This is a genomic window from Halorubrum saccharovorum DSM 1137 (genome assembly GCF_000337915.1).
Taxonomy (GTDB): Archaea; Halobacteriota; Halobacteria; order Halobacteriales; family Haloferacaceae; genus Halorubrum; species Halorubrum saccharovorum.
Map to the genome: position 1 here is coordinate 1 of NZ_AOJE01000067.1, position 55,681 is coordinate 55,681.

Consider the following 55,681-nt stretch of genomic DNA (forward strand, 5'->3'; position numbering starts at 1 on the left):
CTTGCCAGCCCGCTCAGAGATGTGTATAAGAGACAGGGATTCCCCCCGACGAAGGCCTCGGCGTCGAAGGCGTCTCGGAGCGTCCGCGCCGTCAACACCTCCTCGGGCCGGCCGGCCGCCCGAACGCCGCCGTCCGCGAGGACGACGATCTCGTCGCAGTACCGCGCCGCCACGTCGAGGTCGTGGATCGCCGCGAGCGCGGCGCGGCCGTCGTCGACGAGGTCCCTGACGAGTTCGAGGGTCCGGACCGCGTGGTTCACGTCGAGGCTCGCGGTCGGCTCGTCGAGCAGCAGCGACGGGGTCTCCTGCGCCAGCGCCCGCGCCAGCAGGACCCGCTGGCGCTCCCCGCCGGAGACCTCCGTGATCGCCCGGTCGGCGAAGCGAGCGACCCCGGCCGCGTCCATGGCCTCGCGGACGGCCCGTTCGTCGTCGGGACCGTGACCGTCGAACCGGCCGAGGTGCGGCGTCCGCCCCATCTCGACGATCTGGCGCACCCGAAAGTCGAACGCCAGGTTCGTCTCTTGCGGGACGCTAGCGACCCGCCGCCCGGCCTCACGCGCGGAGAGCGACTCGGCGGGGGCGCCGCCGAGCCGAACCTCGCCCGCGTCCGGCGAGAGCGTCCCCTTGATCGCCCGGAGGACCGTCGTCTTGCCCGCGCCGTTCGGGCCGACGAGCCCGACGAGCGACCCGCGCTCGACCCGGAGGTCCACCCCGGAGACGACCGGCACGTCGCCGAAGGAGACCGCGAGATCGCTGACCTCGATCGGGGACCTCTCTGTGTCGTCGTCGGCCGGAAGGGACTCGGAGCCGTCGGCGGCCGGAACGGAGTCCGGGCCGTCGCCGGCGGCGGGCGACTCGGCCGTCACAGCTCGTGCACCTCCCGTGTCACGAGCAGGTAGACGAAGAAGGGCGCCCCGACGGCGGCGGTGACGATTCCCACGGGGAGCTCGGTGCTCCCGGCCCGCGCGAGCGTGTCGGCGGCGACGAGGAACGACCCGCCAGCGAGCGCGGCGCTCGGGAGCAGGACGCGGTGATCGGGGCCGACGACCAGCCGGAGCATGTGCGGGACGATCAGGCCGACGAAGCCGATGACCCCCGCGAACGCGACGCCCGCGGCCGTGATCAGCGCCGAGGCGCCGAGCAGGATCCGCTTCGTGCGCTCGACCGCGATGCCCAGCCCCCGGGCCTCCTCCTCGCCGAGCAGCATGACGTTGAGGTCGCGGGCGTACACCAGCAGGACGGCGAACAGCGGGGGAACCACGACCGCGGTGACGGCGACGTCGCTCCACGCGGCGCCGGAGAGGTGACCCATCAGCCACGCGACGATCCGGCGGAGCGACTCGCCGGCCTGCAGCTGGAGGTACGAGATGACCGCGCCGAGGAACGTCTGGACGGCGACGCCGGCGAGCAACAGGGTCGCGACCGGGGTCCGCCCGTGTCGCGTCGCGATGGCGTACACGCCGAAGGCGGCGACGAGCGCCCCGACGAACGCGAAGAAGCTCACTCCGGCGCCGTACGAGAGCCCCAGGTCGACCGCGCCGACCACCGGGAGCGTCAGCGTCGCCGACAGCGCGGCGGGGAAGACGATGAACGCGACCGCGCCGACCGCCGCGCCCGAGGAGACGCCGATGATCGACGGGTCCGCCATCGGATTCCGGAAGAACCCCTGCATCACCGTACCGGCGGCCGCGAGCGCGAACCCCACGAGCGCGCCCATGAGGATCCGCGGGAGCCGGACGCCGACGACGATCTGCTGATGCACGCCGTCGACGGGGAACGCGAACGGCGACCGGTACGCGAGGGTGACGCCCGGAAGCGTGAGCGGCCCGACGCCCTGCGAGGTCGTCTCGATCCCGGCCGGGACGACGAGCGCGTTCAACACCGCCTTCACCACCTCGATCGGCGGGATACGGACGGGACCGATCGCGGCGCTCGCGATCACCACGGCGGAAAGCGCAGCCGCTAGCGCGGCGGACCATCCCGCCGACCGTCGCCAGACACTCATTCGTTCTTCAACAAAATTTGTAGTAGGTAAATACTTATTGGACGAGCCTCGTCGTCGACCCGATGCGAGACAGGTACGCCATCGCGATGGCCCTGCTCGTGACGACCGCCCTCGCGGGCGGCGTCGCGGGTTCGGCCGCGGGCGCACAGCCGACGATCGAGACGACGGAGACGACGCCGACCGCGCACGCGGTCGACGGGTCCGCGGTCCCGCAGGCGAACGGCTCCGACGGCGACACCTGCGGATTCCCCGTCGAGCTGACGGACGCGACGGGAACGACGGTCACGCTCGACGAGCGGCCAGAGCGGATCACGACGACCAACCCGTCGGCCGCGCAGACGCTCTGGGAGATCGGCGCGCGGGACCGCGTCGTCGGCGTGACGCAGTACGCCGCCTACCTCGACGGGGCGGGCGATCGGGCGAACGTCTCGGCAGAGGGCTTCGGCGTCAGCGTCGAGCGCGTCGTCGGCACCGAGCCGGACCTCGTGCTCGTCCCGAACGCGTCGTCGGCGAGCACGGCGGAGACGCTCCGCGGGCAGAACCTCACGGTGTACCACTTCGCCGCGGCGACCTCGGTCGAGGACATCGCGGAGAAGACGGAGACGACCGGGCGGCTCGTCGGGAACTGCGAGGCCGCCGCCGAGACGAACGCGGAGATGAATCAGGCCGTCGCGGACGCCGAGAACCGGACCGCCGACCTCGACCGCCCCGCCGCGCTGTACCCGCTCGGCGACGGCTACGTCGCCGCGGACAACACCTTCATCAACTCGATCATGGAGATCGGCGGCGTGGACAACGTCGCCGCCGCGGAGGGCGACGGCTACCCGCAGCTCTCGAACGAGATCATCCTCCAGACCGACCCCGAGATCATCCTCGTCACCGACCCCGAGGCGCCGATCCTGGACGAGGAGCCGTACGCCAGCACGACCGCGGGCGTCGAGGGCAACTACGTCGTGATGAACGTGAACTACCTCAACCAACCGGCCCCGCGCAGCGTGATCGAGTCGACCGGGACGCTCGCGACCGCCGTCGAGGAGCTACAGACCGGGGACGGAGAGACGACCGACGGCGAGGACGGCAGTGACGGGAGCGACGGCACCGACGGCGAGGACGGCGCCGCGGATGGAGACGACAGGGAGGACGGGACGAACGACGGAGAGGACGGGACGAACGACGGAGAGGACGGGACGAACGACGGAGAGGACGGGACGAGCGACGGGGAGGACGGCTCGCAGAGCCAAGCGCCCGGCTTCGGCGTCGTAACCGCCCTGGTCGCGGCGCTCGCGGCGGCGCTGATCGCGCGCTCGTAGGGGGTCCCCGCCCTGGTCGCGGCGCTCGCGGCGGCTCCTTTTCACTGACGCGCTACTGGTTCGCCGAGTGCGCGTCGAGCGCGACCGGGATCGAGCGCGCGGCCACGTCGCCCGCGAACGCCTCGCCGTCGGCTTCTAGCCGGTCGAACGTGTCGTAGTGGATAGGGACGACCAGATCCGGGTCCATCGCCTCGGCGAGGTCCGCGGCGGCGTGGCGGTCGGAGACGAGCCCCCCGCCGCCGATGTTCGCGAGGAATATCGAGACGTCGAGCTCCGCGAACCCGTCGAACGCGTCGGAGTCGCCCGGCCAGAAGACGGTGCGGTCGCCGAGTCCGAGCAGGAACCCGCAGCCGAATCCCGGCGGGTGGATCACCGAGCCGTCGGGGCCGGCGTTGGGCCCCTCCGGATCGTTGTGCGCGGCGACCGACCAGACCGCGACCTCGCCGGCCGGGGTCGCCACGTCGACGCGCGCCTCGTCGTCGACCCGAATCACGTCGTAGTCGTCGGCGAGCGACTCGATCGACTCCACGTCCCGGTCGATCCTCGCGGGGTCGACCGCCTCGTAGATCACGAGCGTCGCGTCCTCCCGCGCGACCGACCGGATCCCCTCGGGGGCGTAGTGGTGGTCGTGGGTGACGACGACGAGGTCTCCGTCCCGAGCCCAGTAGTCGTCGAGGACGCCGTATCGCCCCGGGTCCGTGTAGGCGACGGGGCCGTCCTCGGGCTCCAGCCGCGCCGTCGCGTAGCCGAGCCACTCCACCGTGAAGCCGTCGTAATGGACCGTCATACGCGGGGCTCCGGCCGCGGGTGTCTTGAGAGTGGCTATCTCTCCCGCGTCACTCCGTCTCGCGTCCCGTCGCCGGCGGAAGCCCTCACTCCGTTCCGCGTCCCCTCGCCGGCGGAAGCCCTCACTCCGTCCCGTCGCCCGCGAGGCGCGTGACGCGTTCCAGCGAGTCGGCGTCGTGGACCGACTTGTCCTCGCGCACGCCGACGAACCGCGGGAATCGGAGGGCGTAGCCCGACGAGTACGTCGGCGAGGTCTGGATCGCTTCGTACCCCACTTCGAGGACGACTTCGGGGCGGATCGCGATCTCGGTCCCGTCCTCGCTCACCACGTGCGGCTCCAGCCGCTCGGTGAGGTCGGCGAGCTCCTCGTCGGTGAGCCCGGTCGCGACCTTGCCGATGGTCGCGAATTCGTCGTCCCCCGCCCGTACACCGAGCAGGAACGTCCCGAACAGTTCTGCACGGCGCCCCTCGCCCCACTCCGCGCCGATCACGACGGCGTCGAGCGTCTCCACGTCGGGCTTGCGCTTCAGCCAGTCTCGGCCGCGGTCGCCGGGGGTGTACGCCGATTCCGGGTTCTTCAGCATCACGCCCTCGTGGCCCGCGGCGAGGGCGGCCGCCTCCGCGGCCTCGATCGCCGCCGGGTCGTCCGCGAACTCGACGCCCGCGGCCGCGTCGGGCAGGACTTCGACGAGTCGGTCGTGACGGGCGCGGAGCGGCTCGTCCAGCAGATCCTCGCCGTCCGCGTGGAGGCAGTCGAACGCGTGGAGCCGGAGCCCGACCTCCTCGCGCATCCGGTCGACATCGTGTTTCCGCCGGAAGCGACGCAGCACCTCCTGAAACGGGAGCGGGTCGCCGTCGTCGTCGATCGCGACGACCTCGCCGTCGAGGATGACCGGGACGGAGACGCGCGCTTCGACGCACTCGACGACCTCCGGGAGCGCGTCGGTCACGTCGTCCATGTTCCGCGAGTAGATCCGCGGGCCGAGTCCGTCGCCGCCGGAGTCGTCGTCGGAAACGTTGCCGCCGGTCCCGTCTTCGCCCTCGACAGAAGACTCGGGCACGTAGTGGACCTGCACGCGCGCGCCGTCGAATTTGGTCTCGACGGCGACCTCCCCGAACGCCTCGACCGCGTCGGTCGCCGTCCCGGCCTGCGCGAGCATCGCCTGGACCGGTCGACCGACCGCCAGCCCTTCGGCGCGCAGGCCGACGAGCCCCTCGTCGCGGGCGAGGACCGCGACGTGCCCGTAGTCGTTAGTCACCTGCAGCGCGCGCTCGACGGCCGCGACCGCCTCGTCGCCGGCGCGGAGGGTCGAGCCACCGTTACCGCTCTCGGACTCGGGTGCAGCGGCTTCGCTGTCCGCGAGGAACGCCTCCGCGATCGCGTCGCGGACCGCCCCTTCGCCGACGCCGAGCCGCATCTCGCCGAGGACGAGCCGGGCGAGCACCTTCGCCTCGGCCGGCTCGCACCGGTTGAACAGCCCGAACAGCGCGTCGCGTTTTCGGGACTCGCTGCCGTCCCCGGCGGCGGCCGCCAGCTCTCGTAGCTCCGCGTCGACCGCGGCGACGGAGAGCTGGTCGCGCCCCTCGCCGAAGGCGGCGAGGCCGCGCTGGCCGCCGAACTCGAAGCCGGCGGCGACCGCGCCGATCTCGCCCGCCTCCGCCAGCCGCGCTTCCACGTCGGCCGCGGTCACGTTCGGCCCCGCGGCGCGGGCGATCGCCTCGCGACAGAGCGCCGGCCCCACGTCGAGCGTCCGGGTGTCGTGCGCCGGGAAGACGCGACCGAGCAGGAAGCGGACGACCGTCGCGAGACCGTCGCCCTCGGCGTCGTGGTTCTCGTCGCCCTCGGCGTCGTGGTTCTCGTCGCCCTCGGCGTCGTGGTTCTCGTCGCCCTCGGCGTCGTGGTTCTCNGTCGCCCTCGGCGTCGTGGTTCTCGTCGCCCTCGGCGTCGTGGTTCTCGTCGCCCTCGGCGTCGTGGTTCTCGTCGCCCTCGGCGTCGTCGTTCTCGCCGCTTCCCCCACGACCTCCGGCCACCGCGAACAGGTCGGCGACGAGCCGGATCGTCTCGATGTCGGCGGGCTCGGCCGCCAGGCCCTCCGCCCGGTCGGCGAACGCTGCGAACTCCATGCGCGGAGTCGGCGATCGCTCGGCAAAAGCGCCGCGATACGGGTCGGACCCGGGGCAGACGGACCGCGTGCCGACCGCTCCCACGCCGCCGATCGGGCGCAGGCCTTTTTACTGGGGGCGGTCGTCGACCGTCCCATGAGCACCGAGTCCGCCCTCGCCGACGGAGTCCGCGAGGCGCTCGCGGTCGACTCCGAGGAGTTCGACGCCCGCGCCGAGGAGGAGGCGGAGGTCGTCAAGCAGGCGCTCCGCGACGGCGCCTTCGACAACCACCAGTCGATCGTCGGCTTCGAGTACGAGTTCTACGCGGTCGCCGACGGGCGGTGGAGCGAGGAGTCGCGGGCGGGCGAGTACGCCCTGATGCGGGTCCCCCGCCGACTGCTGGAGCTGATGGGGTTCGAAAAGGAGCTCGGGCTCCACAACGCCGAGATGTCGACGAGCCCGCAGCCGCTCTCCGACCACGGGCTCCGGGCGCAGCTCGCTGAGGTCAGGGCGCGGCTGGACGCCGCGGAGAACACCGCCGGCGTCGAGGGGATGCGGCTCGTCTCGGACGGTCTCTGGACCATTCCGCCGGCGGGCGAGACGGCCCGCGAGTATCTCACCGACAGCGTCGACGTCGACGGGGTCACCGTCGCCGTCAACATGAGCGACGCGGTGCGGTACCACGCGATGGCGAACGCGGGAGACGACGAGGCGCTCGGGACGGCCGTCGAGGCGCCGGGGGTGTCGCTGCCGGCGGACACGGTGATGCCGGAGAGCCTCATCACGTCGATACAGCCGCACTATCAGGTCGCGCAGGCCGAGACCCTTCCCCGGCACTTCCGGTACGCGCTCCGGATCGCCGGTCCCCTGCTCGCGCTCGGGGTCAACTCCCCCCTCTTCCCGCCGGACCTGTACGACGACGACTGGGACGGCGAGCGCGTCCTCGCGGAGGGCGCGACGGAGAACCGGATCCACGTCTTCGAGTCGGTGCTCAACGCGCGCACCGACAGGGGCAAGGTCCGGTTCCCGCGGGAGTTCCACGACGTCGAGACCGCGGTCGACCGGATCGCGGCCGACGAGACGCTGATCCCGATGCCGGAACCCGACGGTACCGACCGGTTCGACGACGAGTTCGCGACGTTCCGGACGAAACACGGCAGCTACTGGCGGTGGGTCCGCCCGGTCTTCGAGGGCGCGAGCCGGTCGAGCGCCAACGCTCGGATCGAGTTCCGACCGATTCCGGGCCAGCCGACCGTCCGCGACTCGATCGCCTTCCAGGGGGCGTTCGCCGGGCTGATGCAGGCGCTCCCGCAGCGCGAACACCCCGTCATCGGGCTCGACTGGGAGACCGCGCGCGACAACTTCTACGCCGCGGTCGCCGACGGGCTCGACGCGGAGATCGAGTGGATCGGACTCGACGGGGAGCGAACCACCGACGTCGACGCGCTGTACGCGGACCTCCTCGACCACGCCGAGGCGGGGCTCCGGACCGCGGGCTGCCCCGAGGAAGAGGCGGCCGCGTGGCTCGCTCCGCTCCGGTGGCGGGTGGCGAACCGGACGACGCCGGCGAGCTGGAAGCGAGACCGGGTTCGCGAGCGCCTCGACGCCGGCGACGACTTCGAGACGGCGGTCCACGACACCCAACGCGAGTACATCGACCGACAGGCCGAGACGCTGATCGAGGGCGGCTTCTCCGCGTGGACGAACGGTGACTGAGGCGCCGAATCGGCGTCGATCCGAATAAACCGGCAATCGGTTCCGGATTCGGGAACGGCGGCTTTGACCCGTCTCGACGACTGAGTTGCGGTTCGATCGCGTATGAGGCGGACAGAGCCTTCGAAGCGGCCGATTAGCCCCTGTGTCTGTGTCTCACGCACCAGGTTTTATAACTACAAAACATCATAGGTGCAGCTGAATATTCTCGATAGCCATATTACCTTATGAGTGGGACCGGTACGAGGTGGTATGATGGAGCGAAGACAGTTCCTCAGCGGCACCGGCGCGGCGATCGGCGGATCGCTGCTCGCCGGCTGCGTTGGCGGGAGCGACTCTCGGACGGTAACGGTCGATTACGCCTACTACAACCCGGTCAGCCTCGTGTTACGGGAGAAAGGGTGGATGGCGGAGGCGTTCACCGACACCGACGTGGAGATCGAGTGGGTGCTGAGCCTCGGCAGCAACCAGGCGAACGAGTACTCCCAGAGCGGCGAGGCCGAGGTCGCCTCCACCGCCGGGATCGCGGCGCTGATGGCCCGGTCGAACGGCGTCCCGATCACGACGCCGTACATCTACTCCGAGCCGGAGTGGACCGCGCTCGTCACCTTCGAGGAGAGCGGTATCGAGTCTGTCGCCGATCTGGAGGGCAAGCGGGTCGCCGCGACCCGAGGGACCGACCCGTACTTCTTCCTCCTGCAGGCGCTCGATGACGCCGGGATGAGCGAGGACGACGTGGAGGTCGTCCACCTCCAGCACCCCGAGGGGCAGTCCTCGCTGGTGCAGGGCAACGTGGACGCGTGGGCGGGGCTCGACCCCCACATGGCCGAACTGGAGTTGGAACACGACGGTGCGGAGCTGTTCTTCCGCGAGCCCGCGTACAACACCTACGGGTTCCTGAACTTCCTCGACGGGTTCCTCGCGGACCACCCGGAGGACGCCCGGCGCGTGATCGACGCCTACGAGCGCGGCCGCGAGTGGGCGATCGCCAACCCCGAGGAGACCGCGTCGATCCTCGCGAGCGAGTCGGACATGTCACAGCCGGTCGCGGAGCGAGTGTTCACCCAACGGAACGACCTCTCGGAGCCGATTCCGGGCGACGCCCACCGAGATCTGCTGTCGGACCTCGCGCCGATCCTCCAAGAGGAGGGGCTCGTCACCGACGGCGCCGATCCACAGGGGAGCATCGACGACCTGCTCGACTCCGAGTTCGCGGCCGACGCCGCGGGAGGCGAGTGAGATGGCGACAACGCGGGAGACCGAGACCGGCGACGTCGGCTCCGCCCTCGCCGGCGCGCTCCCGGACGCCGACCGGTTCCGATGGCTGCTCGGACTGGTCGTGCCGGCGGCCCTCGTCGTCGTCTGGCACCTGCTGGTCGCGACGGGCGTGTTCGCGGCCCATCAGCTCCCCCAGCCCCTCCGCGTGGTCGAGACGCTCTACGGGATGGCGGCCACGGGCGAGCTGTGGGGCCACATCGCCATCACGCTCCAGCGCGTGTTCTTCGGGACGCTCCTCGGCGTGAGCGTCGGGATCGTTCTCGGAACGGTAACGGGGCTGTACGGGCTCGCGGAGGACCTGCTCGACCCGCTCTTGCAGAGCCTCAAGAACATCCCCTCGCTGGCGTGGGTGCCGCTGTTCCTGCTGTGGTTCGGCATCGGCGAGGGCGCGAAGGTGCTGCTCATCGCGGTCGGGGCGTTCTTTCCGGTCTACCTCAACCTCTCGACGGGGATCGGCAACGTGAGCGAGGACCTGATCGAGGTGGCCGAGGTGTACGACCTCGGTCGGTTCGAGTCGCTCCGGCGGGTCGTGTTTCCGGCCGCGGTGCCGAGCCTGCTCGTCGGGATCCGCGGCGGCGTCGGGCTGGCGTGGATGTTCGTCGTCGCCGCGGAACTGATCGCGGCGAGCCAGGGGATCGGCTTCCTGATGAGCGACGGGCGGGTGCTCGCCCGGCCGGACATCATCGTGGGCTCGATCCTGCTGTTCGCCTTCTTCGGGAACCTCTCGGACCTCGCCGTCAAGGAGGTGGAAAAGCGTGCCGTCGACTGGTGAGGCGTCGAAGCGCGATCCCGCGGAGGCGACGCTCGGCTCGGAGGACCCGGCGGCGGACCCGGCGCTCGCGGTCCGCGGGCTCACGAAGCGCTACGGCGACACCGTCGCGCTCGACGAGGTCGACCTCGCGATCGACGGCGGTGAGTTCGTGGCTGTCGTCGGCCCCTCCGGCTGCGGGAAGTCGACGCTGCTGCGCGTCCTCACCGGGTTAGAGGAGCGGTTCGAGGGACGCGCGGCAGTCGACGGGGTCGACGTGCGCGACGGCGGCAGCGACGCGGTCGGCATGGTGTTTCAGGAGCCGCGCCTGCTCGCGTGGGCGGACGTGCGAGAGAACATTGCGGTCGGGCTCCCGGCCGATGTCGACCCCGACGACCCCGCCGCGCGCGACCGCGTCGACGGCCTGATCGAGACGGTCGGTCTCGACGGGTTCGCCGAGAGCCGTCCGGGAGAGCTCTCGGGCGGGATGGCCCAGCGCGTCTCGCTGGCGCGCGGGCTCGCCTACGAGCCGGAGGTGCTGCTGCTCGACGAGCCGTTCTCCGCGCTCGATCAGCTGACGAAGTACGAACAGCAGGACAACCTGCTCGACGTGTGGCGCGAGCGCGGGGCGACGGTCGCCCTCGTCACCCACGACGTGGAGGAGGCGGCGTACCTCGCGGACCGCGTCGTCGTGCTCGGCGGTCAGCCCGGCACCGTGGAGACCGTCGTCGACGTGGAGGCGGACCGGCCGCGCGAGCGGACCGACGAGGCGCTGCTCGCGGCCCGCCGCGAGATCACGGACGCGCTCGGCGTCTGATCGGCGTTCGACCTTCTTGGGGTCGATCGCCGCGCGCCGGCCGCGCGCCGGCCCCGCACGGAACGAAACGAACGTCGATTCGGCTTATGAACCGGGTTCCGAAACCACATCACACCGACCGCCTCGGTGTGTGTATTATGTGTATAAGGCCGTTCGATCCCGTTGATGTACTGCGGTTTTCGGAATCGACGCTCGAATCTCGGGCCCCTTCAGCCGGGTCGTTTTTGCGATCGGCACAAGTGTTAAGTTCTCGACCGTGCTTTCGTCAGTCGATGACAGACATCACGGAGGATTCGTCGGACACCCCGGCGGATCGAGTTCTTCCAGGGCACGATAGCTTCTAACATCGATATCGGTCCTGTACGGATCTTCGACACGACGTTACGAGACGGTGAACAGTCACCACGTACATCGTTCAGCTACGACGAGAAACGCCGCATAGCGGCGACGCTGGACGACATGAACACCCACGTCATCGAGGCGGGGTTCCCGGTGAACTCGGACGCGGAGTTCGAGGCCGTGAGCGACATCGCCGCCGCGACGGACACCACCGTCTGCGGGCTGGCGCGGGTCGTCGAGGGCGACATCGACGCCGCCGTCGACTCCGGCGTCGAGATGGTCCACGTGTTCGTCTCCACCAGCGACGTACAGCTGGAGGATTCGATGCACGCGACCCGGCAGGAGGCGAAACAGCGCGCCGTCGCCGCCGTCGAGCAGGTGAAAGACGCCGGCGTCGAGTGTATGTTCTCGCCCATGGACGCGACGCGGACCGACCCCGACTACCTGCGGGAGATCGTTGAGGCGGTCTCGGACGCGGGCACCGACTGGATCAACATCCCGGACACGTGCGGCGTCGCGATGCCGACCAGCTTCGGGAAGACGGTGAAGGCGGTCGTCGAGGCGACCGACGCCCGCGTCGACGTGCACACCCACGACGACTTCGGGATGGCCGCGGCGAACGCGGTCACCGGCTTCGAGAACGGCGCGGAGCAGGCGCAGGTGTCGGTCAACGGGATCGGCGAGCGCGCCGGCAACGCCGCCTACGAGGAGGTCGTGATGGCGGTCGAATCGGTGTACGGCGTCGATACCGGCATCGACACGACCCAGATCACCAAGCTGGCCCGGATCGTCGAGGAGGCTTCGGACATCCCGGTGCCGGCGAACAAGCCCGTCACCGGGCGGAACGCGTTCGCCCACGAGTCGGGCATCCACGCGGCGGGCGTCATCGAGAACGCCGACACGTTCGAGACCGGCGTGATGACACCCGAGATGGTCGGGGCCGAACGCGAGTTCGTGCTCGGGAAACACACCGGCACCCACAGCGTGCGCAAGCACCTGGTGGAGGCCGGCTTCGACCCGAGTGACAGCGAGGTCCGGCGGATCACCAAACGCGTCAAGGAGTACGGCTCCGGCAAGCGTCAGGTGACCGCCGGCGATGTCGAGCGATTCGCCGAGGAGGCGGACATCGACCGCGAGGAGGAGGTCCGGATCTGATGGCCGCCTCCCTGAACGGGGAGCCCGCCGAGCGACCGCCGCGCGGTCGCGCGGACGGAGTCGATCACCCGATCCGACCCGTCCCCCGGAACCGGTCCGCCGGGAACGCTCCCCGACAGGGATTTATACCTCGGCCGCGTTGGTGGAGCCGAGATGCGACGGCACACCGAGACCCCGACGACAGCCGACGTCGCCGGAGCCGTCGCGCCGATCATTGTAGGGGTATAACCCCCTACACTACCCCTTCCTCACCGACGCCACGCATCGACGAACGCCGACGGGCGGATCGTTCCCCGCCCGGCGCCCCGGCGTTCGGACCGACCGAGTCTCACATTCCCGAGATGCACCACCGAACACCACCACGACAATGAGCGACACAGCAGCACAGCCACGAGAGGACGACGCGGAGGACGGAGACGACCCGACCGCGGCCGACGCCGACGATCCGGTCGACACCGACGGTCCCGCCGCGGGATCGGTGTCGACCGGCGCCGAGTCGGTCGTCGCCGCGCTGGAGGCCGCCGGCGCACAGACGGCCTTCGGCGTGCAGGGCGGCGCGATCATGCCGGTGTACGACGCGCTGTACGACTCCTCGATCCGCCACGTGACGATGGCGCACGAGCAGGGGGCGTCCCACGCCGCCGACGCCTACGGCGTCGTGGCCGGCGAGCCGGGCCTCTGTCTGGCGACCTCGGGGCCGGGCGCGACGAACCTCGTCACCGGCATCGCCGACGCCGACATGGACTCGGACGCAATGTTAGCGTTGACCGGGCAGGTGCCGACCGAGTTCGTCGGCAACGACGCGTTCCAGGAGACCGACACGGTCGGCGTCACCCGCCCGATCACGAAGCACAACTACTTCGCGAACGGCGCAGACAGCGTCGGCGACACCGTCGGCGAGGCGTTCGAGCTGTCGCGCGCGGGCCGCCCCGGGCCGACGCTCGTCGACCTGCCGAAGGACGTGACGCAGGCAGAGACGGACGAGACGCCCGGCCCGGCGACGCCGCCGGCCGGCACTGACCCCGATCCCAACGCCGACGCCGACGCGGTCGAGGAGGCCGCCCGAGCGATCGAGGCGGCCGAACGCCCCGTCTGCCTGTTCGGCGGCGGCGTGATCAAGGCGGACGCGAGCGACGCCGCGCGCACCTTCGCGCGAACGTACGGGATCCCGGTGACGACGACGATGCCCGGAATCGGCTCGTTCCCCGAGGACGACGACCTCTGTCTCTCGTGGGCGGGGATGCACGGCACCGGCTACGCCAACATGGCGATCACCCACACCGACTGCCTGATCGCGGTCGGCACCCGGTTCGACGACCGGCTGACGGGCGGGATCGACACGTTCGCGCCGGAGGCCGAGGTCGTCCACGTCGACATCGACCCGGCGGAGATAAGCAAGAACGTCCACGCCGACTACCCGCTGATCGGCGACGCGGGGCGCGTCCTCGACCAGCTGACCGCGGCGGTCCGCGAGGCGCCCGACGCCGAGGCGTGGCGCGAGCGCTGCGCGGAGTGGAAGGAGACGTACCCGCTCACGTACGCCACGCCGGACGACGAGCCGCTGAAGCCGCAGTTCGTCGTCGAGGCGTTCGACGAGGCGACCGACGACGACACCATCGTGACGACCGGCGTCGGACAACACCAGATGTGGGCGTCCCAGTACTGGACGTACTCTGAGCCCCGGACGTGGGTCTCCTCGCACGGGCTGGGAACGATGGGATACGGCGTGCCCGCCGCCGTCGGCGCGCGCGTCGCGGCCGACACGATGGGCGAGCAGGACCGCGACGTGGTGTGTTTCGACGGTGACGGCTCCTTCCTGATGACGATGCAGGAGCTGTCGGTGGCGGTCCGCGAGGACCTCGACATCACGATCGCGGTGCTGAACAACGAGTACATCGGGATGGTGCGCCAGTGGCAGGACGCCTTCTACGAGGGCCGCCACATGGCCTCCGACTACACGTGGATGCCCGAGTTCGACAAGCTCGCCGAGGCGTTCGGCGCCTTGGGCCTCCGCGTCGACGACTACGACGAGGTCGCGCCCGCTGTCGAGGAGGGGCTCGACTACGACGGGCCGGCCGTGATCGACTTCCACGTCGACCCGGAGGAGAACGTCCTGCCGATGGTGCCGAGCGGCGGTGCGAACGGCAAGTTCGCCACCGCGGAGGACCAGCTATGAGCGGCGACTCGTCCGACTCCCGGCCGGCGACCGACGGCGGCTCCGCCTCCGACACCGGCGCTCCCGGGGCCGACTCCCGGCCCGCGCCGAGCGAACAGCCCGCCCCCGAGGAGCGCGACCACCCCGAGGGGCGACGGAACCTCGAAGGGATCCGCATCGACCCCGTCGTCGAAGCGGAACACGAGTCCCGCCGCGCCGTCATCTCGGCGCTGGTGGAGGACGAGCCGGGCGTGCTCGCGCGCGTCTCGGGGCTCGTCTCCCGCCGCCAGTTCAACATCGAGAGCCTCACCGTCGGCCCGACGACCGTGGACGGCCACTCGCGGATCACCATGGTCGTCGAGGAGACGGACCCCGGCATCGACCAGATCGAAAAGCAGATGGCGAAGCTGAAGCCCGTCATCTCGGTCGGCGAGGTCGCCGGCGACGCGGTCACCTCTGAGCTCGTCCTCCTGAAGGTGGAGGCGGACGACCCAGCCGCGGTCCATGCCGTCTCCGAGATGTACGACGGCCGGACCGTCGACGCCGGCCCGGAGACGATCACCGTCGAGCTCACCGGCGACAACGCTAGCATCGACAACGCGATCGGCGCCTTCGAGCGGTTCGGCATCGTCGAGATCGCGCGCACGGGGCCGACCGCCCTCGCGCGCGGCAACACGCCGACGGCGCCCGGAGAGAAGCCCGGAACGGCCGGCGAACCGACCACGCACGACGACTGACACGCGAACACACGCGAACACATACGATACACATGACCGAAGACGACACGCAGACGTTCGACTCGACAGTATACTACGACGAAGACGCGGACGAGGAGGCGATCGCCCAGAAAACCGTGGCCGTGCTCGGCTACGGCTCGCAGGGCCACGCGCACGCGCAGAACCTCTCCGAGAGCGGGGTCGACGTGATCGTCGGCCTCCGCGAGGACAGCTCCTCGCGATCCGCCGCCGAGAGCGACGGGCTCCGCGTCGAGACCCCCGCCGACGCGGCCACCGAGGCCGACATCGTGAGCGTGCTCGTGCCCGACACGGTCCAGCCGGACGTGTACGAGAACGCGGTCGAGCCGAACCTGGACGCGGGCGACACGCTCCAGTTCGCGCACGGGTTCAACATTCACTACAACCAGATCCAGCCGCCCGAGGACGTCGACGTGACGATGGTCGCGCCGAAGTCGCCGGGCCACCTCGTCCGCCGCAACTACGAGAACGACGAGGGGACGCCCGGCCTGCTGGCGGTGTACCAGGACGCGACCGGCGACGCCCACGACGAGGGGCTTGCGTACGCCGCCGCGATCGGCTGTACCCGCGCCGGCGTCGTCGAGACGTCGTTCCGCGAGGAGACCGAGACCGACCTGTTCGGCGAGCAGGCCGTCCTCTGTGGCGGCGTCACCTCGCTGGTGAAGCAGGGGTACGAGACGCTGGTCGACGCCGGCTACTCCCCGGAGATGGCGTACTTCGAGTGTCTCAACGAGCTGAAGCTCATCGTCGATCTGATGTACGAGGGGGGGCTCGGCGAGATGTGGGACTCCGTCTCCGACACCGCCGAGTACGGCGGGCTCACGCAGGGCGACGTGGTCGTCGACGAGCACGCCCGCGAGAACATGGAGGAAGTCTTAGAGAAGGTCCAGAACGGCGAGTTCGCCCGCGAGTGGATCTCCGAGAACCAGGCGGGACGGCCCTCCTACACGCAGCTCCGGACCGCGGAGAAGAACCACGAGATCGAGGCCGTCGGCGAGGAGCTGCGCGGCCTGTTCGCGTGGCAGGACGAGGGCGAAGAGGACGAGGAGGAGAGCGCCGAGGTGACCGCCTGATGGGCGTACGCGGCGACGCGAACCGGTCCTGTGAGACCACGCGGTCCACGCGCCACGCGGGTGAGTCCCGATGAGCGAGGGAACGCTGTACGACAAGGTCTGGGACCGGCACAAGGTGACGCGGCTACCGACCGGACAGGACCAGCTGTTCGTCGGGCTCCACCTCGTCCACGAGGTCACCAGCCCGCAGGCGTTCGGCATGCTGAAGGAGCGCGGCCAGGAGGTCGCGTTCCCGAAGCGCACGCACGCGACGGTCGATCACATCGTGCCGACCGGGAACCGCGATCGGCCCTACCGCGACGAGGCCGCCGAGAGCATGATGGCGGAGTTAGAGGAGAACGTCCGCGGCTCGGGCATCGAGTTCTCCGACCCGGACTCCGGCGATCAGGGGATCGTCCACGTCATCGGCCCGGAGCAGGGGCTCACTCAGCCGGGGATGACGATCGTCTGCGGCGACTCGCACACGTCGACGCACGGCGCGTTCGGCGCGCTGGCGTTCGGCATCGGCACCTCGCAGATCCGCGACGTGCTGGCGACCGGCTGCGTCGCGATGGAGAAACAGAAGGTCCGCAAGATCGAGGTCACGGGCGAGCTCGGCGAGGGCGTCACCGCGAAGGACGTCATCCTGACGATCATCGGGAAGCTCGGGACTGACGGCGGCGTCGGCCACGTGTACGAGTACGCCGGCGAGGCCATCGAGGACCTGGGGATGGAGGGACGGATGTCCATCTGTAACATGTCGATCGAGGGCGGCGCCCGCGCGGGGTACGTCAATCCCGACGAGACCACCTACGAGTGGCTGAAGGGGACGGACGCCTTCGCCGACGACCCCGAGAAGTTCGAGCGGCTGAAGCCCTACTGGGAGTCGATCCGGACCGACGACGACGCCGAGTACGACGACGTGGTCACCATCGACGGCTCGGCGATCGAGCCGACCGTCACGTGGGGGACCACGCCCGGCCAGACGGCGGGCATCACCGAGCCGATCCCGGACCCCGACGACCTGCCGGAGGAGGACCGCGACACGGCGCGACGCGCGCAAAAGCACATGCGCGTCGAGCCCGGCGACACGATGGAGGGGTACGACATCGACGTGGCGTTCCTCGGCTCGTGTACCAACGCGCGCCTGAAGGACCTCCGCGAGGCCGCGGCGTTCGTCGAGGGCCGCGAGGTCGACGACGACGTGCGCGCGATGGTCGTCCCCGGAAGTCAGCGGGTCCGCGACGCCGCCGAGGCCGAGGGGCTCGACGAGGTGTTCAAAGAGGCCGGATTCGACTGGCGCGAGCCCGGCTGTTCGATGTGTCTCGGGATGAACGACGACCAGTTGGTGGGCGACGAGGCGAGCGCCTCCTCGTCGAACCGGAACTTCGTCGGGCGGCAGGGCTCGAAGGACGGGCGCACCGTGCTGATGAGTCCGATCATGGTCGCGGCCGCGGCGGTGACCGGCGAGGTCACCGACGTCCGCGAGATGGAGGAGGTGGCGACCGTATGAGCTCGCCCGAGTTCAGCGACGGCGAGGCGCCGGCGGAGAAGGTCACCGAGGTCTCCGGCACCGGGATCCCGGTCCGGGGCAACGACATCGACACCGACCAGATCATCCCGGCGCGGTTCATGAAGGTCGTCACCTTCGACGGCCTGGGCCAGTTCTCCTTCTTCGATCAGCGGTTCGACGACGACGACAACGAGAAGGACCACCCCTTCAACGAGGAGAAATACCGGGGCGCGAACGTGCTGGTCGTCAACGCCAACTTCGGCTGCGGCTCCTCGCGCGAGCACGCCCCGCAGGCGCTGATGCGCTGGGGGATCGACGCCGTCGTCGGCGAGTCGTTCGCGGAGATCTTCGCTGGCAACTGCCTCGCGCTCGGCGTCCCGACGGTCACGGCCGACCAGGAGGACATCGAGGCGCTGCAGGACTACGTCGAGGCCAACCCCGACGCCGAGGTCGACATCGACGTGGCCGAAGAGACGATCACCTACGGCGACACCGTGATCGACGCGACGGTCCACGACGCACAGCGGAAGGCGCTCGTCGAGGGGGTCTGGGACACCACGGCGCTGATGGGCGCGAACGAGGGCGCGGTCCGCGAGACCGCCCGGTCGCTCCCGTACGTGCCGGCGGAGCACATCCCGGGGGACGAGGCGTGAGCCACGAGGTCGTCGTCATCGAAGGCGACGGGATCGGCCGCGAGGTCGTCCCGGCCGCCGTCGAGGTACTGGAGGCGCTCCCCGTCGACTTCGAGTTCGTCGAGGCCGAGGCGGGCGACGCGGTGGAAGAGCGGACGGGAGCGGCGCTCCCCGCCGAGACCTACGACCTCGCGGCCGACGCGGACGCGACGCTGTTCGGCGCGGCAGGCGAGACGGCCGCCGACGTCATCCTCCCGCTGCGCGAGGCGGTCGACTCGTTCGTCAACGTCCGGCCCGCCAAGGCGTATCCCGGCGTCGACGCCGTCCGTCCGGAGACGGACGTGGTCTTCCTGCGCGAGAACACCGAGGGCGTCTACGCCGGCCACGAGGACCGGCTCTCCGATGACCTCTCGACGCTGACGCGGGTCGTCACCTCGTCGGCCTCCCGCGAACTGGCGGAGTACGCCTGCGAGTTCGTCGAGGACGGGCGAGGGCCGTCCGGCGATCCCGACGAGGGGTTCACGGTCGCGCACAAGGCGAACGTGATGCGCGAGACGGACGGCCGGTTCCGCGAGGAGGTACTGGCGGTCGCCGACGAGCGCGGCGTCGACGCCGACGAGGAGCTGATGGACGCGTTCGCGACGAAGCTCCCGCTGGACCCGACGCAGTACGGCGTGATCGTCTGTCCGAACCTCGCGGGCGACGTGCTCTCCGATCTGGCCGCCGGGCTGGTCGGCGGGCTCGGACTGCTCCCGTCGGCGAACATCGGCCACGACAACGCGCTGTTCGAGCCGGTCCACGGCACCGCGCCCGACATCGCGGGCGAGGGGATCGCGAACCCGACCGCGGCGATCCTGTCGGCGGCCATGCTGTTAGAGTACCTCGGGCACGTCGAGGAGGGCCAGCGAGTGCGCGACGCCGTGGAGGGCGTGCTCTCCGACGGCCCGCGAACCGGGGACCTCGGCGGCGACGCGACCACCGACGAGGTCACCGCGGCGGTCGTCGACCGGCTGTAGGCCGCGGGCTCGGGCGCACCGGGCCGCTTCCGTCGTCGTGCGATCGAGGCGCGTGGCCGCGGGCGAACCACAAGAAAGGAAACCCTGCGGCCCGTCGGATCGCGTATGAGTAACTACGAAGTCGCGATGGAAGCAGCCTGGTTGGTCCGTGACGTCGAGGAGACCGACGACGCCATCGGCGTCGCGGTCAGCGAAGCCGGAAAGCGACTCAACGAGACGGACAAGCAGTACGTCGAGGTCGAGCCCGGCGTCACCGGCTGTCCGGTCTGCGGGGAGCCGTTCGACGCCGCGTTCCTCGCCGCGAACACCGCCTTGGTCGGGCTCCTCTTAGAGATCGACATCTTCAACGCCGACAGCGAGGAGCACGCCGAGCGGATCGCGAAAAGCGAGGTCGGCGGCGCGCTCCGCGACGTCCCCCTTGAGGTCATCGAAGTCATCGAGACCGAGGGCGACGAGGAGGACGCCGACGTCGACGCCGGGGAGTAAAGCCTCTCCGACGGCCGACCCCCGGGCCGGTCGGCGCGGCCGACGGGCCGAGTCTCTCGACGGCGTCGCATCGTCGAGAGCGCGGGCGAGGCTGACGGCGCGGCCGCGATATCGGTCGTTGCCGAAACCTTTTCTAATAACCCCTAGTTATCCACCGTATGGAACTCCCGACGCCGCAGGACCTCCGAGAGCAGCGGACGACGCTGGAGTTGACGCAGAGCGAACTCGCGGACGCCGCCGAGGTCTCACAGCCGCTGATCGCGCGGATCGAAGGCGGCGACGTCGACCCGCGGCTCTCGACGCTCCGGCGGATCGTCAACGCGTTACAGGAGGCGGAGGGCGAGGTCGTCCGCGCGAGCGACCTGATGAACGAGACGGTGATAAGCGTCGCGCCCGACGACGCGGTACGCGAGGCGGTCGACCTGATGGAGGAAGAGGCGTACTCGCAGCTCCCGGTGTTACAGAACGGCGTTCCGGTCGGCTCGATCAGTCAGGGCGACGTGGTCCACGCCGGCGAGAACGTGGGCGATCACCCGGTCAGCGAAGTGATGAGCGAGTCGTTCCCCACCGTCGCGCCCGGAGCGACCGTCGACGAGGTCCGGAACTTACTCGACCACTACAAGGCCGTGATGGTGACCGACGGCGGCGAGACGGTCGGGATCATCACCGAGGCGGACATCGCCGCGCACCTGTCGTAGGAGGAATTCGGGCCGACCGGAACCGTTCCCGCGGGGGCACCCGCGCGATCGCGAGGTGTCACCCCTCCCGGCGCTCAGAGAGTCGCTCCCAGATCTCCGTGCAGCCGGCGCCGTCCTCGATGTCGTCGAGGTGGCCCGTGCCGTCGTCGGGTTCGGTGTCCGTCTCTCCCTCCGCGTCCGCCTCTTCTCCCCGCCGATCGGCCTCGTCCGCTTCTCGTTCGTCGTCGGTCATGTGGTGATTGCTTCGCTGCGTCATCGTCCCTCCGGAGTGTCGTCGAAGAGCTCGGGCGCCACGTCCGCGGACGCGTGCTGTCGGTACTCGCGGTCGTCGATCGGGCTGTCGGGCGGATCGCCGGTAGAGTCGGGAACCGAATCGGTCATCACACCGACGTAAGCGGACACGCGCCATAAGTCCCGTCACACATGTAAATCGAACCACTACTCGTGGATACCGGATTTCGTGTCCGGTAGTGCGGAAGATACTTTCACACGTCACCTCGGCGCAGTCGGTCGGTTTTGCGATCTCACGGCGTCATCGAAACTGTCGCCGCTTGCGACCACCGTCACCCATTGGGCGGTCGCGGGCGAAGAAGGGGTGTGACCACTCGTTTGCGCGTCCTCGACGACGGGGCGTGGATCTCCGTCAACGACAGCCGGGAAGTGCGAGTCAGCGAACTGTGGCGGCTCGACGCGCCGGATCTCTGCGAGTGCGCGCTCGCGGACCTGGTCGTCGAAAACTTCCAGTCGGTCGGCGTCGACGGGTCGACCGTGGAGGCGCGGGTCTACGGCCAGTGTATCGCGTGCGGGGCGACGGGGACGACCGGTTGGGTCCCGATCGGGCGGGTTCGCGGGGGTGAGTTCGCCGGACTCGACCGCTCTGCGGTCCGTCGCGTGCGGCGCTGAGGAAACGGCAACACGTGCCACATCGGTGGGGCACCGGGGAACGTTGACTCGACGCGGTCGCCTATGTGGGCGTCGGGTGTAGACCGGATCGATGCCAACGGACGTCGAGAACTGGAAATCGGAGGTGTACGGCAACGATATCCGCGACCGCTTGTTCGAGTTCGCCGAGGAGGGCTACGACTCGATCCCGGACGACGAGCGGGACGCGTGGTTCGAGCGGTTCAAGTGGTGGGGTCTGTACCACCAGCGGAACGGACAGGAGGGGTACTTCATGATGCGGATCGGGACCCCGAACGGCGTGCTCGAACCGGGACAGCTCCGGACCGTCGGCGAGATCGCCGACGAGTACGCCCGCGGTCCCGGGGTGAACCCGATATTCGGCGACGCGTACGCCGACTTCACCACCCGCCAGTCGATCCAGCTCCACTGGATCGAGCTGTCGGACGTGCCGGCGATCTTCGAGAAGCTGGAGGCGAACGGCCTCTCGACCCAGCAGGCGTGTGGTGACTCCTGGCGGAACATCGTCGGGAACCCCGTCGCGGGCAAGGACGGCCAGGAGGTGATCGACGCGTGGCCGGTGATCCGCGAGCTCAACGAGACGTTCAAGGGCAACGACGACCACGCGAACCTCCCGCGGAAGTGGAAGGTGTCAGTGACCGGTTCCGCCGACGGCTCCGGGCAGGGCGACATCAACGACCTCGCGTTCGAGCCCGCGTACAAGGCGGTCGAGGGAGGCGGAGACGGCGGAGACAGTGACGGCGACGGCGACGAAAGCGGAGACGTAGTCGGATTCAACGTCCGGGTCGGCGGCGGGCTCTCGCGCAACGAGCCGCGGCTGGCCCGCGACATCGACGTGTGGGTGCCGCCGGAGCGAGTGCCGGACGTGGCCGGCGGGCTCTCCGCGCTGTTCCGCGACTACGGCGACCGCGAGGACCGGTACAACGCGCGGGTGAAGTTCCTCGTCGACGAGTGGGGCGCGGACGAGGTCCGCGAGACGCTTCAGGCGGAGTACGTCGACTTCGAGCTCGAGACCGCCGGTCGCGACGTTCGCGAGGAGTACACGTACAACACAGGCGAGGGCGAGCGCAACGACCTGATCGGCGTCCACGACCAGAAGGACGGGCGGAACTTCGTCGGGCTGAACGTGCTTGTCGGGCGGATGGGCGCGAGCGACGTGCTTGACTTGGCCGACCTCGCCGAGGAGTACGGCTCCGGCGAGGTCCGGCTCTCGCAGCGCCAGAACGTCATCGTCACCGACGTGCCCGACGCGGCGCTCGACGACTTCCTCGACGAGCCGCTGCTCGACCATTACTCGCCCGACCCCTCGCCGTTCATGCGCGGCTCGGTCGCGTGTACCGGGACGGAGTTCTGCTCGCTGTCGATCGTCGAGACGAAGAACCGGCAGGTCCGGTTCGCTCGCTGGCTGAAGGCCAACGTCGACCTCCCCGACGACGTCGACGAGTTCCACATCCACCTCTCCGGCTGTACGGCCTCGTGCGCGCAGCCGCAGATCGCCGACGTGAGCCTGCGAGGGATGAAGACCCGCAAGGACGGCGACCCGGTCGAGGCGCTCGACGTGGGGCTCGGCGGGGGGCTCGGCGAGAACCCGCAGTTCGCCCGGTGGGTCACCCAGCGCGTGCCCGCCGACGAGGTGCCGGGCGCGATCGCGAACCTGGTCGAGAGCTTCGCCGGCGAGCGCGACGAGGGCGAGTCGTTCCGCGCGTTCGTCGCCCGGCACGACGACGACGAACTGGACGCCTTCGTGGACCCCGAGGAGACCGACTACGAGGACCCGATGATGCACAACACGAAGCGCACCTGGTACCCGTACGCCGAGAACGACTCGATGGAGGATGCCCCGCCGACGCCGGCGGACGACTGACGATGCGAGCGACCGACAGGGAGGCAAGCCGATGAGCGACCGGCTGCTCCGCGTGAACGCCTACACCACGCTCGATATGGTCGACGGTCGCGCTCGGGGCCACGACTTCGAGGCTGACGCGCCCGGCGTCGTGAACGTCACGGCGCCGCGGGAGGACCCCGAGCACGTCACCCTCGAACTCGAACTCGACAACACAGCGATCGACGACCTCACCGCCCACGCCGACGAGGTCGACCTCTCGCCCGCGCAGGCGCGGACGCTCGCCGAGGCGTTGGAGTCGACGGCGGACAGGGTCGACGCGGCGCAAGACGGCGACGACGACTCCTGATCTGAGATCCGTGCGGTGGCGCGCGCCTGTGAGCGCCCGAAGGGCGCGAACAGCGCGTGCGAGGGACGCGGTGAGCGCTCGTAGAGCGCGAACCGCGAGGCTGGGGAGGAATGAGGCTGCGGTGCTGGGCGGTGCGGGTGGGACTCAAAGGGGCAGCCGCGAGGACGACGCTTGGCGACACAAGCACCGCTGGAACGAGCGGAGCGAGTGACGAGGAGCGCAGCGAGCCACGCGAGTCCTCGCGGCTGGGGCTTTGGACGTGTTCACCACCGATCTGCCAGCAACCACGTATAACCGAGCGGCTGGGGCTTTGGACGTGTTCGCCACCGATCTNTTTGGACGTGTTCACCACCGATCTGCCAGCAACCACGTATAACCGAGCGGCTGGGGCTTTGGACGTGTTCGCCACCGATCTGCCAGCAACCACGTATAACCGAGCGGCTGGGGCTTTGGACGTGTTCACTGCGCCAACGGAAATGTCGGTCCGAACGCCCGTTTCTTCCTACAGATCAAGTCCGCGGATCGCGACGCTCCCCTCGTCGCCCTCACTGTCTCCTTCCTCCACCCGCCCGATCACGCGCCCGCCGCTCTCGTCGGCCAGCGACTTGGCGGCGTCGGGGTCCACGGCGGCGACGAAGCCGGTCCCCATGTTGAACGTCCGGTGCATCTCTTCGTCGGAGACGTCGCCCTCGGACTGCACGAACTCGAAGACGGGCTGGGGGTCGAAGGCGTCGTCGACGACGTACCGATTCGCGCCGAGCCGCGTCAGATTGGTCCACCCGCCGCCGGTGACGTGGGCCGCGCCGCGCACGCCGTGCTCGCGCATCGGGTCAAGCAGATCGGTGTAGATCCGGGTCGGCTCCAAGAGGGCCTCGCCGACCGTCTCGTACCCCTCGAACGGGCACGGGTCGGTGTACGCGTGGTCGCGGGTCGCGGCCTCGCGCGCGAGCGTGAGCCCGTTCGAGTGGATCCCCGACGACTCCCACCCGACCAGCGCGTCGCCCGGCCGCGCCTCGCCGTCGAAGACGGCCTCTTTCGCGGCGAGTCCGGCGCAGGTCCCCGCCAGATCGAGGCCCTTGATCACGTCGGGCATCACGGCCGTCTCGCCGCCCACGAGCTCCATGTCGGCGAGTTCGGCGCCGCGCGCGAGCCCCTCGCCCACCTGTTCGGCGAACCGCTCGTCCGGCTCGTCGACCGCGAGGTAGTCGACGAACGCGACGGGGCGGACGCCGGCGGCGACCAGGTCGTTGACGTTCATCGCGATGCAGTCGATCCCCACGGTGGAGTAGTCTTCGAGCGCCTCGGCGACGAGGAGCTTCGTCCCGACGCCGTCGGTCGCCAGCGCGAGGTAGCGGTCGCCGATGTCGAGCAGGCCGGCGTAGTCGCCCTCGCCCTCGCCGACCGCGCCGATCAGCGCCGCGGTCGCCGCCTCGCTGGCGTCGATGTCGACGCCGGCGTCCGCGTAAGTGAGTTCGTCGGCGTCGCTCGTCGCTCCTTCGTCGGCCCCCGTCTCGCCGCCGTCGCCCTCGGTCATGTGTGTCGAGGGACGCCGGCGGAGCAAAAGCGCACCGTTCCCGCGGAGCAAATCGACGGGACCGCCGAGGCCGACGATGATCGGCTCAGAACGGCCCGCCGAAGCCGAGCCCGCCGACGAACACGAGGCCGACGGTGAGCAGGACGGAGAGGGCAAAGGAGCCGGCCCACACGCCCTTACTCCACCCGATCACGGTCTTCCCGTCGAGGGGGCCGTACGGGATCAGGTTGAACGCCGCGAGGAAGACGTTGATCGCGATCCCGCGCGAGCCGATCAGGGTGAGCACCGGGCTCCCGACGACCGGACCGAGCAGGAGCGCCGGCAGGAAGACGAGCGTGAGCAGGAGGTTGACGACCGGTCCCGCCAGCGCGATGTGGCCGTGTTCGCGGGGCGTCAGCCGCCCCCGGTGGTGGACCGCTCCTGGCGCGGCGAAGATGAAGCCCAAGAGGGAGCTCATCACGGCCAGGAACAGCATGCTGTTGTCCGCGCGGAACTCGGCGACCTGGTCGTAGTGGACCGCGACGACCTTGTGGGCGATCTCGTGGAGGAGGAACGCGACCCCCGCGGTGAGCAGGCCGACCAGCAGCGGCGGGACGACCCCCGCCGCGAGCAGCCGGTCGAAGCCGGCGGTGCCGTTCACGAAGAAGAACGTGAACGCGACGCCGAGCGCGAGCCACGCGACCAGCAGGTCGCGGATCTCGGCCCCGCTGAAGTAGAGCCCCGCGATCCGACGGCCCTGGAGGCTTCCGCTCATGCGCGCCCCCCACGAAGGAACCCGCTCATGCTCCCCCCGTGATCAGGTTCCTGAGGAACTCCGCGCCGGTGCTCGCGCCCTCGATCATGAGCCGTCCCACCTCGTCGACGCCCCCCACGTCGCCGAACATCGCGGGGATGACGTACACCGCGAACAGGAAGCTCGCGACGATGCTGCCGATGTTCGTCATCGCGACGACGACGATGAGCTTGAACAGGGGCACGTCGAGCATCGCCGAGACCAGCTCCGAGGGCGACTGCGTCTCGTCGGAGAGCAGCTCGTTGAGCCGCCCGATGTCGCCGACGTTCACCGTCAGGCTCCGGAGCTCGACGTAGCCGGTGAACCAGCCGGGCGCGAGCATCGGATTGATCGAGGTCATCCACGCGACGGCGCCCCCGACGCCGGCGGAGGTCCAGCGCGCGCCGGCGAGCTTCGCGAACGCGAACGCGAACGCGCCGTTGATCAGGAACCACGCGCCGAACAGCCGGAACAGGAACGCGTTCTCCACGCCGGCGAGCGCGAGCAGGACGAAGAAGCCCACGAAGCCGACGGTGATGGCGTAGCCGATCGCCTTCTTCCACGGGAGCCCGCGCCCGCCCTCCTTCCCGACGAGGTCCTCCATCGGTGGGAGCGACGCGGGGTTCGCGAGGTACCCCTCGATCCCCGCGCGGTGGCCCGCGCCGACGACGGCGACCACGTCGTGACCGGCCTCGCGGAGGGCGACGAGCCGGTGGGCGATGAAGGCGTCGCGCTCGTCGATGAGCGCCTCCGCGCCGCCCGGAGAGAACTGCCGGAACTCCTCCATCATCATCGTCACCACGTCGGTGTCGGTCAGGTCCTCCATGTCCAGCTCCTCGATCCCGCCGTGTTCGGATTCGGGGCTCTCTCGCCCGACGACGCTCATCGCGAGCGACGCGAGCACGCCGAGTGTCAGGCCGAGCGAGATCCCGAGTCCGAGGCTCCCGACCGCACGCACGGTGAATCCGCCGAGGTACGTCGCGACGACTCCGTCGAGCGCGCCGACCGCGGCGGCGGTGATCCCGGACGCGACGCCCAGTATCGCCGCGGCGTAGAGGCGCCCGTCGGGCGAGAGCGCGACCTTCCCGGCCTGATCGACGGCGATCGCGACCGCGACCGCGGCGAGCACGCCGCCGGTGACGCTCGTCAGCAGCGCGTCGGTGACGCCGACGCTGCCGCCGAAGAGTCCGATCACCGGGCCGGCGAGGATACCGACGAACAGCCCGACCAACACCCCGACGACGCGGGAGTCAGTGACGCCGAACGCCAGTCCGCCGACCATCCGTAACTTCTCGGTGATCGACATCCGGGCCCAGAACCGCTGGATCGTCGTCTGGATGTCCCGGTCGACGAGCGCCACGTCGATGCCGAGCCCCTCGGCCACGTCGATTGCGGCCCGCATGTCGGCGCCGGGCTCGATGTCGAACCGGTCGCCGAGCTGGGTCTGGACGTACGACAGCATCCAGTACGCGAGGAACTGGAAGACGGTGTTGCCGCGCAGCAGATCGCTCGCGTCGAGGTCGTCGGGACTCTCGCCGTTCATCTGTCGGTACCGGCCCTCGTCGAGCTCGACGGCGACCACGTCGGGCCGCTCGCGCTCGATGGTCTCCTCGACCTCGTCGACGGACTGTTCGGAGACGTGCGCGGTTCCGACCACCGTCACCGATCCGGGCTCGTCGCCGGAGGAGGGCTCGGACGCGCCGATCTCGGCGGCATCCTCGCTGCCGTCGGTCACGGCCGGGTCGCTCGCCGTCGGGGGCGGGGACGCGCCGTCGGATCCCCCTGGCGTCTCTGTCATTGCCACGATGTACTCCGTCGCCGCGTTTAGGGTTTGTGAGTCGGTGAGCCCGTCCGCCGCCTCGAAGATCCAACAAATTTGTATTCTCACGGGGCGGAGTGGCTGGTATGTCGCGGCTGTTGCCCTCCCTCCCCGACGCGACCCCCGAAGACCGCGAGCCCCGCGTGGTCGGCGTCGACGACGACGACGCGGACGAGCTCATCGCCGCGCTCGGCTCCGAGACGGCGCGCGAGATCCTCACCCACCTCCACGACGAGCCGGCGACGAAGTCGGAGCTCGCGGCCGCCGTCGACACCTCGCTCCAGAACGTCCAGTACCACCTCTCGAAGCTCGACGGCGCCGACCTCGTCGACGTCGTCGACACGACCTACTCCGAGAAGGGCCGGGAGATGGACGTGTACGCGGCCGCGGACGAGCCGCTCGTGCTGTTCGCCGGCGGCTCGAAGGCGTCGGGCGGGATCAAATCGGCCCTGATGCGGCTGCTCGGCGGCTACGGGGTCATCGGGCTGGCGGCGGTCGCGGTCCAACAGGTTCTCTCGGTGGCGGGCCCGACCGCCCGCGTGACGACGACCACGGGGGACGGAGGTGCTGGAAGCGACGGCGGCGACGCCGCCGCGGACGGCCCCTCGATCGAGACGGCTCCCGAATCCGGCGGGGGCGGAGGCGGCGAGATCGACGGCACCGTCGAGTACGTCGTCGACCCGTTGGCCGACTACGCCGTCTCGCTGCTCGAACCCGGCGTCGTCTTCTTCCTCGGCGCCGCGCTCGTGTTCACTATCGGCTGGGCGTACTGGCACTGGGGCGACCGCTGAGTGAGTGGCCCGCCTTTCGGGGCCGACGCGGAGCGGTCGGTGCCGGCCGCCGCGGGGACGGTCGCGTGGGACAGCTATTCATGCCGCCCCCGCCACGATCCGGTATGGAACACGAAGCCGAGGTCGTCGGGGTCGGAGCGGGCTCCGCACCCGGCGGCGACGTGCCGGCGGTCATCCTGTCCGCGCGCGGCGAGTACGTCCCGATCTTCGTCAGCGCCGATCAGGCCCAGTCGATCGGGATGGCGCTGGAGGGGGAGCCGTTCGACCGACCGCTGACGCACGACCTCCTCGTCGATATCCTCACCGAGTTCGGCGGCGCGATCGACCGCGTCCGCGTCGACGACCTCCGAGACGGAACCTTCTACGCGAAGGTCGACGCCGAGCGGTACGAGGACGGCGAGCCGGAGCGGTTCGTCTTCGACGCGCGCCCCTCCGACGCGCTCGCGCTCGCCGTCCGGATCGACTGCCCGATCATCGTCTCCGACGAAGTGATAGACGAGGCGGGCCGCCCGCAGGACTCGGTCCGGTTCGACGACGGTCCGCAGGGGGGCGCCTGACGCTCGATCCGTTCACTGCCCGACCCCTCCGCACGCCGTCCCCCGCCGGTCGCTGGTCACCGGGTTGAAGTCGGCCGCCGTCCCACCGACGACATGGACGAGACGGCGACGGTCGCGGAGTCGTACACCGAGATGACCGAACTGCTGTTGCCGAACGACACGAACAACCTCGGGCGAGCGCTCGGGGGCGCGGTCCTCCACTGGATGGACATCTGCGGCGCCATCGCCGGGATGCGATTTTCGAACCGACAGGTCGTCACCGCCTCGATGGACCACGTCGACTTCATCTCCTCCATCGAGATGGGCGAAGTCGTCGTCATCGAGGGCTACGTGTTCAGCGTGGGGAACACGAGCCTCGACGTGAAGGTCGACGTGCGCGCTGAGAACCCGCGGACCGACGAACAGCGGCGCACGACGACCTCTTACTTCACGTTCGTCGCGCTCGACGACGAGGGGAATCCGGCGAGCGTGCCACAGCTGACGACGCCGACGCCGGAGGAGGAGGCGCTGCGCGACGAGGCGATCGAGGGGCGCCGCGAACAGCTCACCGACATCGTCGATCGGTACGACCTGTAGGTCGGCGCTCGCGTCGTCGGGCGAACCCGCGGCGGCTCACCGGGTCGCGCTCGCGCCGTTCGCGTCGCGGTCGACGCCGTCTGCCGATCCGGCGACCGCGTCGACCGCAGCGTCGGTTCCCGCGACTGCGTCCTCGTGTGCCTCGCGGACTCGCGCGGCGAACTCGTCGAGCGCTTCCCCATCGTCGGCCGCGGCGAGGTGGCTCCCGCAGTCGCAGTCGGACGCGCCGAAGCCGTCGACCGGGCCCGCCGGGAGCCGACCGGCGACCGCGCACTCCACGTCGGCGCCGACGCTCCGGACGACCTCGTCGATCCGGGCGTCGGGGTGGCCGAGCAGGTGGTCGACGTGCCAGTGGCGCACGTCGTGCTCGCCGCGAGCGGTCCGGCGGTGGCGGTCGACGCGGGAGAAGCCCCCGGTGCCGAGCGCGCTGCCCGTGTACGCGTAGCCGCCGGGCTCGAACCGATGCCCGCCGAGCGCGCCGACCTCGATCGCCGCCGGCGCCGCGAGTTCGACGAGGAGGGTGTAGGTGCCGCCGGTTCCGTCGCGTCGGACCGCTCCGTCGCCCGTGTCGCTTCCCTCTTTGCCGCCCGCGTCGTCCCCGCTCACGGCAGCGCCTCCGGCGGGTCGATCGCGGCGTCGCGAAGGTCGGCGACGAGCTCGATCGCGGCATCGGTCAGCCGGTAGGTGTCGTGGACATCGTCGGGGTCGCGGCCGCGTCCCGACAGCGCTCCGACGACGCCGGCGATCCTGTCGTAGTTGTCGCGAACGAGCCCGCCGACGATCCCGGGGGTCCCGGCGCGCTCGGCCAGTTCCCCGGCCGCCGAGCGGCCGGCGTACACCCGCCGCTCGCCGGGGTCGGCGAGTACCATCGCGAACGGCCGCGAGCCGAACTGCGCGTCGAGGAACGGGCCGACGGGGTCGGCCTCCCACGGCACCGCGACGACATCGTCCAGCCGCCGGAGCGCGACGGCCGCCACCGAGCAGTACGGGCAGTCGCCGTCGAAGATCAGCACCGGCGCGTCCGAGTCGGTGTCCATACCCAAAGGTACGCGTTCCGGCGGTTTAAGCGACCTGCCGGGGCGCCTTCGGCATCCTCGTGCAGCGAAAAAACGGCGCGCGTCAGCCGGTCCGCGTCGGACCGAGCGGACGGCTCAGTGCGAGTGACCGAGCGCGTCTTCGAGCGACTGCCCGAAGCGCTCCTCGAACAGCTCGGCGGCGGTGTCGTTAATCTCCTCGATGTCGTCCGGGACCTCGCCCTCGCTGTGATGAGCGATCACGTGCGCCTGCTGGGCCATCGCCTGCACGACCACGTCGCTGACGACGCGAGTCGGCTTCTCGCCCTGCTGGCTGAGCACGTCGACGAGACCGGCGGGCAGTTCGAAGGACTCCTCGTCACCGTCGGGACCGGTGATCGCGTAGGTTTCTGTCTCTCCCATACCCCTCGGTCGGGACCGGTACATAAGGGTCTGTGGAAAGCGGGCACGACCGTCCGGCGGTCTCCCCGCGAGAGCCCGGCGAACGCCGGTCACCCGTGCGCCGAGATCGCCTTCACCGAGAAGCCGGAGCCGACGATGCTCGCGAGGTACACCGCGATGGCCGTGACGACGATCGACCCGCCGGAGGGGAGTCCGAGGCCGATCGAGACGGCGAAGCCGCCGATCACCGACAGCTGGCCGAATATCACCGCGAGGTACATCGTCTCGCGGAAGCTCCGGGCGATCTGGGAGGCGGCCGCGACCGGGACGACGAGCATCGCGGCGACGAGGATGACGCCGAGCACCTGCATCGCGCCGACGACGACGACCGCGGTCAACACCACGAGCAGCGTGTTGTAGCCGGTGACGTTGAGCTGGGCGACCCGCGCGGCCTGCTCGTCGAAGGTGATGAACAGGAGCTGCTTGTACGTCAACGCCACGCCCGCGACGACGATCAGGGCGAGCGCGCCCATCAGCCGCGCCCCCTCCGGCGTGACGACCGCGAGGTTCCCGAACAGGTACCCCTGCACGTTGACGCCGGTGAGCCCGTCGCCGTAGCTGATGATCAGCGTACCGACCGCGAAGCTCCCGCTGAGCATGATCGCGATCGGCACGTCGCCGTACGCGTCGGTGCGCTCGGTGAGCCACTGGACCACCAGCGCGCCGAGGATTCCGACCCCGAGCGCGACCAGCAGCAGCGAGCCGTTCCACCCGGTCGAAGAGGTGACGAGGATGCCGATCGCGACTCCGGCGAACGCGGTGTGCGCGAGCGTCTCGCCGATCAGCGCCATCTCGCGGTGGACGAGGAAGGACCCGACCAACGGGGCGACGACCCCGACGAGCACGCCGGTCGCCATCGACTGCCACATGATCGGATGCCGGAACACGTTCGTGCCGAACGCGGCGTCCATCCCGCGGCCGAACGAGCGGAACCCGGCGTACAGGTCGCTCGCCACCGGGAGGTCCTGCGCCCAGTAGAGCAGGACGAATCCGAGCATGACGGCGGCGACGGCGGCCGTGACCGCGATCCCAGCGAGTTCGGCGGTCCGGCGGAGGCCCCGGTCGGGACGTGAGCGGTTTCCCCCGTCCGAAGGTGATTCCTCGCTCATCAGTGGTGGTGGTGGACGACCTGTCCGGTGGTGCCGTACGCCTCCGCCAGGGCGTCGCTCTCGACGAACGACTCGGTGTCCCCGTGGTGGTACAGCTCGGTGTTGACACAGGCGATGCGGTTCGCGCGGTCGGTGACGACGCCGATGTCGTGTTCGATGAGGATGATGGTGATCCCCTCGCCGTTCAGCTCGTCGAGGAGGGCGTAGAAGGCGTCGCGAGACTCGGCGTCGACGCCGACGGTCGGCTCGTCGAGCGCGAGCAGGTCCGCGTCGCTCGCCAGGGCCCGGGCGATGTACGCCCGCTGCTTCTGGCCGCCGGACAGCTCCGAGACGAGGCGGTCGGCGAGGTCACCGATACCGACCGTCTCGATGGCGTCCGCGACGGCGGCGCGGTCGGCCTCGGAGAGTCGCCCCCGCCCGGCGTGCGCGAACCGGCCCATGGTGACGCACTCGCGGACGGTGACCGGCATCGCGCCGCCGCGGCTCGTCGCCTTCTGGGAGACGTATCCGATCCGGCCGCCGTCGTCGAACTCGGCGACAGGGCGACCGAACAGCTCGACGGACCCCTCGTCGGGCTCGTGGAGCCCGAGCATGAGGTGGAGCAGGGTGGTCTTCCCGGAGCCGTTCGGCCCCACTATCCCCAGGAAGTCGCCCTCTTCGACCGTCAGGGAGACGTCTCTCACGGCGACGGTGTCGCCGTAGGCGAACGTCACGCCGTCGAGGTCGACAATCGCGGTCACTGCGTGTGTTCGGTCTGGGTCGTCCGTACGTTTAGCTCTTTTAGTCCGCCGTCGCCGCGCGCCGGCCGTTCGGCCGGCGAGCCGGCGCCGGCTCCGTTCACTGTACCCCGAACGCCCGCTCGAAGGCGGGGACGTTGATCTCGGTCATCTGTTCGAGGTAGCCGTACCCGGCGTCGTTCCACTCGCGGGTCGTTCCGCCGGCGGACGTGACGGGGACCGCCTCGGTGGCGTCGCTGTTCTCGACGATCGACTCGGCGAGCCTGGGCGACTCGAAGCGGTCGTACAGCACTGCGTCGATCCCCTCCGCATTCACGAGCTCGATCGTGTCGGCGATCTCCGTCTGCGTCGGCTCGTTCTGCGGCGAGACGCCGACCGGGGAGTGGAGTCGGAAGCCGTAGCGCGCCTCCAGGTACTGGAAGGAGTTGTGTCCCGCCATGACCGCCACGTCGCGCGCGGCCTCGTCGGCGATCGATTCGAAGGCGGCGTCGACCGCGTCGAGCTCCTCGGCGTACGCGGCGGCGTTGTCGGCGTAGTCGTCGGCGTTATCCGGGTCCGCCTCGCCGAGGCCCGTCGCGATGGTGTCGACGATGTCGGCGGCGAACACCGGGTCGACCCACACGTGGGGGTCGTGCTGACCGCCACCCTGTTCCGATTCGTCCCGGCTCTCGTCGTGTCCCCCCTCGTGCGTCTCCCCGTCGTGCTCCCCGCCTCCGTGCGAGTGATCCCATTCGAGGAGGTCGTCTCCCAACCCGTCGAGCCCGTCGATCACGGCCACCGTGTCGTAGTCCGCCCGTAGCGTCGCGGCCAGGTCCTGCGCCCACGAGAACTCCGGGGTGTCGAGGTAGACGAACGCGTCCGTCGAAGCCACGTCGGCGGCGAGGTTCCCGTCGGGCGTCCAGCCGTGCCCGAGCTGTCCCACGTCGACCGGGTCCTCGAAGCTCGCGTGGTCGCCCGCGACCCGGTTCGCCCAGTCGTTGAGAGTGAAAAAGGCGGCGTAGCCGGATCCGAACTCCCCGGAGCCGCTGTCCGCGGCGCCGGAACACCCGGCCAGCGACGCCGCCGTCCCCGCGGCCGCGAGGCCGGCGCCGTGCCGCAACACCGACCGCCGTGAGTGAGTCATACCGATCGATACCGCAGATTAACAGAAAAAGTTTGTTATTTCACAAGTGTGTGTTAATAAAACGACCGTCGAGAGCGTCCCGGATTAACAACTCGGTCCGTAGAGCCCGGGATCGACATCTCGGATCACTCGGTGAGATCGACGACCGTCGCGTCGGCGAGGTCGGCGAGCGTCTCCGGATCGACCGGGAACAGCGCGCTCGGGGTTCCCGCCGCGCCGTAGACGGTCTCGTACTCCGTGAGCGTCGGGTCGAGGACGGTCGGGAGGGCGGCGTCGTGGCCGATCGGCGGAACGCCGCCGATGCTCCAGCCGACGACCTCGCGGATCCGCTCGGGGTCCGCCATCGCTGCCGAGTCGGCGTCGAACCGCTCTGCGACCGCGTCCAAGTCGAGCCGATTCGCCCCGCTCGTGATCGCCGCGACGAGTCGGTCCCCGTCGGCTCCGACCGCCCCGTCGGCTCCGACCGCCCCGTCGGCTCCGACCGCCCCGCCCGAGAGCGACACCACGATGGTGGAGGCGATCGCCGCGGTGTCGCAGTCGACGGCGCCGGCGGCCGCGGCCGCCGTCTTCGTCCCGGCGTCGAACTCAAGTACGTCCAGATCGACGCCGTGTCGGTCCCGCGCCCGTTCCGCGAACTCCGCCGCGCGCTCGTGCATGCAGAAACAGAGGCCCGCGACCGGGTATGAAGCTCTCGGCCGCGACACGTATGGCGATCGGTCGAACCCGGCCGCGGCCCCGGCGCGCTCGACGCCCTACCGCGTCCGCAGCTCGTCTTTGTCCTTGATCACGCGAGCGTCGCCCTCGCCGGACGTTACCTCGTTGACGAGGTCGTACAGGTCGTTCTGGAGCCCGGCGGGGAAGGTGAGAACGCCGACCCACGAGCCGTCGTTCTGCCACTCCTCGCGTTCGAGATCGCCGAACTCGCGGATCTGCGCCTGGCCGGAGCCCGCGTAGTCGGCGGGGAGCTGGACCGCCATCGTCACCTCCTCGAAACGGATCGGGATAACGGGACGGAGCGCCTCGAGGGCGTCGTCGACCTGGTTCTCGACCGGCTCCATCGGGTCGACCTGGAAGCCCGCCTCTTCGAGGGCGCGCTCGATGCGTTCGGGCGGGTGCGGCGAGTCGTCCATCTGCGGGTTCACCGCGTTGCGCGTGATGGTGGTGACGAGCTGGTTGTGTTTGCGCTCCATCATCTCCTCGCGCTGTTCGGCGGTGATCTGGATCTCTCCGCGCTCGACGACCTCGGGGATGATCTCCAGCGCGTCGGTCGTGCCGAACACCGTCTCTAAGTCCTCTTCGGCCGGACGGTCGCCGCGAGACGCGTTCTCGAACACGTCCTCGGCGGCGATCACGTCCTCCAAGTCGCCCTCGAACTCCCCGCGTTTCATCGCGAGCGCGGCGTCGGGGTCGATCAGCACCTCGAACCGTTCGCCGTGCGACTCCAGTCGGGCCGTCACGGCCTCGTCGAGCGATATCATATCTCCCGATACCACCCCTATGGTGAAAAAGCCTCCCGCGACGCGCCCCGAGTCGGACCACTCCGCTCTCCTCCCCTCCGCGTCACCCCCCCGCCGACGGTCGCTCGTCCGTCCACCCGTCTCTGCAGGCCTGCGAGCAGAAGTGTCGATGTACGGCGTCGTCGCCGTCTACCCACGTCACCGTCCGGCGATCGGTTCCCAGCGCCGGCTCCGTACAGGTCGCACAGGTCGGCGCGGACTCCTCGTCGACGTCCTCCTCGAGGTCGGAAGTCGGATCTACCATACCCGTCCGTACACCTCCGGATACTTGAACCTGCGAAGGGCGGCAGTTCTGGCGAGCGACTCGGTCTCACCGACCGAGAGAGCGGCCGCCGTCCCCTTCGATCCGCCCGTGACCCCGTCGCCTCCCGGCCGACGCCGCGGTCTGCGAGGGGTGTTCGACCTCGGTCTCCGCGTTCGCCGCCGGGTCGGTCAGCGTTCGACCGCGGCCGTCCGGCCACCTGACGTCCACTCGGACCGGGGTCGCTCCGCCGAGTCCGAAATGCGCCACCGGCTCCGTCTGGCAGAGACAGCCGCCGCCGGCGTCGACGGTGCGACGCTGGACGCCGTCCGTGGTTTCGAGCCGGACCACGGCGCCTCGCGCGGGCGCCCCGTGACGCGTCGTGGGCCGGACGCGGAGCCACCCGGCTGTCGCCGCGGTCGGGTCCTTGTACACCGAGATCGGTTGGGCCGCGACCTCGCCGTGGACCACTATCAGTTCGAGGACGCCGTCCCGGTCGATGTCGGCGGCCACCGCGCCGGTCCCGTACCCGTCCGGCTCGGCGGCCGGCCCCGGGTCGACCCGGCGCCAGCGCGCGCCGTCGTTATCCCCGTCGCCGTTCTCGCCCTCCCGATCCCCGTCGCCGTTCTCGCCCTCCCGAGCGAAGAGCCGATTCGGCTCGCCGGAGGCGTTGAAGAACAGCTCCTCGCGCCCGTCGTTGTCCAAGTCGGCGGCGACGACGGTCCGAACGCGTCCGGTGTCGCGGAACGCGGGCGGCGCGGCGTCGACGAACCCGCCGTCAGGCGCTTGACGGAGGAGTCGGTTCGGGCCGCTCTCGTTGCCGACCGCGAACGCGAACCGCCCGTCCTCATCGACGAGAGCGGCCCCCCGCGTGTCTCCCGCGGGGTCCGAGAGGTCCGTGCCGCCGTCGGCGATGTCGTAGTGGCCGCCGTCGTTTCGGAACAGACGGTTCGGCCCGCGCTCGACGCCCGCGAACAGGTCGCCCTCGCCCGAGCAGTGCGGAACCGCGAGCAGCGACCGACAGCCGCCGTCGACCTCCAGCCCGACCGCGTCGGCCATGTCCGTGATCTCGCCGTCGTCGCCGATCTCGTAGAAGGAGAGGGGGGCGGCGTAGCCGGAGACGGCGACCCCGTAGCGTCCGGTCCCGAGGCGATCGAGCGCAGCGACCGACCGCCCGGCGCGCACGGCGAGCCGGTCCGCGTTCACGTCGAGCGCGAACAGGTCGGTCCAGCGGTACCGTTCCGATTCGAGTCGGTTCAACAGGAGGTCCGGGTCGCCGCCGCCGTCGACGCCCTTGGTGCAGTTGTGGACGTACACCTCCTCACAGCCGTCGGCGTCGAGGTCGGCCGCGCACACACCCATGCCGTGTCTGGTCCCGTCGGCGACGATGCCACAGGCCGTGTCGACGAAGCGGTCGCCGTCGCGGGCGTACAGCCGGTTGGGTTCCCCGTAGCCCGCGACGAACACGAGCGGTCCCTCCCGGCCGGGCGTCACCGCGACGCCGTAGCCCCGAACCGGGTCGTCGTCCGCGACGAGGTCGGACCGCTCCGTGAACATAGCCGTCTGTCACCGCTCGGGGAATAAGAACTCACGGGTCCGATCAGGCTCGACTTTATAAACGCACTCGCGACCGAGCGTGGTCGACGGCGGTCGGCCGTCGGTACTTATAAAAACGAGCTGCGCCGGGCTAGGCGAGGATGAACACGAACAGCGCGATCCCCGCGGCGAGCGTCAGAAAGAGCACGCTCCGGCCGATACCGGTCCGAATCTCGACGTCGACGCCGGCGCGCCCGAGCGCTTCTCGCGGATTCATCGCGGTCCACTCGACGGCCGCGATCGCGGTCATCACCGCCCGATCGACGGCGGCCCACAGCTCGGTGACGCCCCAGACCGACCCGCGAGCGAGGTAGAACGCGGCGGGGTACGTCACGGCGTCGACGTCCCGCATGTGGTGTGCGAGCCAGCCGAGCGGGCGCTTCAGCGCGAAGAAGCCGACGAAGCCGGCCCCCATCAGCCACGCCGACTCGGTCAGGTGGCTCGTGCTGTAGGGTTTGAAGTACACGTCCTCGCTGAGGATGAACTCAGTGAACGGCATCAGCTCGATCAGCTGGTAGTAGAACACGCCGAAGAAGACACACGCGCCGCCCGCGAGCACCATCCCGGCGGTCTGGAACGGCGTGGCGTCCTTCGGTGACAGCGTCGCCGAGCCGTGGAAGAACATGTAGTAGCCGAGCTTGATGAACGACATGAACGTCCCCACGCCGCCGAGGATCAGCAGCCACCAGAGGAGCCCGCTGTCCAACAGGAGCACGTAGTTGTGGATCTCGTGTGCGGAGTCGATCACCATCCCCTTCGAGATGAACCCGTTGAACCCCGGAACCGCCGTAATCGAGGCGGCGCCGACGAGGTACAGCAGGAAGGTGACAGGCATCACCCGCCAGAGCCCGCCCATGTCTCTGATGTCCTCAACGCCGGTCCGGTAGACGACGACGCCGACGGTCATGAACAGCAGGCTCTTGTAGAGGACGTTGTTGAACAGGTGCGCGAATCCGCCGGTGACGGCGAAGTCACCGACGGCGGTCGCGAGCCCGAGTCCCGCCAGCATGTAGCCGACCTGTGCCTGGATGTGGTACGACAGCAGCCGCCGCGGGTCGTACTGCAGCAGCGCGAAGAACGCCCCGTACACCGCCATGAACCCGCCGAGGTAGGCGAGCCACAAGCCCCCGTCCGGGAACGCGCGATACATCACGTACACCGCGGTCTTCGTCGTGAACACCGAGAGGAACACCGAGGCCGCGACGTGCGGGCGCGGGTAGGTGTCCGGCAGCCACGTGTGCAGGAAGATGAACCCGCAGTTGACGCCGATCCCGATCGCCGCGAGCAGCGTCGCGGAGGCGTGGATTCCGGTCGTCGACGAGAACAGGAATATCTCGGCGGCCGGCACGCTCCCGAGCATCGACGCGCCGTGGACGACGACCGCGCCGAGGAGGAACGTCCCGCCGATCCCGTGGAACAGGGCGTAGCGGTAGCCGGCCCGCACCGCCGCGCCGCCGTACTGCCACACCAGCAGCGTCGAGGTGACGGCCATCAGCTCCCAGAAGAAGATCAGGGTGAGCCAGTCGCCGGCGTAGATCGTCCCGACCGTTGAGGAGACGTATATCAGCGCGAGCGACGTCACCCATTTCGGCGCCTCGGTGCCGTACGCGTACAGCACCGCCGCCGTCGCGAGGAATCCGACGACGACCCCCATCAGCAGCGAGAACTGGTCGACGTTGAAGAAGACCACGTCGAAGCCGAGGAATCCCGTCGCGAGGTGCGCGCCCGTCCCGCCGTCGCCGAGCAGGACGGCCTGCGCGAAGGTGAACGCGGTCGCCAGCGCGGCCACCGCATGGCCCGACCGGCGCGGGAGCGCGAGCACGGCGAGCGCGGCGAACGCGAGCAGCACGTACGGCGGAACCGACGTGAGAATCGGATTCATGGCCGCATCACCTCCTCGGGGAGCCGCGTGTCCACGATGAGCTCGATCAGCTCCAGGAAGCCCATCTCGTAGGGGATCACGCCGAGCAGCACCGCGAGGCTCATCGCGGTGAGGATCGGCCCGAGCGTGAACCACGTCGACTCGCGCCCGCGGAGGGCGTCGAGCCCGGCGATGTGCTCCCAGCCGCCCGCGGGCGGACCGCCGGCGTGGCCGTGATCGTCGTGATCCGCGAGGTCTGCGTGGTCGTCATGTTCGGTGTCGTGGTCGTCGTGGTCGTCGTGGTCGTCGTGGCTGTCGTCGTCGTGGCTGTCGTCGTCGTGGCTGTCGTCGTCGTGGCTGTCGTCGTCGTGAGCGCCGTGAGTGGCGTCGTCGTGGCTGTCGTCGTCGTGAGCGCCGTGAGTGGCGTCGTCGCTATGATCCGCGCGATCGCCGTCGCTGCTGTCGTCGCCGCGCCCCACGCCGAACGGCACGTCGGCGTCAGAGGGGCGCGAGTCGACCGCGTAGTCGCCGGTGTCGACGCGCTCTGCGGGCTCGGAGAAGTCTCGATCGCTCGTGTCGAAGTCCGGCCGAACCACTCCCTCCTCGTCGGTCGGGAGGTCGTCCATCTCCGCGTCGGGAATGTCGGAATCGCCCGGAAGATCGCCGTCATCGGTCGGGTCCGAGTCGGTGTCGACCGCCGAGTCCCCCTCGGCGCTCTCGACGACCTCGTCGATGTCGGCCTCGTCGTCGGCGTCGCCGCCTTCATCTTCGTCTTCCGGTCGACCCCCGTCGGTCGCCGGCAGCGTCGACCGCGACTCCCCGCCCATCCGGAAGTCGACGAGCGGTTTCGCGTCGTGGGCGTCCTCGGACTCGAAGAAGGCGGTGTAGATCACCGGCCAGAAGTACGCGATGTTGAGGACGCCGGAGAGCAGCAGCGCGCCGACGAGGTAGTAGGCGACCGGGGTGAATTGCGCGCCCATCCGGATCCCGCCGATCAGCATGTAGTACTTACTGACGAAGCCGGCCAACAGCGGGATCCCCGCCATCCCGAGCGAGGCGACGGTGAACGCGCCCATCGTCAGGGGCATCCGCTTGCCGATCCCCGCCATCTCGGAGATGTAGTCGGTGTGCGTCGAGACGTGGAGATTCCCCGCACAGAAGAACAGGGTGAGCTTCATGAACGCGTGCGCCGGGATGTGCAGCAGCGCGCCCACGAGCCCGTACCACCCGAACAGCCCGAGCCCGAGGATGATGTAGCTCAGCTGGCTCACCGTCGAGTAGGCGAGCCGCTGTTTCAGGTGGTCCTTCCGCATGGCGATGATCGAGGCCGCGGTCAGCGTGACCGCCCCGATGGTCGAGAGCACGAGCCCGGCCGAGAAGCCGAACGGGAGCGAGAGCTCGAAGACGAGCTCCGGCCCGAACACGTCGAGGACGACCCGCGAGACGCCGAACGCCCCGGACTTGACGACCGCGACCGCGTGGAGCAGTCCGGAGACGGGCGTGGGCGCCACCATCGCCTCGGGGAGCCACTGGTGGAGCGGCATGATGCCGGCCTTCACGCCGAAGCCGATCGCGAGCAGGAAGAAGGCGAGCATCGCGAGGCCGGGGTCGGCGTTCGCCAGCTCCTCGATCCCGCCGGCCGTAAAGGAGACGTTGCCGGCGATTAGGTAGACGAGCGCGGTCCCGGCGAGCACGAGCACGCCGCCGCCGAACATCGTGTACGCGAGGTACTTCCGGCCGGCCGCGCGGGCCTCGTCGGTCTCGTCGTGGGCGACGAGCGGGTACGTCGCGATCGAGAGGAGCTCGTAGAACACGAAGATCGTCACGAGGTTCCCCGCGAACGCGATCCCCATCGTCGCCGACAGCGACACCGCGAACGCGGCGAAGTACCGGGTCTGGTTCGTCTCGTCGTTGCCGCGCATGTAGCCGATGCTGTAAAACGAGGTGACGATCCACAGCCCGCTGGCGAGGAACGCGAACAGCATCCCCAGCGCGTCCGCCCGGAGCACGAACTCGATGCCGCCGGGCAGGAACGCGCCGAGCGACCACTCGAAGACGGCGCCGTCGAGGACGGCCGGCAGCATCGAGGCGACGATCGCGAACTTCGCGACCGCCGCCGCGACCGTCCACCCCTCGCGGACGTTCGGGGAACGGTGCGACGCGACGATGAAGAACGCCGCGACGAACGAGACGAGGACCGCCAGTAGGGGGCGTAGATCGGTTATGGGTACGTCAGTCATGCGAACACCTCCGTGAGGAACGGATCGAACCACTCGAACAGCGCGTAGCCGCCGAAGCCGAGCGCGATCGTCGCGAGCGCCGCTACGATCAGGACCGCGAGCGGGACCGAGGGCACGCGGTCCGGCACGAGCCGCGACCGCGGCGCCCCCTCGACGGGCGTGAGGGGACCGTCGTCGTCTCCGGTCGCCGATTCGCGGCCGCCGTCGGCCGCGACGCCGTGGTCGGAGCCGCTGCCGCCGTGATCGTCCGCGTCGTGCTCGTCACCGTGGGCCTCCTCGCCGTGCCCGTCCGAGAGCCCGACGCCGGCGAAGTAGAACCGCTCTATCACCCGCGCGACGTACGACAGCGTGAACAGCGTGCTGACGAAGATCACGACCGCGATGCCGATTCCGGCGGGGTCACCCGCGCCCATGCTCGACTCGACCGCGCCGACGCCGATGTACCACTTTCCGAGGAAGCCGACCGACGGCGGGATCCCGACGAGTCCGAGCCCGAGCACGGCGATCGCACCGGCCGTGTAGGGTGCGGACCGGGCCGCGCTCGCGAGGTCGTCGAGCTCCCGGCCGCCGTAGCCGAGCGCCAGCAGCCCGACCCCGAGGAACAGCCCGAACTTCAGCAGGCCGTGACCGATCAGGTGGACGATCCCGCCGAGCAGCGCGGTCTCGTTCGCGAGCGCGATCGCGGCGACGATCATCCCGAACTGGGCGACCGAGGAGTACGCGAACATCCGCTTGAGGTCGGACTGCATCGCCGCGAGCGCGGAGCCCGCGAGGATCGACGCGCCGGCGACGATCAGCATGACCGTCGTGATCGCGTCGTTGGCCGCGAGGAAGTCGACGGTGAAGACGGTGTACGACACCCGGATCAGCGCGTACGCGCTCGCGGTCGACACGAGCGCCGCGACGATCGTCGTCACCGCGTCCGGCGCGCGCTGGTACGCGTCCGGCTGCCACGCGTGGATCGGGAACACGGCGATCTTCAGCCCGAGCCCCGCGACGATCAGCGCGTAGCTCGCGCGGATCAGCGGGTCGGCGTAGCTCGCCTGCTCGACGATCTGCACCTGCATGTCGAGCATGTTCAGCGTCCCCGTCGCGAGGAAGGCGTAGCCGACGCCCAGCAGGTATAACGAGGCGCCGACCGTCCCCACGACGAGGTACTTCAGCGAGGCGTACGCGCTCGCTCCGGAGCGGTCGGCCGCGATGAGCGCGTACGTGGAGATCCCGACGATCTCTAAGAAGACGAACATGTTGAACAGGTCGCCCGTCAGCACGAGCCCGGTGAGCCCGCCGACCAACAGCAGGTACCCGCTGTAAAACGAGTTGCCGCGCGGCCCGGCCACCCGCGCGAACGCGAGCGTCGCCAGCGAGACGACGGCGACCAGCGCGAGCACGGCGACCGACAGCTCGTCGGCCACCAGCTCGATCCCGATCGGGGGCTCGTACGTGCCGAGCGCGTGCGAGAGCGGTCCGTTGCGCGCCACTTCGACGCCGATCGCGGCCGCGAGCCCGGCGAGGACGGTCGTCGCGACCGCCGCCACCGGCCAGCCCGCGTCGTCGTACTTCAGCCCGAGCGCGATCGGGAACGTCGCCGAGACGAGGGGGACGGCGATGGCGACCGGGAGGAGCACGTCACTCATCGGTCTCACCCCCGTCTGCGACCGCGGACTCGTCGGCCGCAGCGCCGCCGGAGCCGGCGTGTCCGCCGGTGCCGGCCTCGCCGACCGCCGGGCGCTCCGGGAGCGACCCCTCGTCGCGCAAGAGGTCCCGGAGCACGTCGGTGCGGAGCGTCCCGTACTCGTCGTAGATGCGGATACAGAGCGCGAGCCCCACCGCGGTGAGGCTCACGCCGACGACGATGGCGGTGAGCACGATCACGTGCGGGAGCGGGCTGACGAACGTCTCCGTCTCGGCCGCGCCCTCGGGAATGATCGGGATCGCGCCGCCCTCGACGTACGCCGAGGTGATGAACAGCAGGAATATCGCCGTCTGGAACAGATTGAGGCCGATAATCTTCTTCACGAGGTTGGGGTTGGCGATCATCATGTAGAGGCCGATACACAGCAGCAACGCGAACGCGACGTACGCGTGTCTCGTCGTCAACACGTCGAGCGCCGAGGCGGTCGCGGTCCCGGACGCGAGGGCCGGGGCGACACTCGACACGGCGGCGAGCGCACCCGTCATCGGTCACCTCCGGCGTCTGCGGCGTCCCCTTCGAGGGTCCCGGTCTCGTCGATCGAGCCGTCCTCGTCGATCGAGCCGTCCTCATCGAGGGAGCCGTTTCCGAACCCGTCTCCCTCGGAGTTGAACCCCCTCGCGAGCAGGAAGAACAGCCCCATGAGCACGCCGCTCACGATCGGGGCGATCCCGACGATCTCCACGCCCTCCATCCCGTACTTGACGGGGTCGAGGATCGGGATCGGGAGGAGGTCGTACTGGAGGAACGCCCCGCCGAGCGCGACCGGGACGAGCCCGATGCCGGCGAACGCGAGCGCGCCGCCGACAGCGAGCGCGACGACGACGGTGTTCGCGAGCCAGTCGCGGGTCGACTCGATGCCGAACGCGAACGCGATCATGAACACCACGGCGGCCATGATCGCGCCGCCCTGGAAGCCGCCGCCGGGAGAGCCGCCCCCGTGGAAGGTGATGAAGAGGCCGAAGGTGAACGCGAACGGCGCGATCACTTTCACCGTCGGCATGATCACCTGGCTCTCGGTGTAGGGCGTCCCCTGTCGGTTCTCGGAATCGAGCCGTCCCGACCGGGGGGCGGCGCGGTGCGGCGGGAGCTCGGACTCGGAACCGTCCCGGTCGGCCGCCGCGTCGTCGAACGAGTCGTCGGTGCCTGGGTCGGTGACTGTGTCGGTCATGTCGGTGTCGTCGACGGCGTCGCTCATGCGAACACCTCTCGGTGGAGCACGATCAGCGCCGCGATCCCGCCGGCGAAGACGACGATCGCCTCACCGAAGGTGTCGAACCCGCGGAACGCCGCCAGCACGGCCATCACGGTGTTCTCGACGTGGGTCTGCGCGTACGTCTCCGTGAGGTACCACTGCGTCACGTCCGGGTTCGACCAGACGGGGGCGTCCGGCGAACCGATCGCCGGGATGTCGCCCATCGTGAGCAGCAGCCCGGCGAACAGGAACCCGGCGGCGCTCGCGGCGGGAAGGTTCACCGACTCGAACACCGAGTCGTGGTCGATCCGGGTCGTCTTCGCGAGCGTCAACAGCAGCAGGACGGTCGTCACGCCGGCCGAGATCGCGGCCTCCGTCAGCGCCACGTCGGGGGCGCGGTAGAACGTGTACAGCGCGGCCATCCCGAGGCTGTACGCCCCGAAGACGATGACCGCCGCGAGCACGTCGCGGGCGAGCGCGGTCGCGAGCGCCGTGAGCACGACGAACGCGAGCAGGCTCGCCTCGACCGCGGTGACCTGCGCGACGACCGGGGAGGCGGGGGTGAGCGAGCCGGTCGCGAGAGCGAGTGCGCCCGTCATCGGCGCTCGTCCCCCTCGGTCCACGGCACGGTCCCCTCCTCGAAGGCGGCCCGAGCGATCGCGTGGGCCGCCGTCGGGTTCGTCACGAAGATGAAGAACAGCAGGAGCACGCTCTTGATCCCGGCGGCCTCCCAGCCGATCGTCAGCGCGACCGCGGCCAGCCCGAAGCCGGCGCCGAGCGTGTCCGCCTGCGAGGCGGTGTGCGCCCGCGAGTACACGTCCGGCAGCCGGAGCACGCCCGTCATCGAGACGAACGTGAAGAACAGCCCGAGCAGCGTGAAGGCGACGACGAGCGCCACGCGGGCGGTCCCGAGCGCCTCCATCACAGCACACCACCCCGCTCGACGGTGAACTTCGAGATGGCGATCGCCATCAGGAAGTTCAACAGCGCGTACACGAGGGCGATGTCGAGGAACGTGGGCTCCGAGAGCGCGGCGCTCAGGATGGCGAGGATGACGACGGTGTTCGTCCCGAGGACGTTCACCGCGAGCACTCGGTCCTGCATCGTCGGGCCCTTCACGGCCCGATAGAGCATCCCGATCGCGAGCACGGTGAACCCCGCGGCCGCGAGCAGCAGGAAGTCCCCGACCGTGTAGCCGGCGACGAGCGCGGCGTCGACGACGCTCATTCGTCGGTCGCCCCCGCTTCCCCGCGATCCGCGCGGTTCTCGCCGTGCGGTTCGACCGACGGGTTGTCTTCCTCCGTAGCCGCGGTCCCGCCGTCACCCGCGGCGATCGGCAGCTCCTCGGTCGCGTCCGGCCCCTGCAGGATCGCGCAGTCGTCGCGCTCGCGGGGCGTCGGGAGCCGGGCCGACGCCCGACCGTAGTAGACGAACCGCGTCCAGCGCTCTAAGGAGCCGTCGAAGAGCCCGTCGCGGGCCGACGGGATGAGCGAGTGGACGTACAGGTCGCTGTCGCGGGCGCGGACCGTCAGCGTCCCCGGCGTCAGCGTGATCGAGTTCGCGAGCGTCATCAGCGGGAGCCCGCTACCGACGATCACGCGCATCCGGTTCAGCGTCGGATCGATCGGGAGCCGCGGGTCCAGTATCACCCGCGCGACCTCGACGTTCGCCTTGACGATCTCGAAGAGGAGGACGGGGACGTAGATCACGCCGCGGAGGACCCGCATCGGCGTCCGCGGGATCGCGGGCTCGACATCGATGCTGACCCGCGAGAGGGTGATCGAGACGATCGCCGCGGTCGCGACGCCGGTCACCCAGTCGAACCAGTAGAGCGGGTCGCCGAGCACGAGGTAGAAGGCGAGCGAGAACCCGAACATCGCGACGAACCGCTTCCCGGTCGCGTCGCTCCGGAGCCGCTCTCGTCGGGTCGGCCGCGTCACCGGGGCCGTCTCGACGGTCAGCGAGGTGTTCGACAGCGCGAACTCCAGCGGCTGGAGCAGGGTCGTGTTGCCGACGGGCGTGTACTCCGGATCGAGCAGCACCGCGTCGGCGCCGTGCTCCTCCGCGTAGGCGGCGAGCACCCGAACGTAGTCGTCCGGCCCGAACAGGTACTCGTCGGCGCCAATGAGCTCCGTCGCGACCGTCACCTGTGGACGCCTCTCGTCGAGGTCGTCGAGGTCGGAGTTCGCCCACGCCTCGGCGCGTTCGAGGACGCGCTCGGCCGACGCCGCGCGGTCGTCGGCGCCGGGGTCGCCGTTGCGCCACGACGCGATCTCCACGAGGTGGATCGTGGAGAAGCCGTCGTCGACCGCCGCCTCGACCGCGTGTGCGATCGTCGCCCGAAGGGTCGGCGTGGGTTCGACGGGGACGACGAGTCCCCCGGTCGGAGCGGACGGGGACCCGTGTTCCGCTTCGTCGCCGGGATCGTCGGGGTCGCCGGGGTCGCTGTCGGCGCCCTCGCCACCGGTGGCGTCGCCACCGTCGGTGTCGCTACCGGCGTCGGTGTCAGCCACCCACCACACCTCCGAGGGAACCGAGTTTTGCCGTCTCTGTGCACATGGGAATCTCTGTCTCGATCCTTTCTCTACCGCCTCAAAACAGTTTGTATCCGCGACGGTTTCGGGGTCGCGGAGAGGGGGAGCGGCCGTCGCCGCGGATCGGTTCGCCCTTACGACGATCGCCCGATCTCCGCGGCCAGCCGGTCGGCGATCCGCCCGGCGACGGCGTCCTTCGAACCGACGGCCTCCTCGGGCTCGGTCCCCTCGTCGCCGACGAGGAGGACGCGCGTCTCGTCGCCGCCCATCACGCTCGCGTCGTTGGCGACGACGAACGCCAGCCCGACCCGGTCGCGGATCCGCTCGGCCTCCGCCACCATCGCCGCGTCGTCGCCGGAGGTCTCGGCCTTGAACCCGACGATCGGCAGGTCCGGGTACGCCTCCCGCACCGAGTCGATCAGCTTCGGCGTCGGCTCCAGATCGACAGACAGCGGAGACCCTGACCGGATCTTCTCGTCGACCGCGTCGGCGGTGAAGTCGGAGATCGCCGCCGCGGAGACCAGCGCGTCGGCGGTGGCCGCAGTCCGTCGACACGCCTCCATCATCTCCTCGGCGGTCTCGACCCCGACCACGTCGGCGTAGGGGACCTCGGGGCCGTCCTGCACCAGCGTCACGGTCGCGCCCCGGACGTACAGCGCCCGGGCGACCGCCCGCCCGGTCTTCCCCGACGCCCGGTTCGTTAAGATCCGGATCGGGTCGATCCGCTCCTTGGTCGCGCCCGCGGTGACGACGACGTGGGTCCCCGAGAGCGACTGCGGCGTCGTCGCGCGGGCGACCTCCGTCATGATGTCGTCCTCCGCGGCGATCTTCGCCTTCCCCTCCTCGATCCGGGGGTCGGCGAACCGCACGCCCCACGCCTCCAGCCGGTCGAGCGCCTCCAACACGCCGGGGTGGTCGTACATCGGCTCGTGCATCGCCGGCGCCATCACGACCGGCACGTCCGCCCCGAGCGCGGTCGTCGCGCAGGTCGTGACGGGGGTGTCGTCGATGGCGCCCGCGACCTTCCCCGCGGTGTTCGCTGTCGCGGGGGCCAAGAGGAGCACGTCGGCCCACCCGTCTCGGCCGCACAGCTCGACGTGTTCCACGCTTCCGGTGATCTCGGTGACGACGGGCTCGTCTGTCGCGAAGTCGACCGCCCACGGGTGCACGATGTTCGTCGCCGCCGGAGACATGACGGCTCGCACGCTCGCGCCGCGGCGGCGCAGCTCGTGCGCGAGTTCGACGACCTTCACCGCCGCGATGCTCCCCGAGACGCCGAGCGCGACGTTGACCCCGTCCAGCATTACCGAGTCCGTTCCGCCCCCGACGGCTTATAAGATGTCGTTGCGGACCGGCCCTGGGCCCGCGGAGCCGGAGCGGATGGACCGCGCGTTACTCCGCGATCTCGACGGTGATCTCGTCGCGCTCGACGGCCAGCCTGAACGTCGGCACGGTCCGATAGACGACCTCGACGACGTTCTTGCGTTCGAGGCTCCGGAGCGCGCGCCGCACCTCGTCCACGTCGGGATCGAGGTCGAACGCCTCGCGGACGGCGTTGAGCACGGACACGACCGACTGCGACCGCTCGTCGGGGCCCGCCACGACATCGAACACCCGCGCCTCCAGCTCGGGGACGCGGATCGTCTCCGGCGCGCCGCCCTTCGCGACGGCGTCGGCCTCGATGCCGGGCTCCACGTCGACGAGGTCGTTCGCCTCGGCGGTCGACCGGATCAGGCTGTCGTCGTCGCGGTAGTAGTACTCCTTGAGGTGGTTCTCGAGGTACTGGTGGACCGCGCTGCCGCTGTCCAGGTCCCACGCGTCCTGCAGCTCCCCGTTCTTCGTCGGCTGGAGGCGGACGATGTCGGCGAGCCGGCTCCGCTCCTCGTCGGTCAGCGCCATACGTCCCCGTTCACCGGGGCGGGTATGGACGTTCCGGATCGCGATCCGGGGCGAGGAGCCGGCCGGCGGTCGTTCCGGCCGGGGATCGTTGACCGGGTCGGCCCGACCCGCCGGCGTCAGGAGGTCGTCGACTCGTCGTCCGCTCCGCCATCGGCCTCGTCTCCGAACTCGTCGTCGGCCCCCCACCGCTCCTCGATCGAGTGGCCGTGCGACCCGGCGGGGTCGATCCCGGGGGATTCGCCCGCGTCGCCCGCATCACCCACGTCGTCCGCGTCGTCCGCGTCGTCGGCTTCCGCCGTCGATTCGGGCCCCGAAACGCGGTCGGCGACGAGTTCCGAGAGCGGGTCGACGGTCACGCTGAGCCGCGCCACGACGAAGACGAGCGGGACGAACGACCCGATCAGGAACGCGGCGTCGTACGCCCACGCGAACCCGTCGAGCAGGGGGACGACCGCGCCGGCGAGCCCGCGGTGCGCGACCAGCACGGCCGCGAGCACGACGAGCCAGTACGCCATCGCGCCGCCGTTCTCGGCGATGCGCTCCACGTGGTTGGCGGCGTCGGTCCGGTGGAGGGCGGCACGCGTCAGCGAAGCGACCTTCGGCGCGGCGAACAGGAGGAGGGCGACGACCGCGACCGTCACTACCGCGCTGGCGACCGCGGCGACGGTGATCGGCGTCAGCGGGACCAGGCGGTCGACGCCCGGGAGCAGCGTGAACAGGTACAACACGCCGACCAGCGCGAGCGCCGCGATGGCGACCCGGCTGGCGGAGCGAACGGAGTCGCGATCGAACGCGTCAGTCGTCGATTCGGTTTCGGTCATGGTGCGCCCGGGGGAAGGGGCGGGAGGGACATAACCGACCGAGACGCTCAACGCGGTTTTACGCGGATTAAAATCGGCGGCGGCGGCGAGCCTCAGCTAGCGTCTTCGACGGCGCTCGCGGCGCGGATAACCGTCTCCTCGTCGAACTTCGGGCCGACGAGCTGGAGCCCGACCGGGAGCCCGTCCGCCTCGCCCGCGGGCACCGAGATCGCGGGGAGGTTCGCGAGGTTCACCGGCGTCGTGTTCGCGTCCGCGAGGTACATCCGGAGCGGGTCGTCGAGGCTCTCGCCAAGCTCGAAGGGGAGAACCGGCATCGTGGGCGACGCGATCACGTCCACGTCCGCGAACGCGTCCTCGAAGTCCCGCCGGACCCACGCGCGGGCGTCCTGCGCCTTCTTGTAGTACTTGTCGTGGTAGCCCGCCGAGAGCGCGTACGTGCCGAGCAGGACCCGGCGCTTGACCTCCGCGCCGAACCCCTCCTCGCGCGTCTCAGCGAACGACTCGTTCCAGTTGCCGTCCGACTCGGCGCGGTTCCCGTACCGCACCCCGTCGAAGCGCGCGAGGTTCGAGGACGCCTCCGCCATCGCGATGACGTAGTACGCCTGCACCGCGTGCTCGACCGAGGGCAGCGAGATCTCCGTCGTCTCCGCCCCGCGCGCCTCCAGCTCCGCGATCGCGTCCTCGACCGTCTCGACGACGCGCTCGTCGGCGCCGTCGAACAGCTCGGTGGGGACTCCGATCGTCAACCCGTCCACGTCGCCGTCGGCGGCCGCGGCGTAGCTCGCGTCGGGGTCCGCGCCCTCGACCTCGCTCAGGTCTCGCGTCGTTCCGTCGTTCGGGTCCGGGCCCGCGATCGCGTCGAGCGCGGCCGCCGCCTCCTCCACGGTGCCCGCGATCGGCCCGATCTGTTCGAGGGAGTTCGCGTACGCGACGAGCCCGTACCGCGAGACGAGCCCGTAGGTGGGCTTGATGCCGACGACGCCGCAGAACGCGGCCGGACAGCGCACGGAGCCGCCCGTGTCTGAGCCGAGCGCCACGTCGGCCTCGCCCGCGGCGACCGCGGCCGCCGACCCGCCGGAGGAGCCGCCGGGGACGCGCTCCGGGTCGACCGGGTTCCTCGTGGGGCCGAACGCGGAGGTCTCCGTGGTCGTCCCCATCCCGAACTCGTCCATGTTCGTCTTGCCGACCACCGTCGCGCCCGCCTCCGTGAGGCGGTCGACGACCGTCGCGGAGTAGGGCGGGACGTAGTCGGCGAGCATCTCCGAGCCGCAGGTCGTCCGGATCCCCTCGGTGGAGATGTTGTCCTTGACCGCGACCGTCGTTCCCGCGAGCGGCCCCTCGGCGTCCGCGTCGCCCTCGATCGTCTCCTCCGTGATGAAGGCGTTGTGGTCGACCGCCATCACGACACCTTCGGCCCCACGAAGAAGCCGTCTTCCGTCTCCTCGGCGTTCGACAGCGCCTCCTCCTGTGAGAGCCCCCCCTCGACCTCGTCGGGGCGCATCACGTTGACGAGCTCCTCTTCGCGCTCGGTCTCGGGGACCTCGTCGAGCGCCTCGAAGTAGTCGAGGATGTCGCCGAACTGGTCGGCGAACGCCGCGACCTCGTCGTCGTCGAGCCGAACGCGAGCCAGATCCGCGACGTGTCGGACTTCCTCGGCGTCGACGGCGGTCGCGGCGTCGTCGCCCCCGTCGGGCGCCTCCCCCGCGTCATCCGTCGACTCGGACGTATCGCTCATACGTCGAGGTGTCCCGGACCGGGAGTAAGGGTTTCGGAACGCCGCATCGGTCGTCCGCGACGGCCGCCGCTGTCGACCGTCCCGCCCCTCACTGCCCGCGTCGAGGAAGGAGACTTCCCCTCACTGCACGGCGTCGACGAAGGAGAGCCAGCGCTCGTGTCCCTCGAGCGTCGCGGCACGGTGTTCGTCGGCGAAGTCGGGGTGCCGGATCGTCTCCAAGGCGTTCAGCGCCCGGTCGATCCCGACGATCTCGTCGGCGAGCGCCTCGGCCGTCTCGCGGTCGAGCGAGGCGTCGGAGCCGTTGTCCGCGTCTCGGGGGTCCCCCCGAAGTCGGTCCATCCGGCGTTCGCGCTCCGCGCGGAGGGTCGCTTTCACCGACGACAGCTTCCGGTCCACCTCGGGGGGGACCGTCTCGATCGCCCGCGTCTCGACGATGAACTCGGAGAGGTCGACCGGGGTCCCGTCGATGGCCACCGTCTCCGGGACCGACGCGCCGACCGTCGCGCTCTGACTGGCGACTCGATCGAGTATCGCCTCCCGTTCGGATTCGTCCATGGAGGCCCTTCGGAGCCGGCGCGAAAATGGGCTGCGGTGGCGTCCCGCGGTCACTCGCTCGTCGACCCGTCGGCGCGGACCGTCACCACCGGCGGGTCCGCCAGCCGGACGACCTTCTCCGTGACGCTGCCGAGGAGGTAGCGCTCGACGCCGGTCCGGCCGTGCGTCCCCATCACGATCAGGTCGACGTCGTTCGCGTCCGCGTATTCGAGGATGACCGCGTGCGGGTTGCCCGATTCGACGGCGGTCGTCGTTTCGACGTCGCCGAGCGCGGCCGCGGCCTCCTCGACGATCCCCTCGCCGTGCTCCAGGATGGCGTTCCGGCGTTCGTTGGTGTCGGTGTACTCGCCGACCGTGCCCCCCTCCGCTCCCTCCGCCGGGTCCTCGCTCAGCGCCGCGCCGTCCTCGGCGAGGAACGCGCCGCTCATGCCGATCCCGGCGTGCCGCGTGTCGGCGACGCACAGCACGTGGACGGTCGCGTCGAACGCCGACGCGAGTTCGCGAACGTGTTCCGCCGCGGCCTTCGACCCGTCGCTCCCGTCCGTCGGATAGAGGATATCGTGGTACATCGTGGCACTGTCGTTACCGTTCGACCGGTCACGACAAAAGCGCACCGGCGAATAGCCGGGGAGATCCGCCGCGAGCGGTGGAACGGGACCGAGCCGACGGCGGTCGTGGTGAGGCCCTACAGCAGGTCGTTCGAGACGAGCCGATCGACCGCCTCGCGCAGGCGCTTCTCGCTCGCGGCGTAGGAGATCCGAGCGTACCCCGGCGCGTTGAACGCGCTGCCGGGGACGCAGGCGACGGACGCCTCCTCGATGGCGGCCTCACACCACGCCTGGTCGTCCTCGTCGACGGGGATCATCATGTAGAAGGCGCCGTCGCCGATGTCGACGTCGACGCCGTGCTCGTCGAACAGGTCGACGAGGAGGTCGCGGCGGTCGCGGAACGCGTCGCGCATCTCCGTGACCGACTCGTCGGTGTTCTCCAGCGCCTCGACGCCCGCGCGCTGGACGAAGTTGACAGCACAGGAGACGGAGTGGGAGTGGAGCTTGCCGGCCTGCCCGACGAACTCGTCGGTCGCGTGGAAGTAGCCGAGCCGCCAGCCGGTCATCGAGTACGCCTTCGAGAAGCCGTTGACGGTGATCGTGCGGTCGGCCATCCCGTCGAGGCTCGCCAGCGAGACGTGCTCGGCGTCGTAGGTGATGCGCTGGTAGATCTCGTCCGAGATAACGGCGACGTCGTGTTCGACCGCCAGGTCGCGGACGCCCTCCAGGGCGGCCTCCGAGAAGACGGCGCCGGTGGGGTTCGACGGGGAGTTGACGACGAGCAGCTCGGTGTCGTCGGAGACCGTCTCCGCGAGCGCGTCGAGCGCCGGCTCCAGCTGGAAGCCGTGCGGCGCCAGGTCGACCCGCGAGAGGTCGGCGCCGGCGAGCTTCGCCATCGCCTCGTAGGAGACCCACGCCGGGTCGAGCAGGACGACCTCGTCGCCGTCGTCGATCAGCGTCTGAAACGTCTCGTACAGCGCCTGCTTGCCGCCGGGGGTGACGATGACCTCGTCGGCGTCGGCGTCGATCCCGTCGTCTCGGAGCTTCGCCGCAATCGCCTCCTTGAGTTCGGGGATCCCGTTCGAGGAGGTGTATCCCGTGTGGCCGGCGTCGAGGGCGTCTTTGCCGGCCTCGACGACGTTCGACGGGGTGTCGAAGTCGGGCTCGCCGACGGAGAGGTCGACGATGTCCGCGCCCTCGGCCTCCTTCTCCGCCGCGAGGTTCGATATCGCCAGCGTGGCGCTGGGCTCTACGCGTCCGATCCGGTCCGAAAAGTCGTATGCGTCGCTCATTGTGATGTCCTCCGCTCGGGGTCGTCTCCGCCGGTCATTCGAGCTCCTCCGCGAGGTCGATCGCGGCCTCGGCGGCGTCGGCACCCTTATCGATGCGCTCGCGCGCCTCCGCGCCGGACATCCCCGGCCCGCTCACGCCGAACGTGACGGGGGTGTCGCGGTCGAGGCTCACCCGCGTGAGCTTGTCGGCGGTCGCGCTCGCGATCACGTGATCGTGGTCGGTGTCGCCGGTTACGATGGCGCCGACCACCGCGACGGCGTCGACGTCGTCTCGGCGCGCGAGCCGGTCGGCGGCCAGCGGGCTGTCGTACGCGCCCGGCACGCTCAGTTCGTCGACGACGACGGCGTCGCGGTCGGCGGCCGCCTCCCGGGCGGCCTCGGCCATCGGCTCCGTGACGGAGTCGTTGAACCGCGCCACCACCAGTCCCAGCGAGACCATACGCCCGCTCGCACCGGGGGCGGCAAAGGTCTACCGTTCGACCGCAGGGTTGCCGGACGAATGCGATCGGGACGGGTGGTGACGTGGATACTGGTTGTTTATAAACGGTCGAGGTGGTGGCGCGCCCCGGTGAGCGGCCCGCAGGGCCGCGAGCCGACGGTGCGAGGGACGCGGTGAGCGCTCGCAGAGCGCGAACCGCGAGGCTGGGGAGGCGTGAGGTGTGGGGCAGTCGCGGTTGGGTGGGACTCAAAGGGGCGGCCGCGAGGGCGAAGCACACCGACGTAAGCACCGCAGCGAAGGAGTGGTAGCGACTGAGCGAAGAGCGCAACGAGGTGCGCGAGCCGTCGCGGCGGGGCTTTGGAGGAGGTCACCGCCGAGTCATCGATCACGTATCGCCGAGCGGCTGGGGCTTTGAGGTAGTCGCTGTCGCTCTGTTGGTTAGTTATACACGAGCGGCCGATGATCGAGAAGGAACGACGGCGACCCAGACGACTTACTTCGCGACTTTCGCCTCGAACTTCTCTCGCACCTTCTCCATCTTCGGCTTCGCGTGGAAGGTGCAGTAGGCGTCGTCGGGGTTCTTCGCGAAGTAGTCCTGGTGTTTTTCCTCGGCGCGGTAGAACGTCTCCAGCGGTTCGATCTCGGTCACCACGTCGTCGTCGTACTCCTCGTCGAGCGCCTCGACGTACGCCTCGGCGACCTCGCGCTGTTCCTCGTCGTGCGTGAGGACGATCGAACGGTACTGGGACCCAACGTCCGGCCCCTGTCGGTTGAGTTGGGTCGGATCGTGGATCTCGAAGAACGCCTCCAACACCTCGTCGTAGGCGATGGCGTCGGGGTCGAATTCGACCTGCACGACCTCGGCGTGACCGGTGTTCCCGGAGCAGACCTGTTTGTACGTCGGATCGTCGACGTGGCCGCCGGCGTAGCCGGACGTGACCGACTCGACGCCGGCGAGCTGTTCGAGCGCCGCCTCGGTACACCAGAAGCACCCGCCGCCGAGCGTCGCGGTTTCGAGCTGATCGGACATATGCGTGACGAGGGCTCGGAGACGTATTAATCACGCGCGCTTACGAGTGGATGCTGATCGATTCCGTGGGTTCGGATTTATGAGTCGATGGCTACGGATCGATGGTGAACTCTTCCAAAGCCCCAGCCGGCGAGGCGGCTGCCCCTTTGAGTCCCACCCCGCACCGCACAGCACCTCACGCCTCCCCAGCCTCGTCGGCCTCCCGTCGCNTCAGAGATGTGTATAAGAGACAGAATGATGTCCGCACACTCAGTTTTTAAGCGGCTGAGGGTCGACCCGACCGTATGAACGAACTCGCGGATCTGACCGAGGAGCTGG

At 70.0% G+C, this 55,681-nt stretch carries 59 protein-coding genes (1 of these 59 cut by a window edge); 21 read left to right on the plus strand and 38 right to left on the minus strand.

Features of this window, described 5'->3' with window-relative positions:
* Together C471_RS13705 and btuC are read right to left on the minus strand one after the other, a co-directional pair.
* Positions 1–866: ATP-binding cassette domain-containing protein (locus C471_RS13705; protein WP_004050034.1), on the minus strand; the 866-nt coding region annotated here is incomplete at its 3' end.
* Positions 863–2,005 carry a vitamin B12 ABC transporter permease BtuC gene (gene btuC, locus C471_RS13710; protein ID WP_049909418.1) on the minus strand — a complete coding sequence of 381 codons (1,143 nt, stop codon included), beginning with the start codon at positions 2,003–2,005 and terminating at the stop codon, positions 863–865. The genes btuC and C471_RS13705, both read right to left, overlap by 4 nt.
* A 62-nt stretch (positions 2,006–2,067) precedes the next feature.
* Between btuC and C471_RS13715 the strand changes: the two genes are divergently transcribed.
* Entirely contained in the window at positions 2,068–3,315 is a 1,248-nt protein-coding gene (locus C471_RS13715; protein ID WP_004050038.1) for a PGF-CTERM-anchored ABC transporter substrate-binding protein, read from the plus strand.
* A gap of 52 nt (positions 3,316–3,367) precedes the next feature.
* Here the strand turns inward: C471_RS13715 and C471_RS13720 are convergent, their stop codons facing one another.
* Entirely contained in the window at positions 3,368–4,102 is a 735-nt protein-coding gene (locus C471_RS13720) for an MBL fold metallo-hydrolase (protein WP_004050040.1), read from the minus strand.
* Positions 4,103–4,223: 121 nt separating this feature from the next.
* Positions 4,224–6,362 carry an ATP-dependent DNA ligase LigA gene (gene ligA / locus C471_RS13725; protein WP_449272105.1) on the minus strand — a complete coding sequence of 713 codons (2,139 nt, stop codon included), beginning with the start codon at positions 6,360–6,362 and terminating at the stop codon, positions 4,224–4,226.
* Between ligA and C471_RS13730 the strand changes: the two genes are divergently transcribed.
* From C471_RS13730 to C471_RS13790, 13 genes are all read left to right on the plus strand, one after another.
* On the plus strand, positions 6,361–7,920 hold the full coding sequence (locus C471_RS13730; protein WP_049909427.1) for a hypothetical protein: 1,560 nt from the start codon (positions 6,361–6,363) through the stop codon (positions 7,918–7,920). The two genes, ligA and C471_RS13730, sit on opposite strands and share 2 nt — an antisense overlap.
* Positions 7,921–8,172: 252 nt before the next feature.
* The gene (locus tag C471_RS13735) at positions 8,173–9,156 is read left to right on the plus strand and encodes an aliphatic sulfonate ABC transporter substrate-binding protein (RefSeq protein WP_049909420.1); all 984 of its coding nucleotides are present in this window, start codon (positions 8,173–8,175) and stop codon (positions 9,154–9,156) included.
* Between the two features lies 1 nt (position 9,157).
* On the plus strand, positions 9,158–9,967 hold the full coding sequence (locus C471_RS13740) for an ABC transporter permease (protein WP_004050048.1): 810 nt from the start codon (positions 9,158–9,160) through the stop codon (positions 9,965–9,967).
* Positions 9,951–10,760, plus strand: coding sequence for an ABC transporter ATP-binding protein (locus C471_RS13745; protein ID WP_004050052.1), 810 nt, complete (start codon positions 9,951–9,953; stop codon positions 10,758–10,760). Before C471_RS13740 ends, C471_RS13745 begins: the two co-directional genes overlap by 17 nt.
* Positions 10,761–11,051: 291 nt before the next feature.
* Positions 11,052–12,254, plus strand: coding sequence for a LeuA family protein (locus C471_RS13750; RefSeq protein WP_449272106.1), 1,203 nt, complete (start codon positions 11,052–11,054; stop codon positions 12,252–12,254).
* Between the two features lie 367 nt (positions 12,255–12,621).
* Positions 12,622–14,430 (plus strand): biosynthetic-type acetolactate synthase large subunit, encoded by a 1,809-nt coding sequence (ilvB, locus tag C471_RS13755; protein WP_004050056.1) that lies wholly within the window; start codon positions 12,622–12,624, stop codon positions 14,428–14,430.
* The gene (gene ilvN / locus C471_RS13760) at positions 14,427–15,146 is read left to right on the plus strand and encodes an acetolactate synthase small subunit (protein WP_004050058.1); all 720 of its coding nucleotides are present in this window, start codon (positions 14,427–14,429) and stop codon (positions 15,144–15,146) included. The genes ilvB and ilvN overlap by 4 nt, the downstream gene beginning before the upstream one ends.
* 32 nt (positions 15,147–15,178) lie before the next feature.
* Positions 15,179–16,237, plus strand: coding sequence for a ketol-acid reductoisomerase (gene ilvC / locus C471_RS13765; RefSeq protein ID WP_004050060.1), 1,059 nt, complete (start codon positions 15,179–15,181; stop codon positions 16,235–16,237).
* 70 nt (positions 16,238–16,307) lie between these two features.
* On the plus strand, positions 16,308–17,729 hold the full coding sequence (gene leuC / locus C471_RS13770; protein WP_004050065.1) for a 3-isopropylmalate dehydratase large subunit: 1,422 nt from the start codon (positions 16,308–16,310) through the stop codon (positions 17,727–17,729).
* Positions 17,726–18,382, plus strand: coding sequence for a 3-isopropylmalate dehydratase small subunit (leuD, locus tag C471_RS13775; RefSeq protein ID WP_004050066.1), 657 nt, complete (start codon positions 17,726–17,728; stop codon positions 18,380–18,382). Before leuC ends, leuD begins: the two co-directional genes overlap by 4 nt.
* Positions 18,379–19,377 (plus strand): isocitrate/isopropylmalate family dehydrogenase, encoded by a 999-nt coding sequence (locus C471_RS13780; RefSeq protein ID WP_004050067.1) that lies wholly within the window; start codon positions 18,379–18,381, stop codon positions 19,375–19,377. The genes leuD and C471_RS13780 overlap by 4 nt, the downstream gene beginning before the upstream one ends.
* Positions 19,378–19,482: 105 nt before the next feature.
* Positions 19,483–19,863, plus strand: coding sequence for a DUF555 domain-containing protein (locus C471_RS13785; protein WP_004050068.1), 381 nt, complete (start codon positions 19,483–19,485; stop codon positions 19,861–19,863).
* 158 nt (positions 19,864–20,021) lie between these two features.
* Positions 20,022–20,561 (plus strand): CBS domain-containing protein, encoded by a 540-nt coding sequence (locus tag C471_RS13790; RefSeq protein WP_004050069.1) that lies wholly within the window; start codon positions 20,022–20,024, stop codon positions 20,559–20,561.
* 58 nt (positions 20,562–20,619) lie between these two features.
* Here C471_RS13790 and C471_RS17235 read toward each other — a convergent pair whose 3' ends face one another.
* Both C471_RS17235 and C471_RS18250 read right to left on the minus strand, forming a co-directional pair.
* Positions 20,620–20,817, minus strand: a complete 198-nt coding sequence (locus C471_RS17235) for a hypothetical protein (RefSeq protein WP_152421914.1) — start codon at positions 20,815–20,817, stop codon at positions 20,620–20,622.
* Positions 20,814–20,942, minus strand: a complete 129-nt coding sequence (locus C471_RS18250) for a hypothetical protein (protein WP_004050074.1) — start codon at positions 20,940–20,942, stop codon at positions 20,814–20,816. The genes C471_RS17235 and C471_RS18250 overlap by 4 nt, the downstream gene beginning before the upstream one ends.
* A 216-nt stretch (positions 20,943–21,158) precedes the next feature.
* On the opposite strand from C471_RS18250, the gene C471_RS13795 reads away from it, so the two are divergent.
* The 3 genes from C471_RS13795 (at position 21,159) to C471_RS13805 (ending at position 23,674) form a co-directional block, all read left to right on the plus strand.
* Positions 21,159–21,464 (plus strand): hypothetical protein, encoded by a 306-nt coding sequence (locus tag C471_RS13795; RefSeq protein WP_193366129.1) that lies wholly within the window; start codon positions 21,159–21,161, stop codon positions 21,462–21,464.
* Positions 21,465–21,555: 91 nt separating this feature from the next.
* Positions 21,556–23,346: a nitrite/sulfite reductase gene (locus tag C471_RS13800; protein ID WP_004050078.1), complete on the plus strand. Its 1,791-nt coding sequence runs from the start codon at positions 21,556–21,558 to the stop codon at positions 23,344–23,346.
* 31 nt (positions 23,347–23,377) lie between these two features.
* Positions 23,378–23,674: a DUF6360 family protein gene (locus tag C471_RS13805; RefSeq protein ID WP_004050080.1), complete on the plus strand. Its 297-nt coding sequence runs from the start codon at positions 23,378–23,380 to the stop codon at positions 23,672–23,674.
* A gap of 502 nt (positions 23,675–24,176) precedes the next feature.
* Here C471_RS13805 and purM read toward each other — a convergent pair.
* From purM to C471_RS13820, 3 genes are all read right to left on the minus strand, one after another.
* Complete coding sequence (gene purM / locus C471_RS13810; protein WP_004050082.1) at positions 24,177–25,208, minus strand: phosphoribosylformylglycinamidine cyclo-ligase; 1,032 nt, start codon at positions 25,206–25,208, stop codon at positions 24,177–24,179.
* 85 nt (positions 25,209–25,293) lie between these two features.
* Positions 25,294–25,962 (minus strand): hypothetical protein, encoded by a 669-nt coding sequence (locus tag C471_RS13815; protein WP_004050084.1) that lies wholly within the window; start codon positions 25,960–25,962, stop codon positions 25,294–25,296.
* Between the two features lie 25 nt (positions 25,963–25,987).
* A complete protein-coding gene (locus C471_RS13820) occupies positions 25,988–27,778 on the minus strand; it encodes a TraB/GumN family protein (protein WP_004050087.1) in 1,791 nt (596 codons plus the stop codon).
* A 107-nt stretch (positions 27,779–27,885) separates the two neighbouring features.
* Here C471_RS13820 and C471_RS13825 point away from each other — a divergent pair, with 107 nt between their 5' ends.
* The 3 genes from C471_RS13825 to C471_RS13835 all read left to right on the plus strand — a co-directional run bounded on the left by C471_RS13825 (position 27,886) and on the right by C471_RS13835 (position 29,723).
* Positions 27,886–28,590: an ArsR/SmtB family transcription factor gene (locus C471_RS13825; RefSeq protein ID WP_004050089.1), complete on the plus strand. Its 705-nt coding sequence runs from the start codon at positions 27,886–27,888 to the stop codon at positions 28,588–28,590.
* A 104-nt stretch (positions 28,591–28,694) separates the two neighbouring features.
* Positions 28,695–29,147, plus strand: a complete 453-nt coding sequence (locus C471_RS13830) for a bifunctional nuclease family protein (protein WP_004050091.1) — start codon at positions 28,695–28,697, stop codon at positions 29,145–29,147.
* A 93-nt stretch (positions 29,148–29,240) separates the two neighbouring features.
* Entirely contained in the window at positions 29,241–29,723 is a 483-nt protein-coding gene (locus C471_RS13835) for an acyl-CoA thioesterase (RefSeq protein WP_004050093.1), read from the plus strand.
* 36 nt (positions 29,724–29,759) lie between these two features.
* Here C471_RS13835 and C471_RS13840 read toward each other — a convergent pair whose 3' ends face one another.
* The 29 genes from C471_RS13840 to msrA all read right to left on the minus strand — a co-directional run bounded on the left by C471_RS13840 (position 29,760) and on the right by msrA (position 55,363).
* A complete protein-coding gene (locus C471_RS13840; RefSeq protein ID WP_004050095.1) occupies positions 29,760–30,329 on the minus strand; it encodes a GIY-YIG nuclease family protein in 570 nt (189 codons plus the stop codon).
* Complete coding sequence (locus tag C471_RS13845) at positions 30,326–30,760, minus strand: hypothetical protein (RefSeq protein WP_004050097.1); 435 nt, start codon at positions 30,758–30,760, stop codon at positions 30,326–30,328. The genes C471_RS13840 and C471_RS13845 overlap by 4 nt, the downstream gene beginning before the upstream one ends.
* Positions 30,761–30,874: 114 nt before the next feature.
* Positions 30,875–31,159: a DUF7545 family protein gene (locus tag C471_RS13850; RefSeq protein WP_004050099.1), complete on the minus strand. Its 285-nt coding sequence runs from the start codon at positions 31,157–31,159 to the stop codon at positions 30,875–30,877.
* Between the two features lie 89 nt (positions 31,160–31,248).
* Positions 31,249–32,307 carry a metal ABC transporter permease gene (locus tag C471_RS13855; RefSeq protein WP_004050101.1) on the minus strand — a complete coding sequence of 353 codons (1,059 nt, stop codon included), beginning with the start codon at positions 32,305–32,307 and terminating at the stop codon, positions 31,249–31,251.
* Positions 32,307–33,047: a metal ABC transporter ATP-binding protein gene (locus C471_RS13860; RefSeq protein ID WP_004050102.1), complete on the minus strand. Its 741-nt coding sequence runs from the start codon at positions 33,045–33,047 to the stop codon at positions 32,307–32,309. The genes C471_RS13855 and C471_RS13860 overlap by 1 nt, the downstream gene beginning before the upstream one ends.
* Positions 33,048–33,144: 97 nt before the next feature.
* Positions 33,145–34,167 carry a metal ABC transporter substrate-binding protein gene (locus tag C471_RS13865; RefSeq protein ID WP_004050103.1) on the minus strand — a complete coding sequence of 341 codons (1,023 nt, stop codon included), beginning with the start codon at positions 34,165–34,167 and terminating at the stop codon, positions 33,145–33,147.
* A gap of 125 nt (positions 34,168–34,292) precedes the next feature.
* Positions 34,293–34,823 (minus strand): YbaK/EbsC family protein, encoded by a 531-nt coding sequence (locus C471_RS13870; RefSeq protein ID WP_004050104.1) that lies wholly within the window; start codon positions 34,821–34,823, stop codon positions 34,293–34,295.
* A 96-nt stretch (positions 34,824–34,919) separates the two neighbouring features.
* Positions 34,920–35,645, minus strand: coding sequence for a ribosome assembly factor SBDS (locus C471_RS13875; RefSeq protein WP_004050105.1), 726 nt, complete (start codon positions 35,643–35,645; stop codon positions 34,920–34,922).
* 82 nt (positions 35,646–35,727) lie between these two features.
* Positions 35,728–35,928 (minus strand): DUF7576 family protein, encoded by a 201-nt coding sequence (locus tag C471_RS13880; protein ID WP_004050106.1) that lies wholly within the window; start codon positions 35,926–35,928, stop codon positions 35,728–35,730.
* 66 nt (positions 35,929–35,994) lie between these two features.
* A complete protein-coding gene (locus tag C471_RS13885; RefSeq protein WP_004050107.1) occupies positions 35,995–37,482 on the minus strand; it encodes a CRTAC1 family protein in 1,488 nt (495 codons plus the stop codon).
* Positions 37,483–37,612: 130 nt separating this feature from the next.
* Entirely contained in the window at positions 37,613–39,403 is a 1,791-nt protein-coding gene (locus C471_RS13890) for a Na(+)/H(+) antiporter subunit D (RefSeq protein ID WP_004050108.1), read from the minus strand.
* Positions 39,400–41,622, minus strand: a complete 2,223-nt coding sequence (locus tag C471_RS13895; RefSeq protein WP_004050109.1) for a cation:proton antiporter — start codon at positions 41,620–41,622, stop codon at positions 39,400–39,402. Before C471_RS13895 ends, C471_RS13890 begins: the two co-directional genes overlap by 4 nt.
* The gene (locus tag C471_RS13900; protein ID WP_004050110.1) at positions 41,619–43,259 is read right to left on the minus strand and encodes a proton-conducting transporter transmembrane domain-containing protein; all 1,641 of its coding nucleotides are present in this window, start codon (positions 43,257–43,259) and stop codon (positions 41,619–41,621) included. The genes C471_RS13895 and C471_RS13900 overlap by 4 nt, the downstream gene beginning before the upstream one ends.
* On the minus strand, positions 43,252–43,803 hold the full coding sequence (locus C471_RS13905; RefSeq protein ID WP_004050111.1) for a cation:proton antiporter subunit C: 552 nt from the start codon (positions 43,801–43,803) through the stop codon (positions 43,252–43,254). Before C471_RS13905 ends, C471_RS13900 begins: the two co-directional genes overlap by 8 nt.
* Positions 43,800–44,513 (minus strand): MnhB domain-containing protein, encoded by a 714-nt coding sequence (locus C471_RS13910; RefSeq protein ID WP_004050112.1) that lies wholly within the window; start codon positions 44,511–44,513, stop codon positions 43,800–43,802. Before C471_RS13910 ends, C471_RS13905 begins: the two co-directional genes overlap by 4 nt.
* Positions 44,510–45,109 (minus strand): DUF4040 domain-containing protein, encoded by a 600-nt coding sequence (locus C471_RS13915; protein WP_004050113.1) that lies wholly within the window; start codon positions 45,107–45,109, stop codon positions 44,510–44,512. Before C471_RS13915 ends, C471_RS13910 begins: the two co-directional genes overlap by 4 nt.
* On the minus strand, positions 45,106–45,432 hold the full coding sequence (gene mnhG / locus C471_RS13920) for a monovalent cation/H(+) antiporter subunit G (RefSeq protein WP_004050114.1): 327 nt from the start codon (positions 45,430–45,432) through the stop codon (positions 45,106–45,108). Before mnhG ends, C471_RS13915 begins: the two co-directional genes overlap by 4 nt.
* Positions 45,432–45,737, minus strand: a complete 306-nt coding sequence (locus tag C471_RS13925) for a cation:proton antiporter (protein ID WP_004050115.1) — start codon at positions 45,735–45,737, stop codon at positions 45,432–45,434. Before C471_RS13925 ends, mnhG begins: the two co-directional genes overlap by 1 nt.
* Complete coding sequence (locus tag C471_RS13930) at positions 45,734–47,023, minus strand: monovalent cation/H+ antiporter subunit E (protein ID WP_004050116.1); 1,290 nt, start codon at positions 47,021–47,023, stop codon at positions 45,734–45,736. The genes C471_RS13925 and C471_RS13930 overlap by 4 nt, the downstream gene beginning before the upstream one ends.
* 155 nt (positions 47,024–47,178) lie before the next feature.
* On the minus strand, positions 47,179–48,348 hold the full coding sequence (gene coaBC / locus C471_RS13935; RefSeq protein ID WP_004050117.1) for a bifunctional phosphopantothenoylcysteine decarboxylase/phosphopantothenate--cysteine ligase CoaBC: 1,170 nt from the start codon (positions 48,346–48,348) through the stop codon (positions 47,179–47,181).
* 88 nt (positions 48,349–48,436) lie between these two features.
* The gene (locus C471_RS13940) at positions 48,437–48,943 is read right to left on the minus strand and encodes a DUF5797 family protein (RefSeq protein ID WP_004050118.1); all 507 of its coding nucleotides are present in this window, start codon (positions 48,941–48,943) and stop codon (positions 48,437–48,439) included.
* Between the two features lie 116 nt (positions 48,944–49,059).
* Positions 49,060–49,764, minus strand: a complete 705-nt coding sequence (locus C471_RS13945) for a hypothetical protein (protein ID WP_004050119.1) — start codon at positions 49,762–49,764, stop codon at positions 49,060–49,062.
* 92 nt (positions 49,765–49,856) lie between these two features.
* On the minus strand, positions 49,857–51,164 hold the full coding sequence (gatA, locus tag C471_RS13950; protein WP_004050120.1) for an Asp-tRNA(Asn)/Glu-tRNA(Gln) amidotransferase subunit GatA: 1,308 nt from the start codon (positions 51,162–51,164) through the stop codon (positions 49,857–49,859).
* Positions 51,164–51,499, minus strand: coding sequence for an Asp-tRNA(Asn)/Glu-tRNA(Gln) amidotransferase subunit GatC (gene gatC, locus C471_RS13955; protein ID WP_004050121.1), 336 nt, complete (start codon positions 51,497–51,499; stop codon positions 51,164–51,166). Before gatC ends, gatA begins: the two co-directional genes overlap by 1 nt.
* A gap of 120 nt (positions 51,500–51,619) precedes the next feature.
* Entirely contained in the window at positions 51,620–52,054 is a 435-nt protein-coding gene (locus C471_RS13960) for a DUF5788 family protein (protein ID WP_004050122.1), read from the minus strand.
* Positions 52,055–52,104: 50 nt separating this feature from the next.
* Positions 52,105–52,623, minus strand: a complete 519-nt coding sequence (locus tag C471_RS13965) for a universal stress protein (RefSeq protein ID WP_004050123.1) — start codon at positions 52,621–52,623, stop codon at positions 52,105–52,107.
* A gap of 116 nt (positions 52,624–52,739) precedes the next feature.
* Complete coding sequence (locus tag C471_RS13970; RefSeq protein ID WP_004050124.1) at positions 52,740–53,894, minus strand: pyridoxal phosphate-dependent aminotransferase; 1,155 nt, start codon at positions 53,892–53,894, stop codon at positions 52,740–52,742.
* 34 nt (positions 53,895–53,928) lie between these two features.
* Positions 53,929–54,333 carry a 6,7-dimethyl-8-ribityllumazine synthase gene (gene ribH, locus C471_RS13975; RefSeq protein ID WP_004050125.1) on the minus strand — a complete coding sequence of 135 codons (405 nt, stop codon included), beginning with the start codon at positions 54,331–54,333 and terminating at the stop codon, positions 53,929–53,931.
* Positions 54,334–54,826: 493 nt separating this feature from the next.
* Positions 54,827–55,363, minus strand: coding sequence for a peptide-methionine (S)-S-oxide reductase MsrA (msrA, locus tag C471_RS13980; protein ID WP_004050126.1), 537 nt, complete (start codon positions 55,361–55,363; stop codon positions 54,827–54,829).
* A gap of 284 nt (positions 55,364–55,647) precedes the next feature.
* On the opposite strand from msrA, the gene C471_RS13985 reads away from it, so the two are divergent.
* Positions 55,648–55,681, plus strand: partial view of a M20 family metallopeptidase gene (locus C471_RS13985; RefSeq protein WP_004050127.1) — the 5' end (the start) only. It continues 1,085 nt past the right edge of the window; only the first 34 of its 1,119 coding nucleotides appear in the window; it begins with the start codon at positions 55,648–55,650; its stop codon lies beyond the right edge, outside the window.

Coding starts and splice junctions, on each gene's coding strand:
- C471_RS18250 (WP_004050074.1), bottom strand. CDS start 20,942: ATGACCGATTCGGTTCCCGACTCTACCGGCGATCCGCCCGACAGCCCG.
- C471_RS13895 (WP_004050109.1), bottom strand. CDS start 41,622: ATGACTGACGTACCCATAACCGATCTACGCCCCCTACTGGCGGTCCTC.
- C471_RS13825 (WP_004050089.1), top strand. CDS start 27,886: ATGTCGCGGCTGTTGCCCTCCCTCCCCGACGCGACCCCCGAAGACCGC.
- leuD (WP_004050066.1), top strand. CDS start 17,726: ATGAGCTCGCCCGAGTTCAGCGACGGCGAGGCGCCGGCGGAGAAGGTC.
- btuC (WP_049909418.1), bottom strand. CDS start 2,005: ATGAGTGTCTGGCGACGGTCGGCGGGATGGTCCGCCGCGCTAGCGGCT.
- C471_RS13970 (WP_004050124.1), bottom strand. CDS start 53,894: ATGAGCGACGCATACGACTTTTCGGACCGGATCGGACGCGTAGAGCCC.
- ribH (WP_004050125.1), bottom strand. CDS start 54,333: ATGGTCTCGCTGGGACTGGTGGTGGCGCGGTTCAACGACTCCGTCACG.
- C471_RS13885 (WP_004050107.1), bottom strand. CDS start 37,482: ATGTTCACGGAGCGGTCCGACCTCGTCGCGGACGACGACCCGGTTCGG.
- ilvC (WP_004050060.1), top strand. CDS start 15,179: ATGACCGAAGACGACACGCAGACGTTCGACTCGACAGTATACTACGAC.
- C471_RS13940 (WP_004050118.1), bottom strand. CDS start 48,943: ATGGCGCTGACCGACGAGGAGCGGAGCCGGCTCGCCGACATCGTCCGC.
- mnhG (WP_004050114.1), bottom strand. CDS start 45,432: ATGGAGGCGCTCGGGACCGCCCGCGTGGCGCTCGTCGTCGCCTTCACG.
- ilvN (WP_004050058.1), top strand. CDS start 14,427: ATGAGCGGCGACTCGTCCGACTCCCGGCCGGCGACCGACGGCGGCTCC.
- C471_RS13915 (WP_004050113.1), bottom strand. CDS start 45,109: ATGACGGGCGCACTCGCTCTCGCGACCGGCTCGCTCACCCCCGCCTCC.
- C471_RS13965 (WP_004050123.1), bottom strand. CDS start 52,623: ATGTACCACGATATCCTCTATCCGACGGACGGGAGCGACGGGTCGAAG.
- C471_RS13855 (WP_004050101.1), bottom strand. CDS start 32,307: ATGAGCGAGGAATCACCTTCGGACGGGGGAAACCGCTCACGTCCCGAC.
- C471_RS13865 (WP_004050103.1), bottom strand. CDS start 34,167: ATGACTCACTCACGGCGGTCGGTGTTGCGGCACGGCGCCGGCCTCGCG.
- C471_RS13925 (WP_004050115.1), bottom strand. CDS start 45,737: ATGAGCGTCGTCGACGCCGCGCTCGTCGCCGGCTACACGGTCGGGGAC.
- C471_RS13785 (WP_004050068.1), top strand. CDS start 19,483: ATGAGTAACTACGAAGTCGCGATGGAAGCAGCCTGGTTGGTCCGTGAC.
- gatA (WP_004050120.1), bottom strand. CDS start 51,164: ATGGCGGTCGACCACAACGCCTTCATCACGGAGGAGACGATCGAGGGC.
- C471_RS13880 (WP_004050106.1), bottom strand. CDS start 35,928: ATGGTAGATCCGACTTCCGACCTCGAGGAGGACGTCGACGAGGAGTCC.
- C471_RS13805 (WP_004050080.1), top strand. CDS start 23,378: ATGAGCGACCGGCTGCTCCGCGTGAACGCCTACACCACGCTCGATATG.
- C471_RS13850 (WP_004050099.1), bottom strand. CDS start 31,159: ATGGGAGAGACAGAAACCTACGCGATCACCGGTCCCGACGGTGACGAG.
- C471_RS13945 (WP_004050119.1), bottom strand. CDS start 49,764: ATGACCGAAACCGAATCGACGACTGACGCGTTCGATCGCGACTCCGTT.
- C471_RS13830 (WP_004050091.1), top strand. CDS start 28,695: ATGGAACACGAAGCCGAGGTCGTCGGGGTCGGAGCGGGCTCCGCACCC.
- leuC (WP_004050065.1), top strand. CDS start 16,308: ATGAGCGAGGGAACGCTGTACGACAAGGTCTGGGACCGGCACAAGGTG.
- C471_RS13875 (WP_004050105.1), bottom strand. CDS start 35,645: ATGATATCGCTCGACGAGGCCGTGACGGCCCGACTGGAGTCGCACGGC.
- ilvB (WP_004050056.1), top strand. CDS start 12,622: ATGAGCGACACAGCAGCACAGCCACGAGAGGACGACGCGGAGGACGGA.
- purM (WP_004050082.1), bottom strand. CDS start 25,208: ATGACCGAGGGCGACGGCGGCGAGACGGGGGCCGACGAAGGAGCGACG.
- C471_RS13735 (WP_049909420.1), top strand. CDS start 8,173: ATGGAGCGAAGACAGTTCCTCAGCGGCACCGGCGCGGCGATCGGCGGA.
- C471_RS13870 (WP_004050104.1), bottom strand. CDS start 34,823: ATGCACGAGCGCGCGGCGGAGTTCGCGGAACGGGCGCGGGACCGACAC.
- C471_RS13820 (WP_004050087.1), bottom strand. CDS start 27,778: ATGACAGAGACGCCAGGGGGATCCGACGGCGCGTCCCCGCCCCCGACG.
- C471_RS17235 (WP_152421914.1), bottom strand. CDS start 20,817: ATGACGCAGCGAAGCAATCACCACATGACCGACGACGAACGAGAAGCG.
- C471_RS13730 (WP_049909427.1), top strand. CDS start 6,361: ATGAGCACCGAGTCCGCCCTCGCCGACGGAGTCCGCGAGGCGCTCGCG.
- C471_RS13740 (WP_004050048.1), top strand. CDS start 9,158: ATGGCGACAACGCGGGAGACCGAGACCGGCGACGTCGGCTCCGCCCTC.
- C471_RS13835 (WP_004050093.1), top strand. CDS start 29,241: ATGGACGAGACGGCGACGGTCGCGGAGTCGTACACCGAGATGACCGAA.
- C471_RS13960 (WP_004050122.1), bottom strand. CDS start 52,054: ATGGACGAATCCGAACGGGAGGCGATACTCGATCGAGTCGCCAGTCAG.
- C471_RS13815 (WP_004050084.1), bottom strand. CDS start 25,962: ATGAGCGGAAGCCTCCAGGGCCGTCGGATCGCGGGGCTCTACTTCAGC.
- C471_RS13790 (WP_004050069.1), top strand. CDS start 20,022: ATGGAACTCCCGACGCCGCAGGACCTCCGAGAGCAGCGGACGACGCTG.
- C471_RS13890 (WP_004050108.1), bottom strand. CDS start 39,403: ATGAATCCGATTCTCACGTCGGTTCCGCCGTACGTGCTGCTCGCGTTC.
- C471_RS13720 (WP_004050040.1), bottom strand. CDS start 4,102: ATGACGGTCCATTACGACGGCTTCACGGTGGAGTGGCTCGGCTACGCG.
- gatC (WP_004050121.1), bottom strand. CDS start 51,499: ATGAGCGATACGTCCGAGTCGACGGATGACGCGGGGGAGGCGCCCGAC.
- C471_RS13900 (WP_004050110.1), bottom strand. CDS start 43,259: ATGAGTGACGTGCTCCTCCCGGTCGCCATCGCCGTCCCCCTCGTCTCG.
- C471_RS13845 (WP_004050097.1), bottom strand. CDS start 30,760: ATGGACACCGACTCGGACGCGCCGGTGCTGATCTTCGACGGCGACTGC.
- C471_RS13910 (WP_004050112.1), bottom strand. CDS start 44,513: ATGAGCGACGCCGTCGACGACACCGACATGACCGACACAGTCACCGAC.
- C471_RS13715 (WP_004050038.1), top strand. CDS start 2,068: ATGCGAGACAGGTACGCCATCGCGATGGCCCTGCTCGTGACGACCGCC.
- coaBC (WP_004050117.1), bottom strand. CDS start 48,348: ATGCTGGACGGGGTCAACGTCGCGCTCGGCGTCTCGGGGAGCATCGCG.
- msrA (WP_004050126.1), bottom strand. CDS start 55,363: ATGTCCGATCAGCTCGAAACCGCGACGCTCGGCGGCGGGTGCTTCTGG.
- C471_RS13800 (WP_004050078.1), top strand. CDS start 21,556: ATGCCAACGGACGTCGAGAACTGGAAATCGGAGGTGTACGGCAACGAT.
- C471_RS13905 (WP_004050111.1), bottom strand. CDS start 43,803: ATGACGGGTGCGCTCGCCGCCGTGTCGAGTGTCGCCCCGGCCCTCGCG.